Source organism: Paenibacillus sp. FSL R7-0204, assembly GCF_038002225.1.
In the GTDB taxonomy this organism is placed as follows: Bacteria; Bacillota; Bacilli; order Paenibacillales; family Paenibacillaceae; genus Paenibacillus_AQ.
The window spans coordinates 3,975,761-4,033,431 of record NZ_JBBOCA010000001.1; the positions used below are offsets into that span (position 1 = coordinate 3,975,761).

At 53.9% G+C, this 57,671-nt stretch carries 41 protein-coding genes (2 of these 41 running past the window's edge); 9 read left to right on the forward strand and 32 right to left on the reverse strand.

Annotation, left to right across the window (positions count from 1 at the left end; translation table 11 throughout):
* The 9 genes from MKX42_RS17575 to MKX42_RS17615 all read right to left on the reverse strand — a co-directional run.
* Window positions 1-723, reverse strand: the 5' portion of a protein-coding gene (locus MKX42_RS17575; protein ID WP_340753620.1) for a phosphoenolpyruvate hydrolase family protein. The gene continues 108 nt to the left of window position 1, outside the view; 723 of the gene's 831 nt are visible here — the first part of the coding sequence; the start codon lies at window positions 721-723; its stop codon lies beyond the left edge, outside the window.
* A gap of 13 nt (window positions 724-736) precedes the next feature.
* On the reverse strand, window positions 737-1,966 hold the full coding sequence (locus MKX42_RS17580) for a Tm-1-like ATP-binding domain-containing protein (protein WP_340753621.1): 1,230 nt from the start codon (window positions 1,964-1,966) through the stop codon (window positions 737-739).
* Window positions 1,967-2,040: 74 nt separating this feature from the next.
* Window positions 2,041-3,240 (reverse strand): phosphoenolpyruvate hydrolase family protein, encoded by a 1,200-nt coding sequence (locus MKX42_RS17585; RefSeq protein WP_340753622.1) that lies wholly within the window; start codon window positions 3,238-3,240, stop codon window positions 2,041-2,043.
* 41 nt (window positions 3,241-3,281) lie between these two features.
* Window positions 3,282-4,046, reverse strand: coding sequence for an energy-coupling factor transporter transmembrane component T family protein (locus tag MKX42_RS17590; RefSeq protein WP_340753623.1), 765 nt, complete (start codon window positions 4,044-4,046; stop codon window positions 3,282-3,284).
* Complete coding sequence (locus tag MKX42_RS17595) at window positions 4,043-4,897, reverse strand: ATP-binding cassette domain-containing protein (RefSeq protein WP_340753624.1); 855 nt, start codon at window positions 4,895-4,897, stop codon at window positions 4,043-4,045. Before MKX42_RS17595 ends, MKX42_RS17590 begins: the two co-directional genes overlap by 4 nt.
* Window positions 4,882-5,682 (reverse strand): ATP-binding cassette domain-containing protein, encoded by an 801-nt coding sequence (locus MKX42_RS17600; protein WP_340753625.1) that lies wholly within the window; start codon window positions 5,680-5,682, stop codon window positions 4,882-4,884. Before MKX42_RS17600 ends, MKX42_RS17595 begins: the two co-directional genes overlap by 16 nt.
* A 46-nt stretch (window positions 5,683-5,728) precedes the next feature.
* Window positions 5,729-6,883, reverse strand: coding sequence for a thiolase family protein (locus tag MKX42_RS17605; protein WP_340753626.1), 1,155 nt, complete (start codon window positions 6,881-6,883; stop codon window positions 5,729-5,731).
* Complete coding sequence (locus tag MKX42_RS17610; RefSeq protein ID WP_340753627.1) at window positions 6,880-8,373, reverse strand: class I adenylate-forming enzyme family protein; 1,494 nt, start codon at window positions 8,371-8,373, stop codon at window positions 6,880-6,882. Before MKX42_RS17610 ends, MKX42_RS17605 begins: the two co-directional genes overlap by 4 nt.
* A 6-nt stretch (window positions 8,374-8,379) precedes the next feature.
* Entirely contained in the window at window positions 8,380-8,931 is a 552-nt protein-coding gene (locus MKX42_RS17615; RefSeq protein ID WP_340753628.1) for a biotin transporter BioY, read from the reverse strand.
* 226 nt (window positions 8,932-9,157) lie between these two features.
* On the opposite strand from MKX42_RS17615, the gene MKX42_RS17620 reads away from it, so the two are divergent.
* The 3 genes from MKX42_RS17620 to MKX42_RS17630 all read left to right on the forward strand — a co-directional run bounded on the left by MKX42_RS17620 (window position 9,158) and on the right by MKX42_RS17630 (window position 12,095).
* A complete protein-coding gene (locus MKX42_RS17620; protein WP_340753629.1) occupies window positions 9,158-10,135 on the forward strand; it encodes a biotin--[acetyl-CoA-carboxylase] ligase in 978 nt (325 codons plus the stop codon).
* Window positions 10,136-10,274: 139 nt separating this feature from the next.
* A complete protein-coding gene (locus MKX42_RS17625) occupies window positions 10,275-10,934 on the forward strand; it encodes a TetR/AcrR family transcriptional regulator (RefSeq protein ID WP_340753630.1) in 660 nt (219 codons plus the stop codon).
* An 18-nt stretch (window positions 10,935-10,952) separates the two neighbouring features.
* Complete coding sequence (locus MKX42_RS17630; protein WP_340757720.1) at window positions 10,953-12,095, forward strand: alpha/beta hydrolase; 1,143 nt, start codon at window positions 10,953-10,955, stop codon at window positions 12,093-12,095.
* Window positions 12,096-12,246: 151 nt separating this feature from the next.
* Here the strand turns inward: MKX42_RS17630 and MKX42_RS17635 are convergent, their stop codons facing one another.
* The 14 genes from MKX42_RS17635 to MKX42_RS17700 form a co-directional block, all read right to left on the reverse strand.
* A complete protein-coding gene (locus MKX42_RS17635; RefSeq protein ID WP_340753631.1) occupies window positions 12,247-13,959 on the reverse strand; it encodes a hypothetical protein in 1,713 nt (570 codons plus the stop codon).
* 20 nt (window positions 13,960-13,979) lie between these two features.
* The gene (locus MKX42_RS17640; RefSeq protein ID WP_340753632.1) at window positions 13,980-17,102 is read right to left on the reverse strand and encodes a family 43 glycosylhydrolase; all 3,123 of its coding nucleotides are present in this window, start codon (window positions 17,100-17,102) and stop codon (window positions 13,980-13,982) included.
* A gap of 716 nt (window positions 17,103-17,818) precedes the next feature.
* Window positions 17,819-19,642, reverse strand: a complete 1,824-nt coding sequence (locus MKX42_RS17645; protein ID WP_340753633.1) for a sensor histidine kinase — start codon at window positions 19,640-19,642, stop codon at window positions 17,819-17,821.
* A complete protein-coding gene (locus tag MKX42_RS17650) occupies window positions 19,639-21,105 on the reverse strand; it encodes a response regulator (RefSeq protein WP_340753634.1) in 1,467 nt (488 codons plus the stop codon). Before MKX42_RS17650 ends, MKX42_RS17645 begins: the two co-directional genes overlap by 4 nt.
* Before the next feature lie 103 nt (window positions 21,106-21,208).
* Window positions 21,209-22,813, reverse strand: coding sequence for an extracellular solute-binding protein (locus tag MKX42_RS17655; protein WP_340753635.1), 1,605 nt, complete (start codon window positions 22,811-22,813; stop codon window positions 21,209-21,211).
* 114 nt (window positions 22,814-22,927) lie between these two features.
* Complete coding sequence (locus MKX42_RS17660) at window positions 22,928-23,833, reverse strand: carbohydrate ABC transporter permease (protein ID WP_340753636.1); 906 nt, start codon at window positions 23,831-23,833, stop codon at window positions 22,928-22,930.
* Entirely contained in the window at window positions 23,827-24,777 is a 951-nt protein-coding gene (locus tag MKX42_RS17665; protein WP_340753637.1) for an ABC transporter permease, read from the reverse strand. The genes MKX42_RS17660 and MKX42_RS17665 overlap by 7 nt, the downstream gene beginning before the upstream one ends.
* Before the next feature lie 136 nt (window positions 24,778-24,913).
* Complete coding sequence (locus MKX42_RS17670) at window positions 24,914-25,132, reverse strand: hypothetical protein (RefSeq protein ID WP_339256790.1); 219 nt, start codon at window positions 25,130-25,132, stop codon at window positions 24,914-24,916.
* Window positions 25,133-25,179: 47 nt separating this feature from the next.
* Complete coding sequence (locus MKX42_RS17675; protein WP_340753638.1) at window positions 25,180-26,358, reverse strand: Ger(x)C family spore germination protein; 1,179 nt, start codon at window positions 26,356-26,358, stop codon at window positions 25,180-25,182.
* Between the two features lie 15 nt (window positions 26,359-26,373).
* Entirely contained in the window at window positions 26,374-27,477 is a 1,104-nt protein-coding gene (locus MKX42_RS17680) for a GerAB/ArcD/ProY family transporter (protein WP_340753639.1), read from the reverse strand.
* A 34-nt stretch (window positions 27,478-27,511) separates the two neighbouring features.
* On the reverse strand, window positions 27,512-28,936 hold the full coding sequence (locus MKX42_RS17685; protein ID WP_340753640.1) for a spore germination protein: 1,425 nt from the start codon (window positions 28,934-28,936) through the stop codon (window positions 27,512-27,514).
* 74 nt (window positions 28,937-29,010) lie between these two features.
* Entirely contained in the window at window positions 29,011-29,934 is a 924-nt protein-coding gene (locus MKX42_RS17690; protein ID WP_445669329.1) for an NAD(P)/FAD-dependent oxidoreductase, read from the reverse strand.
* Between the two features lie 507 nt (window positions 29,935-30,441).
* Window positions 30,442-31,191 carry an AIR synthase related protein gene (locus MKX42_RS17695; protein WP_340753641.1) on the reverse strand — a complete coding sequence of 250 codons (750 nt, stop codon included), beginning with the start codon at window positions 31,189-31,191 and terminating at the stop codon, window positions 30,442-30,444.
* Entirely contained in the window at window positions 31,188-32,084 is an 897-nt protein-coding gene (locus tag MKX42_RS17700) for an AraC family transcriptional regulator (RefSeq protein WP_340753642.1), read from the reverse strand. The genes MKX42_RS17695 and MKX42_RS17700 overlap by 4 nt, the downstream gene beginning before the upstream one ends.
* Before the next feature lie 136 nt (window positions 32,085-32,220).
* Here MKX42_RS17700 and MKX42_RS17705 point away from each other — a divergent pair, with 136 nt between their 5' ends.
* On the forward strand, window positions 32,221-33,519 hold the full coding sequence (locus MKX42_RS17705) for an alpha-glucosidase/alpha-galactosidase (protein WP_340753643.1): 1,299 nt from the start codon (window positions 32,221-32,223) through the stop codon (window positions 33,517-33,519).
* Window positions 33,520-33,626: 107 nt separating this feature from the next.
* Here the strand turns inward: MKX42_RS17705 and MKX42_RS17710 are convergent, their stop codons facing one another.
* The 5 genes from MKX42_RS17710 to MKX42_RS17730 form a co-directional block, all read right to left on the reverse strand.
* The gene (locus MKX42_RS17710) at window positions 33,627-34,883 is read right to left on the reverse strand and encodes a peptidase G2 autoproteolytic cleavage domain-containing protein (protein WP_340753644.1); all 1,257 of its coding nucleotides are present in this window, start codon (window positions 34,881-34,883) and stop codon (window positions 33,627-33,629) included.
* A gap of 131 nt (window positions 34,884-35,014) precedes the next feature.
* Entirely contained in the window at window positions 35,015-35,788 is a 774-nt protein-coding gene (locus tag MKX42_RS17715; RefSeq protein ID WP_340753645.1) for an ABC transporter ATP-binding protein, read from the reverse strand.
* A 47-nt stretch (window positions 35,789-35,835) separates the two neighbouring features.
* Window positions 35,836-38,451 carry a phosphoenolpyruvate synthase gene (ppsA, locus tag MKX42_RS17720; RefSeq protein ID WP_340753646.1) on the reverse strand — a complete coding sequence of 872 codons (2,616 nt, stop codon included), beginning with the start codon at window positions 38,449-38,451 and terminating at the stop codon, window positions 35,836-35,838.
* A 339-nt stretch (window positions 38,452-38,790) separates the two neighbouring features.
* Window positions 38,791-40,062, reverse strand: coding sequence for a BNR-4 repeat-containing protein (locus MKX42_RS17725; protein ID WP_340753647.1), 1,272 nt, complete (start codon window positions 40,060-40,062; stop codon window positions 38,791-38,793).
* A 578-nt stretch (window positions 40,063-40,640) separates the two neighbouring features.
* Complete coding sequence (locus tag MKX42_RS17730; RefSeq protein WP_340753648.1) at window positions 40,641-46,280, reverse strand: rhamnogalacturonan lyase family protein; 5,640 nt, start codon at window positions 46,278-46,280, stop codon at window positions 40,641-40,643.
* 260 nt (window positions 46,281-46,540) lie between these two features.
* Here MKX42_RS17730 and MKX42_RS17735 point away from each other — a divergent pair, with 260 nt between their 5' ends.
* A complete protein-coding gene (locus MKX42_RS17735) occupies window positions 46,541-47,440 on the forward strand; it encodes a DUF1835 domain-containing protein (RefSeq protein ID WP_340753649.1) in 900 nt (299 codons plus the stop codon).
* An 81-nt stretch (window positions 47,441-47,521) separates the two neighbouring features.
* On the opposite strand, the gene MKX42_RS17740 is transcribed toward MKX42_RS17735, so the two are convergent.
* The gene (locus MKX42_RS17740; RefSeq protein WP_340753650.1) at window positions 47,522-48,145 is read right to left on the reverse strand and encodes a lysozyme inhibitor LprI family protein; all 624 of its coding nucleotides are present in this window, start codon (window positions 48,143-48,145) and stop codon (window positions 47,522-47,524) included.
* 236 nt (window positions 48,146-48,381) lie between these two features.
* Here MKX42_RS17740 and MKX42_RS17745 point away from each other — a divergent pair, with 236 nt between their 5' ends.
* Entirely contained in the window at window positions 48,382-49,218 is an 837-nt protein-coding gene (locus MKX42_RS17745) for a TrmB family transcriptional regulator (RefSeq protein WP_340753651.1), read from the forward strand.
* Window positions 49,215-50,465 (forward strand): MFS transporter, encoded by a 1,251-nt coding sequence (locus MKX42_RS17750; protein ID WP_340753652.1) that lies wholly within the window; start codon window positions 49,215-49,217, stop codon window positions 50,463-50,465. The genes MKX42_RS17745 and MKX42_RS17750 overlap by 4 nt, the downstream gene beginning before the upstream one ends.
* Before the next feature lie 116 nt (window positions 50,466-50,581).
* Here MKX42_RS17750 and MKX42_RS17755 read toward each other — a convergent pair whose 3' ends face one another.
* Both MKX42_RS17755 and MKX42_RS17760 read right to left on the reverse strand, forming a co-directional pair.
* Window positions 50,582-51,046, reverse strand: coding sequence for a phage tail protein (locus MKX42_RS17755; RefSeq protein ID WP_340753653.1), 465 nt, complete (start codon window positions 51,044-51,046; stop codon window positions 50,582-50,584).
* 25 nt (window positions 51,047-51,071) lie between these two features.
* Entirely contained in the window at window positions 51,072-51,557 is a 486-nt protein-coding gene (locus MKX42_RS17760) for a GyrI-like domain-containing protein (protein ID WP_340753654.1), read from the reverse strand.
* 97 nt (window positions 51,558-51,654) lie between these two features.
* On the opposite strand from MKX42_RS17760, the gene MKX42_RS17765 reads away from it, so the two are divergent.
* Window positions 51,655-52,617 carry a helix-turn-helix transcriptional regulator gene (locus tag MKX42_RS17765; protein ID WP_340753655.1) on the forward strand — a complete coding sequence of 321 codons (963 nt, stop codon included), beginning with the start codon at window positions 51,655-51,657 and terminating at the stop codon, window positions 52,615-52,617.
* 210 nt (window positions 52,618-52,827) lie between these two features.
* Here the strand turns inward: MKX42_RS17765 and MKX42_RS17770 are convergent, their stop codons facing one another.
* Window positions 52,828-56,382, reverse strand: coding sequence for a glycosyl hydrolase 53 family protein (locus MKX42_RS17770; RefSeq protein ID WP_340753656.1), 3,555 nt, complete (start codon window positions 56,380-56,382; stop codon window positions 52,828-52,830).
* Between the two features lie 209 nt (window positions 56,383-56,591).
* Here MKX42_RS17770 and MKX42_RS17775 point away from each other — a divergent pair, with 209 nt between their 5' ends.
* On the forward strand, window positions 56,592-57,671 hold the 5' portion of the coding sequence (locus tag MKX42_RS17775) for a serine hydrolase domain-containing protein (protein ID WP_340753657.1). Its footprint extends 96 nt past the window's final position; 1,080 of the gene's 1,176 nt are visible here — the first part of the coding sequence; its start codon is at window positions 56,592-56,594; its stop codon lies off the right edge, out of view.

The following is a 57,671-nucleotide window of genomic DNA, read 5'->3' on the forward strand; positions in this document are numbered from 1 at the left end:
CTGAATGACATAAGCCGCATCCTCCGGCTCGGCAATCGGGCCGCCGTGGCAGATAATCATTATCTCCGGGTTGACCGCCCGTCCGGCTTCGATAATCGCTTCAATACGCTCCACACAATCGTCCAGCGTCAACGCGGTAACTGCGCCGATGGTGCCCTTGGTGGTGAGACCCATGTGGGCGACCAGAATATCTGCGCCTGCTTCTGCCATTGCCCGCGCTTGTTCAGGATCAAATACATACGGGGTAGTCAGCATATCCAGCTCATGGGCGGTACGGATCATTTCTACCTCCAGGCCGTAGCCCATCCCGGTCTCCTCCAGATTCTGGCGGAAGACGCCATCGATCAGACCCACTGTAGGGAAATTCTGCACACCGCTGAAGCCCTGCTCCTTCAGCTGCTTCAGGAATACCTCCATCACCCGGAACGGATCGGTGCCGCATACCCCTGCCAGAACGGGCGTATCCTTGACCACAGGCAGCACCTCCGAGCCCATCTCCACCACAATCTGATTGGCGTCGCCATACGACAGCAAGCCTGCCAGTGAACCGCGTCCTGCCATTCTGTAACGGCCGGAATTATACACAATCAGCATATCCGCTCCGCCTGCTTCACTGCTCTTGGCGGTAATCCCCGTGCCTGCCCCGACACCAAGAAGAATCTTGCCCGCCTCTACCTCTTGCTTGAATCTATCCATAATCTCAGCTCTGGTCTGTTTATTCATTAGTAGCTCCTCCTTATTGTGGGGTTGAGGCCTTCGCGGCCTGCATGAGGTCAATCAGCTTCCGGGCTGCCGCCTCGGCAAAGGCCGGATCATTAATCGCCAGGTCCATTTCAATCAGTTCCACTCTTGAGCGGTCCACCTGCCGGCGCAGGGTATCGAACAGCATCCGGTCCTCCTCAGGGCCGTAGAAGGGCTGTCCCTCCACATCAATGGCTGAAATGCCGCCAAGCGGCAGCATCAGCACCGTGCTCTCTGTCGCCATATTGAGCTTCTCGGCCAGTTTTCTGCCGATCTGTTCATTCTCCTCCACGGTCGTCCGCATCAGAGTGACGGTGGGATTATGCTGATAGAACTTATGATCCTTGAACTTCTCCGGTACAGTATCCGCCGGGCCGAAGTTGCACATGTCCAGGGCGCCCACCGAGACGACCTGCGGAATACGGTTGCGGCCTGCCGCCTCCAGGCGGTGCGGCCCTGCATTCAAGACGCCGCCGATCAGCTCATCTGCCCATTCGGTGGTGGTTAAGTCCAGCACCCCTTCAATGAAACCGGCCTCGATCAGGGCTTCCATCGACTGTCCGCCAATGCCGGTGGCATGGAATACCAGCACCTCGTAGCCGCGTTCCTCCAGGTATTTGCGCGCTTCGGTCACACACGGCGTGGTCACTCCGAACATGGTGGCTGCTACCAGCGGCTTTTTCTCCGGTTCATAGTCTGCTTCGAACAGGAGCATGCCCGCGATGGCAAACATCGCATTGCTGAAGATCCTGGTCGAGATCGAATTGAGGCCTGAGACATCCACCACAGACGGAATCATCATAATATCGCTGGTCCCGACATAGGGAGCCGTATTTCCTGATGCTACTGTCGATACCAGCACCTTCGGTACGCCAATTGGCAAGGCTCTCATCGCAGGGGCAACCAGAGAAGTTCCGCCGGTGCCCCCGAAGGATATGATACCGTCAAATTTCCCCTCCTGGTATAACCGGGGAACGAGCTGCTCCAGTCCCTTAGACAACACTTCTGTAGCTAACGCCCGGTCCTTCTTCGCAGCAAGCTCGTCCAGCTCTATCCCTGCGGCGGAAGCGACCTCCCGGTTCGACACATCGGGAAGGAAGGCTGGCTCGAATACTCCGGTATGGATCATCAGGGCTCTGAGACCCAGCTCCTCTGCAAGCTTCTTGATGTACAGATACTCCTCACCCTTCGTATCAAACGTTCCAGCTATAGCGATCGTCTTCATTAAGTGGCCTCCTCGTATACGAATCATAGATTCATCATACCGGGCATGTTCATGGATGAAAACGCTTTTATGTCCTATGTTTTTGTGTTTAGGTTAGATTTGTACTGCTTGGGCGAGCAGCCCATCAGCTTTTTGAACATTCTGCTGAACTGGGCATAGTCGGGGTAGCCGACCATGGCGGACACCTCGGATAATTGCAGGTGCGGGGCCTGGAGCAGAATGGCGGCCTTTTGAATACGGAAGCCGATCAGATAGCTCTGGAAGCTGCAGCCCACTTCCTTTTTGAACAAGCTGCTCAAATAACTGCGCGAGACATGAGCCACCTTGGCCAGATCCGCGAACACCACTTCCTCGCTGTAGTTCTGGGCGACATATTCTTTGACGAATTCTACGTAATCATAATGCCGGGTGATGCCGCTGAGCATTTTGACCACGAGATCATCCTCATCCAGCTTGCCCAGGCGCTTGAAATCGCGGGTAATGGCCGTAATCGACTTCTCGGAGGGAATCCGTTCAAAGGCAGAGCCGCCAATGTAGCCCATAATCTCCATGTTGCTGCTGTACATGTACTGAACATCAACCGGAGTCTTGACCGGACCGCCGTAGATCATTCGGATCACCTCCGGCTTAACCTCACCGCAGGCAGTAAGAATGCGCAGCGCCTTCGCCTTGGCAGCTTCCAGCGAGACCACCTTCCGCGCCCCCAGCAATCCGCCTACGGTCAGGCCGAGATGCACACAGATCACATCTGCCCCCGCTTCAGCCATCTGGACTGCTTGGGATTCGTCGAAGACGAAGGCCACCGTGAACAACCCCTGCTGATGAGCCAGACGTATAGCCTCCACCTCCCTGTCATAGCTGATGCCCTCCTCCTCCAGTGCCTCTCTGAACCCCCCGTCGATCAGGCCGACCGTCGGATAATTATTCACTCCAGCGAAGCCTCTGGCCTTGATCTCTTCTATATATAGGGACATCTCTCTCGTTGGATCATTCGCATTCAGCCCAAACAGCACCGGAGTGTCTCTCACCAGCGGCACAATCTCCTTCGAGGCAAAATCCATCACCATCTCATTGCTGTTGCAGAAGGGCAGGAACCCCGCCAGCGAGCTTCTCCCCATCTGCCGGAACTTGCCCGAGTTCAGCATAAGAATGAAGTCTGCTCCGCTGTCAGCGGCAACCTTGGCTGTAATTCCTGTGCCTGTCGAGACGCCGATGATGTGGTTGCCTTCGCGCAGCTCTGACTGAAGCCGCTCCAGTATGGCTGTTCTGTTCAAGTCTCATCCCTTCTCTCTGCAACGCTCTTCTCCTGTCCATCTTACCACGGCCACCAATCTGACAGAATCAACAGAATATACACAAGCATGATTCCCCCCGCAGCAATATCGATACGCGAGAAGCGGAGCATTCTGAACGAGGTCCGGCCCCGCCCGTTCCCGTAAGCTCTAGCCTCTAGGGTCATGGCGAGCTGCTCCGCCCGGCTGATCGTGGTCGCCAGCAGCGGGATGACTAACCGCAGACAGGCCTGAAGCCGCTGGCGGCCTTGGAGAGACCCGATCTCTAGTCCTCTGGCCCTCTGTGCCATAAGAATGCGGTCCAGCTCCTGGCTGATAGCCGGAATGAAACGGACCGCCAGCATGACCATCAGGGCGAAGGCTTCGACCGGAATCCCCAGGCGGGCGAGCGGCTTGCACATTACTTCCAGGCCTTTGGCCAAATCCAGCGGCTTCGTGGTCACCGTCAGGACCAGCGCAAACGCGACCGGCAGCAGAATGCGCCAGAGGCTGAAGACTTCCTTTATGATGCCGTCCTGACCCCGGTTGAACAGAAGATGATAGATGAGCGGCAGCAGCAGGAACAAAAGCACCGGACGCAGGGCTCTAAGGTATAAGTACAGCGGGAGGCGGGATAACCGCATGGAACCGAGCGCAAGTACAGTCGCTGCCCAATATCCACTGGGGACTTTAAGCTGCATACAGCACAGGGTGAAGCCAACGACGCATAGCAGCTTCGTCCGCGGATCAAGCCGGTGCAGCACAGAATCTGAATGGACGTACTGCCCCCAACCGGTTGTACTGTTCATGACCGCTTGCCTTTGCCGTGCCAGACTGCCCTAACCCGTTCCATAATATCAGCTTCCCGGCAGCTTGCAGGCTCCAGCCGCTGCCGGGATAATTGCTCCATGAGCCTTAAGAGCTGTATAGGTTCGGGTAGAGGCAGCCCTGCCTGCTCCATCTTCTCCTGGCCTTTTAAGAATAATTCGTTAACCTCGTAATGGCCCAAGAGCCGTCCTTCATGCAAAAGAATGACCTCATCCGAATATTCGGCTACATCCTCCAGTTGATGTGAGATGAACAGCACCGTCCGCCCGTTCTCCTCCTGCCATCGTCTAATACGGCTAAGCAGTCCCTTTCTGCTTGCGGGATCAAGCCCTGCCGCCGGCTCATCCAGAATCAGCAGCTCCGGGTCCGCAATCAGCACAGAAGCAATCGCCACCCGCCGCTTCAGCCCCCCGCTGAGCTGGAACGGATTCTGCGGAAGAAGCGCAGCGGGTATCCCCGTCTGTTCCATAACCGCATGAATTGCTTGGTCAACGCTTGTTCCGGGTGCCCCCTGCATGGTGAGCGCAAATGCCAGTTCCTGCTCCACTGTCGCCGCAAAGAGCTGCTGTTCAGGATACTGAAAAACATAGCCGATCTGCGGAACCACCTTCAGCCTGCCGTGGCGGTCTCTTGGCATAGGTTGTCCATTCTGTATGTACTCCCCTTTATTGAAGGGAACCAGCCCTTTGACCACCTTGGCAAACGTAGACTTTCCGGCTCCGCTCCGGCCGATCAGCGAGATCCACTTCCCCTCCTGCAGATGGCAGCTTACCGACTGCAGAATATCCCGGCCGTCCAGCCTTACACTTACATCTGTTAACGTGTAGCCCATAGCTGCTCTATTGTCTCCTTCCAGTCCGCCCTTACGGGTACTTCCAGTCCTAAGGCTTGATACAATCTGGCGGCAAAAGGAAGCTCCAGCGGCTGCCCGGCGATAGTGTCTTTGCTGAACAAGCGGGAAGGCGGACCGTCATAGGCTAACTTCCCGTGGCACAGCAGCAGAACGCGGTCAGCGGCCAGCGCCTCATCCATATGATGGGTGAGGTGGATGATCGTCAGTCCTTGCCGGTGCAGGCTATGCAGGATCTGAAGAAGCTCCTGCCTCCCCTGCGGATCGAGCATAGATGTCGCTTCATCCAGGATCAGAATCTCCGGCTGCATGGCAATAACGGCCGCCACGGCAACCCGCTGCTTCTGGCCGCCCGACAACTGGTGCGGTGCAGTGTCTGCGTAAGCTTCCATCTGCACAGCCCGCAGAGCAGCGCCTGCCCGGCGGCCCATCTCTTCTCTCGGGACCCGCAGATTCTCCAGTCCAAACAACACTTCATCCAGCACCGAGGCCGTAATGAACTGATCATCCGGGTTCTGGAAGACGAGTCCGGCCCGTTCGCGGATGCTTACGAGATTCTGGCGGTTCAAGGTACTCAGCGCTCCCAGCCTCACCTCTCCTGCTCTTGGCAGCAGCAATCCGTTCATCAGCTTGGCAGCTGTTGATTTACCGCTGCCGTTCGCCCCGATGACGGCCACGAATTCGCCGGTTTGAATCCCGAAGCTAAGCTGACGGAGTACCGTCTCCCCCTGCCGGTAATCATAATCCACCCTGTCAAAAATCAGCATCGGTGCGGCTCCTTTCTGTTCTATCCTTCACGATCAATCTAGTTCATCAGCGTTGTATACCCTCTACAAGTACAGCCAGCCCCATTCCGCCGCCGATGCCAAGGGTGGCCAGCCCTCTGCGATAGGGGTGATACAGCATCTCCGCGTATAAGCGCGTCATCAGAATTGCACCCGATGCTCCATAAGGGTGGCCCAGCGCAAGCGCGCCTCCCCCAAGGTTGACCTTATCCGGCGGAAGCTGAAGCTCTTGCAGCGAAGCCAATACCTGCGAGGCAAAGGCTTCATTAAATTCAACAATATCCAGCTCATCCATGTGAAGGCGCTGACGGTACAGCAGCCTGCGAACCGCCGGGACCGGCCCCATGCCCGGATAATGCGGGTCTACTCCAGAGGCTTGCGAGTCTACGAAGCGGAGAACCGGAGTCAGGTTCAGCCGGTCGCATAGGTCCCGGGACATCATAAGCACAAGTGCTGCGCCATCGTTAAGGGGGCAAGCATTGCCGGCAGTGACTGTTCCTCCTTCCGTAAAAGCAGGCGCCAGTCTGCCCAGCTTCAAGAGGCTTGTATCCGGCCTCGGGCATTCATCGCCCGTGACGATGAAGCCGTCACTGGCTACAGGCACAAGCTCTCCTGCGAATCTGCCTGTGCGCTGGGCCTTCACGGCCTTCATATGGCTCTCCAGCGCATAGCGGTCCTGTGCCTCCCGGGAAATACCGTATTTCTTCGCTGTATACTCTGCAGCCAGCCCCATATCAGGATCGCCAAGCGCGGAGGGTGTGAACGCTGCACGGGTATACAGCTTAGGCGTACCGCTGAGCGTCTCCGGCCTTAGCATCCGCCAGGGGGCCCGGCTGGTGCTCTCAACCCCGCCTGCCAGGAAGAGCTCACCCGCCCCGCTCTGGATCAGGCGGGCGGCCAAAATAATGGCTTCAAGCCCTGAGCCGCATTGCCGGTCGACGGTGACCCCGGGAACCGTCTCGGGAAGTCCGGCTTCAAGCACCGACTTGCGTGCGATATTCCCGCCGGGTCCGACTACATTGCCAATGATGACATCGTCAATCCATTCGGGAGGCAGACGGGCCTCATGGACCAACTGCTGAATCAGCGGAGCCAGCAGCTGCTCGGGTTCCAGCGTACTGAGCTGCCCGCCGATTCTGCCGACCGGTGTCCGCTTGGCCAGAACCATCACCGCCTCCTTCATTCCAACCCCGCTTCCGCCAGGCTCTTCATGAGCTGGCGGGCGATTTTGCCGGAGCCGGTGTAGGTGAATGACTCCACGCTGATCAGCTGCCGAGGCAGCTTATAGCTTGCCAGATCCGAATTGCAGTAGCTACGGATCTCTTCCAGCGTAAGCCGCTGCGGGCTGCTCCATGCAATGAGCGCTGTGACCTGCTCTCCCCAGCGCTCATCCGGGAGGCCGCATACCATCACTTCCCGGATCGCCGGGTGGCGGAGCAGCACCGCCTCCACCTCTTCGGGGAACACCTTCAGTCCCCCGCTCTTGATCATGCTGCCTGCGCGTCCGGTCAGGCGCAGCTGCCCCTCCTCATCCAGCACAACATAATCGCCTGTCCGCAGCCAGCCTTCCCGGAATACCCGCGCCGTCTCTTCCGGCAGGAGATGATATCCGGCGAAGATCATATCGCTGCGGATATACAGCTCGCCCACCGTACCCGGAGGAACCTCACGGAACTGTTCATCGCAGATCAATAGCTCTACCCCGCTGAACGGCCGGCCCAGAGCGTCAGGCAGCTCGGTTCCGGTCAGCTCCTGATAACTGATATAACTGGCTTCAGATGAGCCGTAATACTCATAGAGCTTCGCTCCCTTGAACCTCTCACGGCATCTCTGTGCGGAAGCCATAGGCCATTTGCCGCCCGAGCTGATTAAGGCCTGCACGGACACCTCGGCATTGCTTGACTCCGCTTGGCGTAATAACGCCTCGGTCATGGCGGGCACAACGAACAGAATCATATCCGGTACACGGGAGCATAGGGTGAGTGCGCGCTCTGCATCGAATTCCGGAAGGAGATGGAACGTGGCCCTGCTGTAGAGAGATTGCAGCAGGGAGAACAGCGACAGGGAGTGGACTAAGGGTCCGGGCGCAAGCACATGCTGCATCTGATGCAGGCCGAAGGCCTGCTCTGTCGCCGCGAAGCTCATTACCCAGGATTGATGGGTTCGCATATAGCCCTTGGGTGCCCCGGTCGTCCCTGATGTGTATCCGATGAACAGCAGTTCAGGGTTCTTCACTGCGGCCGCCTCCGGCCCGAAGCCAGTCAGCCACTCCCTGTAGCTGCCGGTTGACGGCCCGATGTCAAAGACTAACCGGATCATTCCGCAGAAGCTGCTGCCTGCGAGCTTCGCAGCATATTGCGCTTCACTAACGATCAGCCCGGGTTTACACTGCCGGATGACCTGCTCCAGAACGGATTGCGGCCAGTTCGGGTCCAGCAGCACCGGGGCGCAGCCTGCATAGATGGCGCCAAGCAGAAACTCGGAGAATTCTATGCGGTTGCCGCTTAAGATAGCGATGGGCTGCGTCGTATGACCGCCATGACGCAAGCCGCCTGCAACCTGCCGTACACGCTCCGCAAGCTCTGCGTATGTAAACTCTTCCTGCCCGTCCGATATCGCGATGCGGTGCGGGACCTGCTGTGCGCGTTCCAGAATAAGTTCGGCCAGATTCATCGCTGCTTATCCCCTTCTCTTGTCTTCAAGCGGACTGAGCGGCCTAAGCTGCATCGTAATCACAGCAGCCAGCAGTGCCTTGATCAGATCTCCGGGCAGAAAAGCCGCAGATCCGGCAAGTCCGGTCCAGAGCGGAGTATTCGTGATCCAGGCCATGGCAGAAGCACCGATCAGATTCACAAGCAGAACGCCAAAGATCAGATTAATGGCAAACAGCTTCCAGGCCCGCACTTTCGGCCAGACCGCTTCAGCAAACCAGCCGATCAGTCCGGCTGCCAGCGGCCAGCTGAACAGATAGCCTGCTGTCGGTCCAACCAGTATAGCCAGCCCGCCGCGTCCGCCTGGTAATACCGGCAAGCCCAACGCGATGAGGATAAGGAAAATGGTCAGGCTGAGCGCACCCGTCCGCCAGCCCAGAAAACAGCCGGCCAACATGACACCAAGCGTCTGGGCAGTAACAGGAACAGGGATGAAACCGAGGGATACTGGCGGGATCAGGGCAAGCACCGCGATAAGCGCGGCGAATAAGGCCGCATAGACTAACTCTTTGATTCTCAATTCAATAACCTCCACGAGATAAGATACAGGAATTGGACGGCCTTCCGGTTAGGGAGTCCAGCCAACAAGCTGAATTATAGTGGAGGACGGTTTTATTGTAAACCATAAATTAATATTTGGTTCACAATATGGATGTGTGTATACCTGATTTTTCTAATGATCCTAAGCATGTTAATATACTTAAAGAGATGAGATCGGAACGTTATACTTGTGGAGGTTTATAGGCATGACAGTCAAAGAACATATCCTGGCCTTACTGGACAGCAATAAGGGTGAATACTTCTCCGGCGAGGACATCGCCGGGCGGTTGTCCGTAACGCGCAGCGCAATCTGGAAGGCCATTAAATCGCTGCAGAGCGACGGCTATTCCATTCAGGCCGTCACCAATAAGGGATACTCCATGTCCCCCCTGACAGACATTTTGTCCGCCGCAGCAGTTGCCAAATACCTGGATGCCAGGGGACAAACGCTGCGGCTTGAAGTTTTCAAGAGCGTGGCTTCCACGAACGAGCTGGTGAAGGCGCTGGCCTCCGGCGGTGAAGCGGAAGGCAAAGTTATTCTCTCGGAGGAGCAGACCGCCGGGCGGGGCCGGAAAGGCCGGCCTTTCTTTTCCCCTGCAGGGACGGGCATCTATATGAGCATCCTGCTGCGTCCCCGGCTGTCGGCGGCGGATGCTACGCTACTGACTACCTCTGCTGCCGTTGCGGTGGCTCTGGCTATCGAGAGCGTATCCGGCCTCAGCACGCAGATCAAATGGGTGAATGACGTATTCATGAACGGCAAAAAGGTGTGCGGAATCCTCACCGAGGCTTCCCTGTCCCTGGAGAGCGAGTGGCTGGATTATGCCGTACTCGGGATCGGGATCAATGTGACGCTGCCCTCCGGAGGCTTTCCCGCAGAGCTGTCAGGAGTGGCAACCTCAATCTATGAGGCCGGCAACCCCGAAGGGGATTTACGGAACCGGCTTACAGCCGAAGTGCTGAACCGCTTCATGGGTTATTATGAGCAGCTTAAGGAACGGCTGTTCCTGCCCGACTACCGGCAGCGTATGATGTCCCTGGGTGAGACAGTCATGGTTGTTAAGGAGCATCAAGAGCAAGCGGCAACCGCCGTTGATATCGACAATGACTGCCGCCTGAAGGTCCGGTATCCGAATGGCGGGGAGGAATATCTGTCGAGCGGCGAGGTTCGTATTCTGCTCTAAGGCCTCAAACCACAATTCGCAAGTGTTACTTGCGGGTTGTGGTTTTTTAATGCCATTGTTCCGGCTCCGATATTTGACATGTGAATTGATTATCGATATAGTGTGAATGAGTTCACACCAAGCATTAAAGGAGGACGCGATGCCAAAAAATACGTTCTTTCGATTGGCTGAAGCCAGGCGCGAGGAAATATCGAACAGGGCTATGCAGCTTTTTGTGGATCATCTTTATGAGGATATATCAATGAAGATGGTTCTGGATAGTTTGTCTATGCACCCCGGAACCTTCTACCGTTATTTTGAAGATAAAGATGACCTGTATTGCCACTTAATACGCAATGTGACCCGGAAAAGAGCTGCGTATTTTAATAACAGTACTGAAGATTCCCTGTTCCGGTCTTTCCTTACCGGCTTATTTGGTAACGTGAATGGCAATGTAGCCGAGCCGCTGAATGAGCTGGAGATCAAGCTTACTGAGACTTTTTTACACATTCCCGAGGACATTTTACTTAAAGTATATCTGAATGTGCTAAAGGGCGAGTCCTTCCCCTTAATCAAAGACATTATACGGCGGCTGAGGGTGGACGGATATCTCCGGCCTGATATTGACGATGACCTGATTTCATTTATGTTTGAATCTATGCAGTTTAATTTAGTCATGTTTTACAGGGAATTCGGGATTAAGGATTCTCAGATGCAGCATAAGCTTAGCAAATACTTTGCTGACTTTATGGGTCATGGTCTGCTTGAAGATCATAAATATTCCGAGCTGGTTAGCGATATTAAAAAAGCAAAGGAGTAGAAGTGTATGAACAAGCATATGAAAACTTATGAGGCTTTTCCAGCACCTGTCGGCAGCTATACTGTTGGCCGGACTCAGATGGATCTGGAGTACACGGCAGCGGATCATTCCACGAGAGAACTGACGGCGTTCGTGTTCTATCCGTCTGACAGCAGCGAAGGTAAAGCTACATCATCATACATGTTTCCTGAAGTTTACGGGATGTTAAAGGATCAGCCACTCGTCACCGGGTATGTTACGAGCGATTTTTTCTCCATAGAGTTCAAGACCCGGTGTTACGTCGACCTTGCTCTCTCTGCGAAGGAACAGCGCTACCCGGTGTTATTCTATGTCTGCGGCGGGGGCGGCTCTCCGGAATGGGGAACAGTGCTCTGTACAGACTTGGCCAGCATGGGATATGTAGTGGTAAGCATCGGCCATCCGAATAGCACGATGTATAAGCGTATAGACGGGCGTCTGTTTAATGTATCCAAGGATTTTTCCGATGCTATCATAGCGTTGTCTGAAGATCCGGAGATGCTGGCGCTGGCTGGTACGATGGAGCTGCGGCCTGACGATGAAACTGCCGTTCAGATGTGCCGTAACGTGCTTGCACTCCCGGTAGTTGCCAAGTTAACAGAGTTTAGTGAGTTACAGGCAGAAGATGTGCGTTTTGTAGCCGATGTTCTGTACAAGCTGGACACTGGAGAGCTGGATTCTATCTTTAAAGGCAGATTGCTTGTTGACACCGGCATGGGCATCATCGGACATTCGTATGGAGGGCTTACGACGGCGATGGTCTGCCGGGACGACGACCGGTTCGCCTGCGGGATTGGCTTAGACAGCGGTGCATTCGGTCTCCTCGATAGCGATCTTAACACGCCGTTCCTGCTGCTGTATCGTGAACCCAACTACAACATGAATGCGGTCATTGGCGCTAACAATAGCAGGGAAACCTATTATTTCTCTGTTGACCGGGTTGCGCATTTAGACTACTGCGACATCGTGTTTACCGGAGCTGGTGAGGAGCTCAGAGGCGAACGGGATGCGATGGAAATGCGAAATCTGGTTACAGACTATACGAAGACCTTTTTGGAACAATACTTACTGCAGAAGACGCCAAGTGTGGAAAGTCTGGCTTACGATGGCGTGGACTTGATCAGGAAGACCAATCACAAGTAAGAGGTACAGCCTCAATCTTCCCGGCAAAAGAGAAATATCTAAAACGCCAAAAAACCGCACCCCGCAAGCAATATCTGCGCGGTGCGGTTTTTCAATTGCGGATTATTTGTGGCTTATGCTTCAATTACGGCTTATTGCTCCAGCGCTGAAATTATTTGCTCCCCTGCGCCTGCTGGGTGGGCCCGTAATTGGCCGCTCCGGTGAAGTGAATATCTTCTGGCGTGGGATATACTTTCGGGAGGCGTAAATCACGCTGGTACAGCCGCAAATGCTCTCCCCGGGGAAAGATATCTACGACATCACAGCCTCTCCAGGATACCTTATATTCCTCGCCGCGCACGATCTCCTTCACAGTCAGTGTTTCCATTGGATGCTCCAGTTCTACAGTATCCCCTGCTCCTATACTACGGATAACAAGCAGATTTCCTTCCCTCTCAGGTGTGCAGAAGGCTCCGTTAATCTTCATGCTGAGGTTCTGCCCCATCCATTCATAGACCCGTACCGCAACATCGCACGGCTGCTTGGCTGTAATGGACATATATCCCTGATCGGGATAACTCATGATGACGGCAGCCTCCTCCGTCTCTTTATCCACCGGCATATTGACGATTACTGTGCCATTCTGGAATTCCACCGCCCGGTTCCATATGATCTCCAGGGCTACCGGAGCCATGCCGACACAACAGCCCGCAATAGAGCGGAACTTGGATAATGACATGGAATTGACGAGCGAGCCTCCGGTGAAGCCCCCGATCATTCTTTTATCAATCTCCCTGTAGGTTATGCCTGCTTCGTCAGGCCGGGTGTTGTCTGTGACTACGTAGGAAGATACCTTTAGCTGATTCTCCACCAGCTGGTTCCGCGCAAACAGGGTCATATCCTCCCAATATTCCTCATATCCGGCCAGAATCAGCTCATTCGCACATTCGATCATATCCTTGATGCAGCAGGTCTCGCAATGCTCCTCATGCGGCGGATGCCACTGGGCATACTCAGGCACCCAGCCGAAGGAGGAGGACAGGCTGCGGATATAATCATAGATTCCTTTACCTGCGGTAATATACCCTTCCTTGCCTGTTACCCGGCCCAGATGTACGAGACCGGAAGCTACCCAGCCTGCGGAATGGACATGGCCGAAGAACTCCATCTTGTAATTGAAATAGCGCGAAGGTCCGAGCAGGTGGTTGGCGAGACCCGTTGCGAGATCAAGTGCCGCCTCATCCCCGGCAATCTCATATCTGCGCACCAGAGAATGCAGGACAATGGCATTGCGGATCGCCTGCTCCCCCCGCCCGGTATGCCTGGACAGATCGAATCCGCAGTCCTTCAAATACACATCATTCGGGAATTCGTACAGCGGCTCCTGCTCCTCATAATCCCCCGACCAGAACGTTCGGACCTTCCGCTCAATCACCAGGGAGCGCATTCCCCTAACCAGCCCGGCCGCTCTGCTCTCCGCCTCCTTATCCCCGGGATCATTCTCCAGCATCCGGTTCAGCGCGGGAAGAATATAGCCCATCTCATGAAAAGAACTATGATTCGTATGCGTCCACGGATAAGGCTCATGAAAGCGCAGGCCGTGCTCTCCCCAGGACTTCATCAGATGACGGTAAAAGGATTGCTGCACCGCAGCGCCTTCCTCCGTTTTCAGCATTTTGCGCACCGCATCTATGGCCTCATACCAGGAGCCGACCAGCTCCGCATCGTCCACCCGGCAATGGGCTGCCTCGGCAGGCTTCTTGTGCGGCAGTACCAGCCAATAGGGCAGATTGTCTTCCTGCGCATCCACCATAGAGGTCAGATACCCCAGAACGAGCTTGGCGTTGTGTAACGGTGTGAACTTTTCGTAAGCTTGACTTGACATGTTGTCTTTCCCTCCGCTGGTTAATCTCCGATAACCCTAACCTTGAAATCGTCAAAATCGATGGACGCGTTCGCATAACCGTCTACGCCGAACAGCTGTCCGGTCAGCGTGCCGCCGCCGGTATGGCGGAAGGCGAAATCTGTAGCAGCCGGAACAGATTCATTGTTGATATAGACGCTGTACGTCTTGGCGTCCCAGTTCGCGACCATTTTGATGGTATACCATGTGCCCAGCGAGAAGTCTCTCACCTTTACCTTGTTGGAGCCGCCATTTTGCACCAGGATTTTCCCGGAATCAAACGCCGTCACCATCGAATAGTTGCCGGTCCCGCTATCATTTCTTACCATAGCGCCGTTGGCATACTGGAAGTTACTGTTTAAGCGGACGCGGTACTCGATGACAATGCGCTGATTCCCTTCAGCGTTTACATCCCCCGCATAGGGCAGGAACAGGTTGGCTTTGCCCGCTACTCCGGTTGTGGTCAGCCGCAGGAATTTATTACCGGCTTCCTCCTGAACCACAGCGGCGGCGCCATTCGTCAGATCCTGCGTTGTAATGCCATAGGGATATTTGCCGGTTGTATCGCCGGAGAAATCCCGGTATGCCTTATAAGTTATCCCGTTCTGTGTGGTATTCAGCGAAGCCAGCAGGGCGGCTTCCGCTTCAGTGAGTGCATTCAGCTCTGCATTGAACTGCGCCTGCGTCAATTCCGCATTGCCCGCCAGCGCCTCCGCATGATCCACGGCGGCAACGAAGTCCGCATACTTGGCTGCACTATAATTGCCTGCCCCGTTTCCAAGCGGATAAGAGTTATTTGCCAGCTTGCTGCGCAACTGACTTACGATCTCATCCAGACCATAACCAGGTACAACCTCTACAGAGATAGTGGAGGACAACTCCTGGCCGCTGATCTTGAGCGTCACAGGAATCTGAACCGTGCCAATGGTGCTGAAGTCCAGTCCTGCCTTCTCGCTGCCGGCCACCTGGGCCTGAACCGTCTGGTTGTGGTAGACGGCATTTACAACGCCCGGAAGTGCAGGAACCACTCCTGAAGGCGTCTTTAATGTTGTAGTGACCTGAACGGCATTTGAAGCGGCAATGACCGTTATGCCGAAGGTAGCTTGCTTGCCGCCGGATACGGCTGTAATTTGCGCTATGCCCGGTTGAACGGCATTTACCGTATGGGTAGCCGGGTCAACTCCCGCCACGCCTGGATTGCTGCTGGTGTACTGCGCACTTCCTGTTACATCCTGAACTTCATAATTGTTGTAATATGCTGTTGCCCGCAGCGGTGAACTCGTCTGGCCGCTGATCAGCACAGGCTCCGGCCCGCTGAGCGCCAAGGACTGTACTGTTTTCGGATCAGCCTTGACGTTAACTGCAACGGTTGCGGTTTTGCCGTTATAGGTGGCGGTAATGGTTGCATTTCCTGCCCCGGCGGCCTTCACCTGATTCCCTGCTTGAATCCCGGCTACACTCGTATCGGACGAGGTCAGGACCACACCCGCCGTGACAGCAGAATAAGTAGTGCCTGTTACTGTATAGAGGGGCAGGCTGCGGGCCTCGTTAAGACCAAACGTATATCCGGGAGCCCCAAAAAGCAGCTCCGAGGTATTCAGCCGGGATAGATCCAGGCTGTCGATGTCGGCCAGATTGTTCCCCTTGGTGAAGCGGAGAACGTTGTCTCCCTGCTGAAGATAGATTTTCGCCGTGGAGGCTCCCCAGCGGTTCGCGCCGGAATAGACGATATTCATCGACGCTCCAGGACCGCCGTTGACCGACAGAATATGGGAGGCGTCCCCGGCATTCGCTGAACCGTTGCTGTTGCGCACGGACAGCACATAGAAGCCCGCTTCCGGCACGTTGACGTTGAACTGGGCGTAGTCGTAGGCGTTCGCGAGGCTGGTAATTTTCATCCCGCCGGAGGCGGAGCTTTCGCGCCGGACCGCTGGGGATGAAGTGCCAGCGGGATCTTTTACAAGCAGAGCTTGTTCTGCTTCATAACGAATCCGGGCTGGCTCGCCTGATGGGATTGCTATCGGACTGTTCGGATTAACGGGCTCTCCCAGGTTCGGCGTGTTATCTGCGTTCCAGGAGAACTTCTGCGCGCGGACATTGCGGGTCCAGCCTGAGCCCGGCCAGCGGGCGGAATGGTAGATGATCCAGTTCTCGGTCCCGTCCGGTGAAGTCACGATACTGTGATGGCCCGGACCATAGACACCGTTCGCGCTGGAGAAGATCGGCTGATTACGCTTGGTCCAGGAAGCGGGATTCATCAGATCGGCGCTGGTGCTGGCCGTGATTAAGCCGAGACTATAGCTGTCTGTCCAGCTTCCGTTGGCGGAGTACACCAGATTGATCTTGTTCCCCTTGATCGTAATCTGCGGGCCTTCATTAATCCGGCCGGGGGAGGTCTCCCAGTCATACTCCGGTGTGGACAGGAGCACGCGCTGCGAGCTGATCGTCCATGGATTGCTCATTCTGGCGATGTACAGGTTCTGAAAGCTGCCATCGGTGTCCTCCCAGCCGGACCAGATGAAGTAGTGCTGGTCACCGATCGTCAGCACAGTGCCGTCAATCGCCCAGCGGTCCGTGGCATCGGTAATCTTGCCTTTGAAGGTCCAGCTTCCGCTCAGCGGATCAGCACTGGCATTCTCCAGCACGTACATGCGATGGTTGGCGTTGGTTCCGTTATCGGCTGCAACGTAGATATACCATTTGTACTGGCCGTCGGTATCTTTGAGGTAATGCATCTCCGGCGCCCACACATTGGAGCTGTACATGGTTCCCTTAACCGGCGACCAAGCCAGACTCCGCTCGCCTGCTTCAATGCCGGTGATGGTCTTCGACCTGCGGATCATCACTCCGCTGGCATTAACAAAGGTGTTGTAATAATAGCCGTCCGTGTGCTTGTATACCCAGGGATCGGCCCCGGTCTGCATGATGACATTGTAGAAATCCGTCACATTCGATCCTCCTTGTGCAGCCACTACCGGCTCTGGCAGTGACGTCCCCGACTCCTCCGCCGCAGCTCTCCCTCCCCACTGAGGCAGCATGAGCAGAACCACGAGGCTGAGCAGTGTAGCTTTGACGCTTATTCTGGACCACTTCTGTTCTTTCCGGGAAAAATAAACCGCTTTCATTTTTTTCATCTCCTTCTCGCAGGAATGATAATTCCGTCTGGCGTACTCATAATACCTTCCTCGGCTGCTTAAAAAAATGGACTATCTTAAATTGTTTTTGTAACCGTTTTAGTCGTAAATAATTACAGCGCGAAAACGAACCCAGGCTCAGGGTAAACAAACAAATGGATACTTAGTAAACAAATAATTGGATAAACGCAGCTTAAATTTGCGACTTCTGATGATTGCAGTGGAACAAGTGGAAAAAGAGCAACTGTTGCTCACGGATTTCGGCCCTTTAAGTAAATAGCGCTTGAGTAAGTGTTGATTATCCACCTGCTGGGCTCAAGCTGGCCGTATCTCCATTAGCAGGTGGACTAAATCCAACTGTTCCCCCTTCCGGCCCGCCTCCAAGGGGAGCGCCCGCCAGATTCAGGTGCATTAGTGCTCCTCATTTCTGGATATTGCCTGCTTTCGGCAAAATCAGGTGCACAAATATCCCTCATTCGCCCGAATTTCTCATAACCGCCGAATTGAGGTGCATTAATGCTCCTCATTACTCAATAGCTGTAAGCTCAACTCGTCCCAGGTAACATCCACCTTAATCATCACTCTTCCCTTCCCGCTTGAATCATCCAGAGGCCTTACTCTGTTATAGCGGCGGTGTGGCGGCTAAGCCCTCCCCCATGCAGACAAACAGGGCACCTCCCGCTTAACGGAGGTCCCCTGATACACACTCACTTGCTATCTCCGCTGCCCGGCAGCTTCGGAATCTTCACGTTCACGGTTGTCCCATAGCCCAATCGGCTGTCAACGGTAAGTCCGTACCCCTCGCCGAACAGATGGCGGAGCCGGTTATGAATATTCAGCAGCCCGATGCCCTGTGCCGATTGCCCGGTCAGAGCCAGCTCCTTATGCTCCAGGCCAAGCTTGCCCTGAAGGGCGGCCAGTTCCTCCGGCTCCATTCCCCTTCCGGTATCCGTAATACTGAAGCACACATCCCCGGACTCATCCAGTCTCCCGGTAATCTGAAGGCTTCCGCCCTGATCCATCCGCTCCAGCCCGTGATAGACCGAATTCTCAACGATGGGCTGGAGGATCATCTTGGGCGTCTGCTGCTCCAGCAAGCTCTCCTCCACATCAAGCGCCAGCGAGAACTTATTCTCGTAGCGGATCAGAATAATCTTCATGTAAGCCTGAATGCAGTCCACCTCTTCCCGGATCTGCACAAGATCATCCTTCTTGATGCTGTAGCGGAAAATCTTGGACATGCAGTACGTAATTTGCGCAATCTCCCGGCTTCCGTACTCCAGTCCGATGCTGCTGATACAATTCAGCGTATTATACAGGAAATGGGGATTAATCTGGCTCTGCAGGGCAGAGAACTCCGCCTGCTTCTGGCTCAGCTCGGATTCATATAGTCTGGCCTGGGTATTGAACATCTCCCGCGTCATTTCGTCCATCTCGTCCATCATCCGGTTAATATCCTGGGCCAGCAGCCCCACCTCGTTGGTGAACCGGACTTTGATCCGGAAGCCTCTGTCCCGCCCTGCCACCTTCTTCATATCCATGACCAATCCCATCAGGGGACGCATCAGATTGTGCAAGAAGAAGCTGCCTGTAATAATCATACTCACAATAATACCAAGGCCGACCATAATGCTAACCTTCCGCATGGGAATCATGTCGGCCGTCAGTTCCTGCACCGGGATCATACTGACCACACGCCACCCGTCAGCCTGCTCCAGCCCCTTAACCTGAACGAGAACCTCCTTGCCGCCGATCGTTGCTTTTACCCCGTTAAGTAATTGGTTCTTGTCCATAGACAGCACATCTTTGATCACATTGCCCCGCGCATAGGAATTGGTGGAGGCAACCACCTCGTCCCGGTTATTCAGAATATACAAGGTGGAGTTCTGCGTTAATTCCGTATTCGCGACCAGTCCCTGCATTTTGTCCATATTGACCATCACCATGCAGTAACCCGTAATCTGTGAGAAATGGACGCCCCCGATCGACTCCACAATGGGAGCAATATAGAAGAACTGATCTGTCCCTGTCCGGTCATCCTTCAGAATGGCGGTGAACTTCCCCTTCTGCCGAAGCGCAGGATCGTTCTTGTACGGGCGGATAAAGGTCTCATACAGGTTAATATAAAAAATATCGCCGCTTGCAGAATCCTCGCTGGAGAGGCGTCTTCCCTGGAGGTCATTGATCATGATGCCGTTCACATAGGAATTGAAGGACCGCATATATTCCATCAGATCCAGGGCATAGGGAGCGCTGTCGAACGCCCTTTTGTAATCATCATCGGCTATGGTGAATTCCTGAATCAGCTTGCTGTTGACCGCAAAGCCGGTGCTGATCCGGATATCATTGAACACCGAATCAATCTTGCGGCGGGTCTGCTCAATCATCTTGTTGCTGTAGGTGACCGCACGCTTCTGTGTCAGATTCGAGAAGCTGTAGAAGAAGTAGAACTCCATGACCATAAAGATCAGGATGGAGCACACGATGAACAGCCATAGCTGATGCTTCAATTTCACCTTGCCGGTCTTCATGGCCTGCTGCTCCGTTCACTTTCCCTTTTTCTGAATTTGGCGGGCGTCATCCCGCAGTGCTTCTTGAACACCTTATTGAAATAATAGTAATCTACATACCCGGACTGGATGGCAATGCTCTCAATGGACAGGTCTGTCTGCTGCAAAAGCCCGCGGGCTTTCCTGATCCTCAGCTCAGCCACGTATTCAGAGAAGGTTTTGCCCAGATTCTTCTTGAACAATTGACAGCAATACACTTGATTGATGAAAAATTGGACCGACAGCTCCTTCAGATACAGCTTCTGCTCATAATTCCGGTCGATATAGGCGACCATCCGGTTGAAGCAGGAGAGAATATCCCCTTCCTGCAAAGCACGGCTATTCCCTTGCCGGAGCACGGTAAGAACGTCATGCAGGAAGCTGCACAGCGACTCCAGATCCTCGAACCGCTCCTTCAGCTCGGCATAATTCAGGAACTCCAGCTCCATGTCTCTGAGTTCTTCCGAATAGGCGCTCGTCAGAAGTCCGACGGCCTGATTCCATAAGTAGACCACCTCAATCATTCCCAGCTCATGAAGCCTGAAGTATTCCTGCAAGCCCAAGATGAATGTCTCGATGCTGTCGTATTGATTGCCATGAACTATAGAGTGCAGCTCATCTATACAGGGCTTCACCAGAGGCAGCTTGGGATTATAGTGAACCGCGCCGGAAGCTTCATCCACGAATACCCGGGAGGCCGCCAGCTCGGCTTCCTTGATCAGCTTGCTGATCTGCTTAAGCCCGCTGCCGATACTGCTGATCCCCACCACAGGAAGCCCTGGACTGCCTGCGGCCGCAGGCCATTCATCCGTGATTCCTTCCAGCTCACTCTCCTGCTCTGTGATCAGAACCGCCAGCAGGGTGCTTGCTCCGTTCTCTACCTCCAGCACATGAACCGGCTGCCCGTCCAGCTTCAGCAGTTCGCTGAGCTTCGGTCTGTCTGCCTCATAATGGACAGCAAGCACCTGGCAGCAGCCTGCATTCGAGCCGGCAGGAAGGCAGCGTCTGATCTCCTCTTCATCTGCCGAGGTAAGCGCATCCAACAGAAGGTGATTGCGCGCCGCACTTCGCCGGGAGAAGTGCAGGGCGAGCTTCGCCAGGAACGTATCGGTCATATCCACATCCAGCGGCTTCAGGAAGTAATCCAAAGCCCCGTAGCGCAGCGCTTCCTGGGCGTATTCAAATTCCGCATACCCGCTTATAATGACGAATTCCGAGTCTATGCCCTGCGCTTTGGCCCGCTTCATCAGATCGAGCCCGGAAATCTCCGGCATCCGGATATCTGTGACCACCAGATCCGGCTCCTGCAAGGCGATGGCTTCCCACGCCTGATATGCACTTGTGAACTGTCCCGAGATTTCAAAGCCATACTGCTCCCAGTCAAAGGCATTGCTGATCCCTCTAATCGCCCACGACTCATCATCTACAATAATGACCTTGTACATGGATATCCTCCTGAGACTGTGGATTCTTCTGATGTGGTTACACAAAGGAAATGCGGATAAACCAGGCCAATGAACAGCCGGTGGTTTATCCGTATTTCAGATGTTACTTCTTATTCGCTGTGACTTCCCTGTAGTTCTTCACATTCTCTTCCTGAACCGCTTTACCGCCGGCATCCATGTATTCTTTGACCAGCTTATCGTACAAGGCGTCGAATTCGGACTCCTTGGCCACGATCAACCGGTCAATCATCTGCTTGTTCATATCGCCCAGCGTCTTGCCGTATTTGATGTTGGATTCGTTCGGTACCCCGTAATAGAAGGATGAATAGCCGTCTGTTGTGTTAATTTTGTACGATTCCATAGCGAGTTCCTCATATTGCTTATCCCCGGAGGCCAGGGCTGCGGCATAGGTTTTGACGTTCTTTTCGGTGTCACCCAGCTCAGCGCCGTTAACAATCATCGTATAATCCATGTTCAAATTACTCATCTGCATTTTCTCGCCGGTCTGTGATATCCCTTGCGGAATGCCGTCTTTCAGCGTATGGTGAACGCCTTCTTCACCGAACTGCAGGAAGAACATCACCTCCGGGTCCGCCATCCAGTTCAGATATTTGACCGCCAGCTCCGCGTTTTTGCTGCTTTTGGGAATGAAGGAGAAGATTCCGTTCTCATTATATACCTCTTTGAGGTATTTGCCTTCGGCATTTTTGAAGGTATCCACCGGAACATAGTGGGCATCCGGCGAGTTTTGCTTCAGTGGTTCACGGATTTTCTGGGTCATCGGATAATCCCAGTTGGCGGCATAGAAGCCGACCTTGCCGTTGGTGACATCGGCATCCGCCTGCTTGGTGGTTTTGTCCAGGGCAAAATCGGGGCTGATCAGCTTCTCATTATACAGCTTATTCAGCCATTTGTAGGCATCTTTGTTGCCCGGCTTCAGCCAGTTCGGCGTGGTGACGAATTCCTCCTCTGACATCTGGCCCCAGAAGGATTGAACGAGGTTGCCGAAGGTGTAGTTCATGCCGGCTGCCGCCGTTGCCCAGGGAATGACGCCGTTCACATTGCCCGGGTTCTTGTCGCGGAAGGCCACCAGCGTATTGTATAACTCATCTCTATTGGTCGGAAGCGGCATCCCGAGCTTGTCGAGCCAATCCTTACGGATGAACATCCCGTTCCAGGCCAGCAGGGTGCGCTTGCCCGGGATGGATACCTGCTTGTCGTTATATTTGCCGTAAGCGAGAACGTTCTCCCCGAGATAAGCCTTTAATTGCTGGCCGTGGCTCTCCAGCAGCTCGTCGAGCGTGTAGAGGCCGTCACTTTTGGCAAAGCGGGTCACCAGTGTCCCGTCATAGGTGAACGAGATGTCCGGAGCCTGGCCCGCAGCCATTAATACGTTCAGCTTATCAACCTCCTGGGACCGGGGAACCGGTACATATTCCACAATGGCGTTATTCGGCTTGCCGAAATGCTCATTCACATATTTCGTCCAGAAATTATTATTCAGATCCGGCTGGCCCTGAACCCCTCTGTCGAACACCTCCACCGTCAGCTTTGCAGGAGGATCAGAAGGAGATTTTGCTGCATTAGACGACTCCGGCGCGGCTGTCTCTTTGCTCTCTTTGCCACTTTCGCCACAGCCCGCTGCAACGCCGGCCAGCAGCACGGTGCTGCACAGAACGGCCGATATTTTCTTAATGCCTGTCTTCACGGTATACCACCCTTTCATCTCTTATCATGATAGTAATCCAGATTATAGCTTTCTTGCCCAGGCAGCTTCAACTTCCCCCAGCCAAGCATTCCCCCTTCCTTGGAGTGTACCGCTTCAGCCCTTGATCGCGCCTGTCATTACACCGTCTACGAAATACTTCTGCAGCTTGGGGTAGATCAGCAGAATCGGAATGGTGGTGAACATAACGCTTGCAGCCTTCAGCGACTCCGGCACAATGAACGAGCCGACACTCCCCTCGCCGCCCTGCTGGCTGTCGAGCTGCTGGTTGGCTGAGATGATCTGGTACAGCTTAAGCTGCATGGGATATAGCTCTTTTTTGGTAATATAGAATAAGGCATCCTGGAATCCGTTCCACCGGTCTACGGCATAGAAGAGGCTTAAGGTGGCAATCGAAGGCAGCGAGAGAGGCAGCACAATCCGCAGAAGAATCCCCAGATCCGAGCACCCGTCAATGGACGCCGATTCCTCCAGACTCTCGGGAAGAGAGCTGAAGAAGGTTTTCAGGATAATCAGATTAAATACACTCATCGCGCCCGGCAGCACCAGACTCCATATCGTATCCATCATCCCCAGGTTCTTAATCAGGATATAGGAAGGAATCAGACCGCCGCTGAAATACATCGTGAAGACCAGCGCGGACAGCAGGAAATTTCTCCCCCACAGCCGCTTTTTCGTTAACGGGTACGCCGCACAGATCGTCAGGAACATACACACCACCGTGTAAAAAATGGTCAGGACAATACTATAGCCCAGCGTATACAGCATATCGGCATCGCTCAGAATCGTCTTATACGTCTCTACAGTGAAGTCTACCGGCCATAAGCTTACCTTCTGCGAGATAATCGCTTCGTTGGAGCTGAATGATAACGCTATCATGTATAGGAACGGGACAATGCAGGTGAACGACAAAGCTACAATAAAGACTATAATCGCAATATCTGCCACACTTTTTTTCCGGCCAATCCGCCCTGTTCGTATCGTGCTTGCCGCTCTCACCATATCCCATCCTCACCCAATTTCTTCGCAATATAGTTGGCACCGATCAGCAGGGTCAGACCTACCACAGACTGGAACAGCCCGACGGCCGTTGCCTGGGAGAAGTCTCCCGAGCTGATACCTACTCTGTACACGAAGGTGCTGATGACATCGGAATATTCGCTGACCAGTGAATTCCCCATTACAAACGGGCGGTCGAACCCGATCGATACCATTCGGCCAATCTGAAGAATCAGCAGAATGTTAATCGTAGATTTAATGCCCGGCAGTGTAATATGCCACATTTTGCGGAGTCTGCTGCAGCCGTCCATATCGGACGCTTCATACAGCTCCTTGTTGATGCCGGTAATCGCCGCGAGATAAATAATCGTACCCCACCCGATGTTCTGCCATACCCCCACAGTAATATAGGTGACCAGCCAAGGGGTCTTCTGCGACAAGAATTCAATTTTCGACAGGCCCAGGCTATCCAGGAAAAGATTCACCATCCCGCTGTTGGAGAACATCAGATAGACAATCCCGCCGATAATCACCCAGGACATGAAGTGTGGCAGATAGAGAATCGTCTGCGTTAATTTCTTGAACCGTGCCATCCGGACCTCGTTAAGCAGTATCGCCAGGATAATCGGGGCCGGGAAGCCTGCCACTAAATCCAGCACATTTAGGACCAGCGTATTTTTGAGGGCACGGTAGAAGCTGTCCTGCTGAAAAATAAACCGGAACACATCAAGTCCCACCCATTCGCTTCCACTCGTCCCCTGAAAAATATTGTAATCCTGAAAGGCCATAATCAAGCCGTAAATCGGGGCATATTTAAAAATGGCAATGTACAGGAGTGGCAGCAGCAAAAGGATGTAGAGTAGGGCATCTCTCCTGATCCTGAGCCAAAAGGTGTGTTTTCGCGTTAGTCCGATTTGATCTTGCTGATTGTTTAAAACCGCTTTCATTTCTCCCATCCCTCCGGCTGTATTAAGGAGCTCTCTTGTTCTTCATTATAGCTACCCCAGGAGATAAGAAAATGTAATCGCTTAAATGAATTTGGTAATAACTTAAAAGACAGCCCCCGGAGGGACTGCCTTAGCTTCATTTCATAATCAGATCGATTCTGCCGAACAACAGCTTCACCAGCTCGGTGGGACCCGGCAAGCCTGGTTGAAATAACAGAAGAATGGTAAGACCCGCCGCAGCAAACGTAATGCCTGCAATCACCTTTCTGGCTTTCTTGTCCTTACTGCCCCGGAATTCAAAAATAATGATCCCGCAGGACAGCAGCAGAATCGATAGGATCATTGCTATTTTCATGCTTCCCACATCCTTGTATGGTTGCTGGAATTCAGGCGTACCCTCCGTCAGTGGGCCGATTGCTCTGGTATGCCTTGGGGCCCGGTTGATCTTCCGTTCCCGGTAATGCTCGTCTTGACGGAGACCTCCACCTGCAGCTCAGGGTACATAGTCTCCCACTGTTCCTTCTTTGCCTTCCACTCTTGCGGGTAATGTTTGCGGAAGGAATCGGCGAATCTGTAAAAGTCGGTCTTCTGCTCCTTTTGGGACATATGGAGTGCCTGATCGGCAGCTTCCTTAAGCCGCTTCTCCCAAGCCTTCTTCAGCGCTATCACCTTGGACGGATCAGTCAGATTGGCATCAGTTGTATTCAGAACGACCTCTCCACTCGCCACAATCCGGACCTTCATCATCCATTCCCCGTTTACGATGCTTGGCTTCAGCATGGTGGTGATTTGTTTAGACAGGATCGAGAAGGCCCCCTTCTCCCCTTCCAGGGTAACCGGCATGATAATATTATTAAGCTCATTAATCATGAGCAGTACTCCGAGGCTTACCGGTTCTTTTACAGTGAGGGAATAACGGCCGTGCTTATACAGGCTTAACCCCTTGAGTGAGGGGGTCGTCGCATTCGGTCCATCGTTCGGTTCCGGGGGAGCAATCAGGATACGGGTTAGGATGGCCGAACCGCTGGCTCCCTGAATGGATTGGGATAATTCCAGCAGAGTCACACGCGTGCCCAGGTTCATATTCGCCATTTCCCGGAGAGATTCGGAGGAGCTGCGCTCCAGCGGGTCCAGCAGGGCAAGAATATCCTTGGCGGAATCCTTGCTGGAGAAGATATACGCATGTTCGCGGAACTGCGGATAACGGAGGAAGAAATCGACGAATTCACGCAGCCCCTGCTTCCCCGCCTCTTCACTGATCACAATCACCTCACATTGGCCCCAGAACATATGGCGGGCGACCTTCCGCTGCAGCCGGTTCAAGGCTTCCGCAATGTTCACTCCTTCAGCAGTGCGGGTCATGGTGACTCCGCTTGCGCTTTCACCTGCCCCGCCGCTCTCCGAGCCGCCGCTTCCTTTACGCGGAATGAAGATCTGGGCCGTCAATTGTGCCTGGCCGTCTTTATAATCCACGCCGGTGGCGAGCACGATGGCCAGGTCATTGATCTCCGTCCGGTCCCAGCATCCGCTGAGCAGTATACTGCTCAGCAGCAGCATAATCATGACTCTGCAGCCCCGCATTGCCCTCCCTCCTTATCATCCCTTGCTCAGAAGCTTCAGCCCCTTCTTCAGCAGAGCCAGTCCATAGATTGCGGCGGGAAGCCCCACCAGGAATACCATTGTATATATGTTAGCCGAAGCGCTGATAAGCGCAGCCGCACCCGCAGCGCCCGTCACTACCCAGTAAGAGAACACCATGCTTACGAAGGCGAGCGGAATCACCAGCGGTCTATAATCGTCCATCCCGAACCATTCAGCGGCTGAGGTGGCGAAGATGTAGAGAAAGACAGAGATTTTGACAAAGATCCCGAAGATCCAGATCGCAATAATGAGCGCCTCAATATGCTGCAGGAAATCGGCAATCGTAATGTAACGTGCAGCAATCATCACCGGAAAAGCAAAGCTGTCCGTGAGATCTCCCATCAGCAGCAGACAGAACAGGTTGGTCACCGTCATCGCCAGTGTCGTTACGACAAGCGAAACGAGCATCGTCCGGCCCAGATGTTTCTTGCTGTTGATGTAAGGCAGCAGAAAGGCCAGCACAGTATATTCACTGAACCATGCCGCCGGAGCCACCGCGCCTTTGACGATAGGAACGAACCCGTTCTCCATGAACGGAAGCAGCTCGGCAGGCCGGAGTTCTCCGGTCAGGAGCACAAAGATCAGGCAGAGCATCACCACCAGGAGCGTAACGAACACCTGGGCGGTCCGGCTGACCACCTCTATGCCCTGCCTTACATTAATCGCGCAGACCGCAACCATCGTCCCCATAATGACAAGCAGCGGCGTCTTGGGAAGTGCATTATTCACAATGAACTCGCCGTATTCCAGAATAATCAGGCCGTTCAAATGGGGCAGAAAGAGCAGAAAACCCAGCCCGATCACCTTGCCCGGCAGCCACCCGGCGATCAGCAGACTGGACTGCATAATGGTCTTGCCGGGATAAAGCCGGTTCAGTCCAAGCGAGATCCCTATGACCGTTACTCCAATCAGCGAGCCCAGGATGGGCGATAACCACATATCATGTCCTGCATAATGCATGGTGATCCCGGGGACAGACAGGATAGCGGTGGCAAGAATCGAGGGGAAAACAAGGAAGGCCAGCTGGGTAACCGATATTTTCCCTTTGTCAGTCAACATAAGAATCCCCTTCTCTGGTGAAGTCCGGCTGCCATCATTTGCTCCGCGGCTGCGAGATCCACAATACATCCTTCAAGCCCTTGCTGAATGTCGGAGCTGCCGGTGACAGATAGGGCCTGCCGAACGAACGCAGACTGCTAAGATGAATGACCACCAGGATGATGCCGAGCATGACGCCGATCAGCCCCATCGTGCCTGCCAGAATCATCATGGGGAACCGAAGCAGACGGGTTGCGATACTGGCGGAATAACGCGGAACCATGAAGGAAGCAATGCCCGTGATAGCCACGATAATGATCATCGGTGCAGAGACAATTCCCGCAGTGGTGGCAGCCTGGCCTATAATCAGCGCGCCCACGATACTGACGGCGGAACCTATCTGCTTCGGCAGCCGGACGCCGGCCTCCCGCAGCGCCTCGAAGGCTATCTCCATAATGAGCGCTTCCACCAGGGCCGGAAAGGGGATCTCCTCTCTCGCCCGCGCGATACTCAGCAGCAGCACGGTGGGGATCATCTCCTGATGGAAGGTGGTGATGGCTACGTAAGCTGAGGGGAGCAGGAGCGACAGAGCATAGAAAATATATCTGAGCCAGCGGACAAAAATACTCATGTAGATGTTCTCGTAGTAATCCTCCGGGGATTGGAGCATGGAGAACATGTTAACCGGGGCAATCAGGCTGAAGGGAGTCCCGTCGATCAGCAGCGCAAACCGTCCCTCCAGCAGATTGGAGACCACCACATCCGGGCGCTCCGTGGCAATCATCTGCGGAAACGGTGAAAAGGGCTGGTCAATGATGCCCTGCTCAATATACTGGCTCTCCAGCACATCTTTGATATTCAGGCGGCTTAGCCGTTTGTTGACTTCAGTGACCAGTCCCGGCTGAATGATTCCTTCCACATAAGCGAGGGTGACCTTCGTATGGCTGTACTCTCCAATAGTGTTAGAGTGTAGCTTCAGTGCTGGCGTTTTAAGCCGCATACGCAATAGAGACTGATTCGTAGCCAGAGCTTCTGTGAAGCCGTCACGGGCCCCGCGGACAGTGGATTCAGCCGCCGGTTCTTCGGGAGTCCGGGTGGGGACCTTGTAAAGCGGATATCCGTGACCAGAAGCCTGACCGTCCAACAAAAGCACAGCTTCACCGTCCATGATCGCTGTGACGGCTTGTTCTACGGTTCTAAGCTGGTGACTCGAGGCAACCGGAACCTCAGCAGACCCTTCCACAGCCGGTTCAACTGCAAGCCCTGTCTGCTCCAGCGGTACCAGCAATTGCTGCTCCAGCCGCTCCGTATCACATAATCCTGTACAGTACACACAGAGCGCGGAAGTACGATGAACAGTCTGGAACGAATGGAACACCACATCCTCACAGCCATCAAAAACTCCGCGCAACAACAGTTCATTCTCTGCCAGCAGCGCGGTCAGCCGGGTCTCCGGTTCTGCTTCCTTTGCAGTATTCATCTGTACTCCCTCCCTGCTCTACCCTTTGAATTTCATATTCATAGTAATGTTATCCTTTGCTGCAAGGGGAAAAATTATGCAAGCCCGGCCTTCCAAGCTTCCCGGTTCAGCTCGCCGTTCAGCGCTGCAGCAGCTATCGCGCCCGCTGCAGCGGCGGCTATGGACTGATGCATCATCGTGGCGACATCCCCGGCAGCGTAGATCCCTGGTACGCTGGTCTGACCGGATTCACCGACTTCAAGGATGCCCTGCTCGGATATCCGGCAGCCCAGGGAGTCCGGCAGATCCGTTCCCGGAGTCAGCTCGGGCCGGAAGAAGATGCCGGTACAAGGAATCTCTGTACCATCCATAAGCTTCACATGGTTAACTATGCCCTCACTGGAAGAAATCTCACGAATCGGAGCATCGAATAACGGGATATCATGAGCGCGCAATTCCTCGCGTTCCGCTTCTGTGAGCTCATCGGGTCCATTCGTGCAGACCGCAAATCGCTTAGTCCACCCGTATAACAACGGCGCCAGATGCATGAGTGCAGCCCCTCTGCTGATGACCACCAGCGGCTGATCTCTTAATTCCCAGCCATCGCAGTACGGGCAGACAAAGGCGCTCTTCCCGTACACCTCGGCAAGTCCCGGAATATCCAGCCTGCGGTCCTTCATGCCTGCGGCGAACAGCAGCTTCTTGCTGGTGATCCTAAGCCCTGAAGCTGTCTCCAGCAGGAAGGCCCCATCCTCGCCGGTAACAGACGTTACGGTATCTTCACTATGAGAGACGGACGGATAAGCCCCAAGCTGCTCTATGGCAATCCGCCGGAGTTCAAACGGGGCAATCCCATCCCGGGTCAGGAAGCCATGCGCCTCCCGGGTGACCGCATTACGCGGACGCCCGGCATCTATTACTATCGTCCGTTTTCGTGCCCGCCCCAGCATCAGCGCAGCATTAAGCCCCGCAGGCCCTCCTCCGATAATGACTACATCAGCATTTTCCAGATTCTTCATTTGTAATTCCTCCTTGAATTTGGTGGATGGTGTCTTTACGTGCGGGTGACGACGGTTATTTTGCGGATATTAGAGACTTATATAGTCTTTGATTAGTCCGAAAAAGAAGTAGTCCCTCAAAGGCTGAAGACATTGTATCGTCATCATCATCGTACTTGTCTTGTCATCATCGCTTTGATCAAGGACTACGAGTGTCTATAATAACTGTTAATTGGAAAGCTGTCAATGGTGTGCGTTGTGGGAGCGAATTCAGGTGGATTTTCTCCACCTGCCTGGAACGTATGGGGCCACACTTGGGGACGTAGTTGGAAAAAGGGCACTTAAATTCCTACACATTACCTGAAATGGCCTAATCCATGAGCATCAGCTGCTGTTTTTCCACTTATCTCCGTAAATCCCGCAGAAAGCGGGAAATTAAGATGCGTTTATCCATTTGTTCGCAGGCAAGCCAGATCTGGCTCAATCAAAGCCGCCTTGTTCGCGCTGTATTCACCTTCCGCAGGCCGGTCAATCCTGCAAATAACCGATAATCTCCATTTCGCCGCCTATTCTGGACTGAAGTTCTCTCATCTTACGTTCCTCTGCCGCAAAAATCACCGCTGTCGCCGGCCCCCCGGATGCCTGTAGCTTATCTGCTATTCCAGGCACCGGCTGGAAGCCGCAGCCGTTCAGCTCCGCGAGCAACTCCGCTTCATATCCTGCTCCCTTAGAGCCGACCGGGTGAATGTCATGGACTTCCGGCGCGGCTGCGAGCAGCTGAAGCTGCCGGATGGTACACAAGCTTGCTTCCTGCTCCAGAACAGCGCTTCCGACCAGCGGCTTGCCCAGCATCACGATACAGTCTCCGCCCTGTGAGCACCCCAGCTTCAACTGCGTCTCATCCGCCTCCCCGATCACAGTGATTCCTATACCTGTCTGGCAGGTCACGAAATTATCCTCGGTGCTGCCGTTCACGTGGGCGGCAGTTAATCCGGCTTCCTCAAGCAGTTTGTGAATGCCACGGATAATCTCATTCCCTGTAGGCTCCTTCTCTACCGCCAGGGTATCGATGACCGTTAAGATCTCCGCCCCCACAGACAATACCTCCATTACTGCAACTCTGGCAGCATAATATCCTGCAACATCAGGTGGGGTCTGCAAAGCATCCATCGGCTTATTCCCGATGCTGGCGCTGGAATCACAGCCGATAACCAGCAAGCGGCCTCCTCCTCTTCGCACAATAGTCAGATCACGGATTCGCTGAACTTGCGGTTTCATATGCTTGATCCTCCTGTATCTTTTTCGTTCCCGTTCCTAAGTCCCGCCCGGTATTCGCTCGGCGGCATGCCGGTAGCTTTGCGGAATTGCTTGGAGAAATACAAGGCGTCATTGAAGCCGACCGAGGAGGCCACCTGTTCAATCGTCAGCAAGCTTCCCAGCAGCTCCCGGGCCTTGTCCATTCTGATTTTAAGCAAGAACTGCTTGGGCGAGAGGCCGGTCCGTTGCTTGAACGCCTTGGATAAATGAACCCGGTGATAGCCGAGCGAGGAAGCGAGGTGATCGATGCTGATCTGCTGATGGTATTGCAGTGAGATCCAGCGGATCGCCTGGTCGATCTGCCGGTCGATCATCTCCGGCATCCCGGACGGATTCGGCGGCAAGGCGCTTAGATTATCCCGTCCGAACTGATGCAGCAGCAGCCGGGCCCAGCCCGATGCCTCCAGACTTTCCAGCCGCGGATACGCGGATTGCTTGAATGCCTGCCGGATACGTTCATATAGGCTATGCAGCTCAAGGGCGTTGCCGTCACTGGAACGGATAAAGGGCTGCTCCCTGGTAATCCCCACGGCTCTAAGCAGATCCAGAACACCAATCCCCTGCAGGGCAACCCACGCATAATGCCACGGAATATCCGGGTCAGCCTTATAGCTGAATAAGGAGCCGGGCATAATCACAAAGGTATCTCCCGCCCGGCACTCGGCCGCGAATGTCCCGCACTCGAACCGGCCTCCGCCCTCCAGAACGGTATGTATTAAGTAGAAATCATGTACGGACGGTCCAATGGTATGTCCGGGAAGCGGTCTCCCCTCGCCGCTGAACAGCACTGACAAATCCTGCTCCTCCGGTGTCAGGTTAATGGCCAGAGTGAACTCGTAGTGATCCGGATTCATGCAACATTCCTCCATATCTATCTTGTCTTTCTCCATAGGCGGGACTTCGGTTCTATTCTATAGTGATTATAGATGAAACAAGCGAAAAAAGCTTCTGAAACCTAATATCCCACAACCCACAGGAGGTTAGACTCTTATGTCCAAAGTTACATTTATCGGTGCCGGAAGTACAGTGTTCGCCAAAAACGTCCTCGGAGATATCATGGCTACGCCCGCTCTGCAGGGCTTCGAGCTTGCCCTATATGATATCGATCTCCAGCGTCTGAATGATTCTGCCAGCATGCTCCAGAATCTGAAGAAAAGCAGCGGCAGCACTTGTACCGTCAATACGTATACTGACCGCAAGGAAGCGCTGCGCGGTGCCAAATATGTAGTGAATGCCATTCAGGTCGGCGGGTACGATCCTTGTACGATTACGGATTTTGAGATTCCCAAGAAATACGGCCTGCGCCAGACCATTGCGGACACTGTAGGCATTGGCGGCATTTTCCGCAATCTGCGTACCATTCCGGTTATGCTGGATTTTGCAGCGGATATCCGTGAGGTGTGCCCGGATGCGCTGTTCCTGAACTATACGAACCCAATGGCTGTTCTGACGAATGTCATGAACACTTACGGCGGTGTGAATACTATTGGACTCTGCCACAGCGTGCAGCAGTGTATTCCCGGATTATTCGACCACCTCGGCATTGACAAGACAGGGGTACAAGCCAAAATCGCCGGCATCAACCACATGGCCTGGCTGCTTGAAGTTACCAGAGACGGCGAGGACCTGTATCCGGAAATCAAACGGCGTGCAGCGGAGAAGCAGCTTGAACCGCACTACGATATGGTCCGCTATGAGATGATGCTGAAATTCGGCTACTATATTACGGAATCCTCTGAACATAACGCCGAGTATCATCCGTACTTCATCAAGCGGAACTACCCGGAGCTGATCGAACGCTTCCAGATTCCGCTGGATGAATATCCGCGCCGCTGCGTGGAACAGATTAAGCAGTGGGAGCAGATGCGCGGGGAGCTGGTGAACAATCAGGATCTGACGCATGAGCGTTCCCATGAATATGCCTCTTACATCCTGGAAGCCATGGAGACGGATGTACCGTTCAAGATCGGCGGCAATGTGATGAACACGGGCCTGATCACCAATCTGCCGCGTGAAGCCTGTGTCGAGGTGCCTTGTCTGGTAGACAGAAGCGGCGTAACGCCAACCTTTGTAGGCGATCTGCCGCCGCAGTGCGCAGCGCTGAACCGGACCAACATCAACACCCAGCTCCTGACTATCGAAGCCGCCATGACGCGCAAGAAGGACCATATCTACCACGCCGCCATGCTGGACCCGCACACCGCCGCCGAGCTGTCGATGGACGACATTGTCAGCATGTGCGACGATCTGATCGCGGCTCATGGTGACTGGCTGCCGAAGTATCAATAAATTCTAGGCTATATTTTTAGGGATACCTCCATAACAAAAGCAGCGATCTCCGTTACAGGGGATCGCTGCTTTATATTTTTTAGCTGCACCTTCTTGCTGAATCGTCTTTATTTCACATAAATTCGGATTTGATTCGGTGCTATTCTCGCAAGGACCCGGTACCCTTCGACAGAAGCAGTAGCCACCCCATTCTCATCAGGCATACAATATCCGTTCACCTGACAGGTTCCATCATCACGGACCAGAAGCTTGCCCATGGTTCCTACAGCCACCCATTCTGGACGATCCATCCGCGGCACATACGTTTGGGAAGGGTCAAATTGGGGATTGATCACAGCAGCGTTCACAGTATGCGCAGTCACCAGAACATTGCCCTCGCTGTCTGTCACGGCTTCCACTTCCCGGTCTTCATATTTGACCCTGCCCCATTCATCCTTTTCGTATTTGTCTTTCCAATGCAAAGGACTTGCGTCTCCAAGGACAGAAGGTGTAGCACTGACCACGCCCAGGATGTAATGATCTGCCGGGGTTGCTCTTCTGACCCGCTCCCCATCCGTGGTCACAAAATAACCCGGCTCTATCTGCATTCCATCCACTGTCTCAAACATTTCAGCGTAATCCGCCCCAAAATTCTTCACCGTGCCTAGAAGGTATAAATCTCCGGAAGACCCCTCAAGCGCAGCAGCCAGGCCGGGGGTGGCTGGATTACCATTGGCTAAATGCCAAGAAGCAGGAAACAGTGTTTCACCATAAGTACCCATAATATGAGCATCAGTGTGTTCTGGAAGAACAACCGTACTGTTCCCTTCAGCATGAGAGTTCTGAGCACCTGCAATTGTACCTGAACCTTCAGCATGAGAAAAGTTTCCGTTGGCCTCAGTGAAGGAACCTTCAGCATGAGAAATAAACCCATTTGCCAGTGTGGAGAAGCCTTCTGCATGAGCAGCAGAACCAGCAGCTACAGTCAGGTAGCCTTCTGAGTGGGAATATTCTCCACTTGCAGTGCTTTGATTGCCTTCCGCGTGTGAAGCTACACCCGAAGCAGTCGTCTGAGCCCCCTCAGCGTGAGACTGAGTTCCGGAAGCAACAGTTAACCCCCCCTCAGCATGGGCAGCATCATTGATTGCATAGGTCTTGTAGCCTTCCGCATGTGCGGCCGGTGCTGTGGCAAGCGTTCCATTCCCTTCTGCATGGGCCGTGTCCAAAAATGCAATGGTCTGGTAGCCTTCAGCATGAGCCGCAGAAGCGCTGGCTGTGGTCTCATAGCCCTCAGCGTGAGAAGCAAACCCGCTTGCAGTCGTGGAGTTTCCCTCTGCATGTGAGCAAGCTCCGGAAGCGGTCTGATTGCATCCTTCATCTGCCATAAGTCATTCCTCCTAATATTGTGGTTTTTATGGTCCTACACTACACAATATTGCGGACTTGATGGAATGGACACGGCATGTCTCCCGGGTACAAAACACTATTTGTCATGGATGCCTGCAACGCCTCTTATTCAACCCAACGTAAGCCATCTCCGGTTATGATGCTCCTGCACCTCAACCGGGGTATCGAAGAAATCACTGAGCACCTCTGACTTCAGGCACTCTGCTGTCTCATCGGCTTTATAGATTTCCCCCTTCTTAACCAGCAGGGTATGGGTGAAGCATGGTGTAATTTCCTCGATATGATGGGTCACATAGAGCAAGGTTGGGCCGCCTTCCTGCTTCGTGATCTTCTCGATCATCTGCAGCAGCTGCTCCCGCGCAAAAATATCAAGTCCCGTGCAAGGTTCGTCCAAGATGAGCAGATCAGGGTTTGCAATGAGTGCCCGTGCGATAAGAATCTTCTGGCGTTGTCCCTGCGACAAGGTATCATAAGTGCGCGATGCCAGGGCCGAGCAATCCAGGAATTCCAGCAGCTCCGCTGCCTGCTTCAGGTCCTCTTCTTCCGTCTTGTCGTATAGCCCGATCGTGGCGAACTTGCCGCTCAGAATGATGTTCAGCGCCGTCTGATGGCCGTACAGCTTCTGCTGCAAAGAGGTGCTGACCCAGCCGATCCGCTTGCGCAGCTCTCTCAGGTCCACATCACCGAAGCGGTGGCCCAGCACCTCCACCTGACCCTGGGTCGGCCAGATATAGCCGTTCACGACATTCAGCATCGTCGTCTTGCCTGATCCGTTCAGACCGACTATGCACCAGTGCTGTCCCTTCTCCACCTGCCAATTCATCTCATGCAGAATCATCGTCTGCTCACGCCGCCAGGATACATTTTCAAGCGATATAATCATGTTCCAGTGCTCCCCCTTGCCTCAGCAATATAGTCTTTAATGAAACATTATAGCAGCTCAACATATCCTGCGCTTCCATCAACGCGAATGCGTTGCCCGTCCTGAATCCGCCGGGTAGCGTTATCGACGCCGACAACAGCGGGCAAGCCATACTCCCGGGCGATCACTGCTCCATGCGTCATCAGCCCGCCGACCTCGGTGACCAGCCCCTTAATGGACACGAACAACGGCGTCCAGCTAGGGTCTGTATATGAGGTGACCAGAATATCTCCTTCCTTCAGATCTGCCTCCTCCATGTTAAAGATGACCCGCGCCCGGCCTTCGATCACTCCTGTAGAGACAGGCAGACCTGCCAGGGCACCGGGCGGAAGATCCTCCCGTCTGTACCGGCCGGACAGGGTTTCACCCTCTGAGGTGATGACACGGGGCGGCGTAAGCTTTTCGGCTAACTTAAATTCGTCCTTACGCTGCTTAATAAGTTCGTCATCGAATATCCCTGTGCGAACCGCCTCGTACAGTTCCTCGAACTGCAGATAGAAAATATCTTCCTTGTCATGGATATTGCCTGCCTGCACGAGCCGCTCCGCTTCCTTCATCATCGCCTGTTTGTATACCAGGTAACGGCTGACCATCCCGTACTTCGGATATTCACGGTACCCGATGTAATGCCGGACCAGCTCAATCCGTTGTCTGGTTTCCCGCATCTTGTCCTCACTATCCTGCAACAACCGCAAGCGTTCCATGATGTCCCGCTCTTTCTCCAGGGCTTCCTTAAGCCCCTGCTGGAACTTCTGTCTGCCGGCCCCAGGCGCGAACTGCCGGATATTGCTAAGAAGCATCGGAATCAGAATCGCCGGGTTCTCGCTCCAGCGGGTTCGGGTAATATCGATCTCTCCCGTACAGCGCATTCCGTATTTACCGAGATACTCTGTCAGCGCTGCATAGGCAGCTTGCCCGCCTTCCAATGAAAGGAGTCCGGCCAGGAAATCCCCGTCTTGTATATGCTCCTGCAAATAATCTACCACCTGCGGAAAAGGGCGGATGACATCGGCCGCATCAAGCAACGCAAGGCCCATGGCTGAGGTAATGTTGTTGTCCACCGATTGTGATAAGGTATCCGCTGCGTTAATTTCGCCCAGCCATTCGTTCAAATGCTCGTTCAGCCATGCAGATGCATCCATTGCCGCCATGAATACGGCCGTACTGTGCGGATCGAACAACAGCCGCTTGAGTTCCTTCATATCCTCACGGATAAAATCAAACAGTTCCGTGCCGGATTTCCCCTGAATGGCACGCTTCAGTTCAGCTACTGAGGCTTCGTTATTGTTAATCAGCTCTGTAACAATGGCCGGATCACACTTGAGCGGTTCCTGCTCCTGGGGAGAAGGTATGTCTGGTTTGCTTTTACCGGGACTGGCGGCGGATTGAAGCTCTGGCGGCACGGGGATGAAATCCTCCCGTTCAAGGATTGTCAGCAATGCGTCTTTGACCAAGGGATCGGACTTTCCAAGTGTATCAATAATCGACTGTCTGGCTGGTGAGGCCAAATAAGCGGTGACATCGACGAACAGCCTGGAACCGGCTACCCGCATAGGAGCAGGAGTAACCATCAGGTGAAAAGATAAACCCAGCGGCTTCATCGCGTCTGTCATCATCTGCCCGTGGCCGACCGAGATATACGCGCGGTTCTCTGAATCGCCGGAATCAGGGATGGGGTACAAAGTTGTAATCGGCCGGCTCTGAACGATATAGAAGATATCACCGGCCAGGCACCATTCGATATCCTGCGGGCCTCCGAAGCTTGCTTCAATGTGCCTTCCGATCCGGGCAAGCTGCACAATCTGTGATTCCGTGAGCGTCTCAGCCCCTTGCTGGACAGGGTCAAGCTGCCGGATTTCCGTGCCGCCTTCCGGTAATGCGTAGACCGCCAGCTTTTTGGAGGCAATCCGCTTCTCCACGATGTTCTCATCCCGCACCTTGTAGACATCCGCAGATACCATGCCCGAGACGAGCGCTTCACCCAGACCATACCCGGCGTCGATCGATAGCAGCTTGCGGCTATTCGTAACAGGATCTGCAGTGAACATAATGCCTGAGACCTGCGGCAAGACCATCTTCTGTACAATGACAGATAAATAGACTTGTCTGTGATCATAGCCTTGCTGCTTCCGGTAGATTACCGCACGGTCTGTGAAGAGCGACGCCCAGCATTTGCGGATGTGTTCCAGAATGGCATCCAGGCCTACTATATTTAAATACGTATCCTGTTGACCGGCAAAAGACGCATGCGGCAGATCCTCTGCGGTTGCACTGGAACGCACCGCATACGCCTGATCGTCCCCAAGCCGGGATAGCTCCTGCGCTACTGCCGTCACAATTCCGGGTGGGATCTCGGATTCTTCAATCGTCTCGCGGATCGCTCTGCTGATGTCCATGAGTTGCGCCGGGTCTTGGCCTTGCATCACCATTAATTGGTCCAGCAAGGTATGATACGCTTCATTGTGCCGGTTAGCTTCCTGATAACCCTCCGTCGTCACACAGAAGCCTTCAGGCACATGGATGCCTTCCATTCGGGACAGCTTGCTCAGGTTCAGCCCCTTCCCGCCAACCAGCAGTAGTGGTGCATTGTCCATGTCCTTGAGCCCTAGAACCAGTGATCGCATACCTATCTCCCCTAACTTGTGAATTAGAACTTGTGAACCGGAAACATATCGGGCGCAGAAAAAATTTGACTTCTATGTGGCGACATGTTATGATCTAAATATAAGATGTCTTATTTATGTTCTCGAACAGATTAAATAGTCGCAGTTGATTATATCATCATGTATGTATATATGCAATATGAAAGAACCCGGGCGAATGTCCGGGTTCTTTTTTTGTCATTATAGAATTTATAAGATTTCGGGGTCCCCGCAAAGTACCTGAGTAACCTTCGAAGCCGAAGCTCCACTTTGTGGGGTTACTTTGCTAGATAGCTATGCTGCGCACTCCCCTTGCCCAGCCTAGTTATTTCGTCCGTAGTAGAGCTTCAGGTTCGTTACATCTACCAGATACAAGGTGTCAATGCCCTTCGGACTGCGGTCTACCGCTAACCGTTCAACCGGGATACCTGGTGCAAGCGAGCTCTCCGTCCAGCCACCGCCGGTATTCACTGCCATGAACGCACGATCGGTTCCGCTACTTCGGACATAATAGATTCTGGCTGCTGTACCGGTCCAGGTTACATCAATCGCCGCATTGGTGGGCGCAGCGTTATAGACGGTCTGGAGGTTCCAGCCCCCTGCACCGTAAGTGGCCTGCTTCACAGCAAAGCTTGTGCTGCCCTCCTCACGGTAACGGTAAGCGATCACCGGACGGCCCGCTGAATCAAGCGTCATCTTGGCACTCTGTACCCCCGGACCGCCGGGGTCGCTGCCGCTCTGCACATAGGCTTCGCTTGGTGCCATAGGCTGCACAACATCTGCCGTAGTCAGGGAGACCGGCGCTGCAACGGGAGTACCGTCCGCTTTGCTGAACATACCCGTGGACGGGCTGTACTTCAGATAGGACAATTGATGGCGCAGCGGGCTGGCGGCAAAATACGCCCACTCGAACAAGATATGCAGATCGCCGTTCGCATCAAAGACCAAGTCGTCCGGATAGACAGACCGGTTCAGGTGTGCCGCAACGATTTTGACCTGAGTCCATACAGAATCGGCATTGTTCCAGCGCAGCAGAACGGCCTCTCTTTTGCCAGCCAGGTCTTTGTCAACACGGACCAGTAAATACAGATCTCCATTCGGAGCAGTCGTGACTACCGGATAGGTTACCGTTATGCCTGCGGGCAGCTCGTCCGAGTGGTTCTGCGGAATCCCGCCTACGGTATCTGAACGGTAATAACGCCAGGGGTTGCTGTGCATGGACGCAAAAACGTGGAACCGCCCGCTCCCGTCCCTCGCCATAGATGGCTGGTTATGCCCGAGATCATCAAGATATTCCGCCGGGGTTGCCCCATCCATGAGCGGAAGCTTGCTCCATAGCCCGTCGTTGTCCCTTCTTGCAATAGCTACCGTATGCTTGCCGGGGATCGACCCCGGGGCGTTATAGGCCATATAGGCATACTCATAGCCAAGCCCATAGGTGGCAAGAGGAGACCACCACCCTGCCTGATTGCTGGAATCCATCGGAAAAGGCACCTCCTCCAGCACAGCCGCCGCGCTCCCCGCCCCCGCAGGTATTACGGTCAGCAGCAGCGTCATCACAAGAGCAAGCATCCAGTGTTTGATAGACTTCATTTATTAAGCCTCCTTCATCTCATGGCCTTACGCACATAAATAGATACAGGGTAGCAATATGAACGTATTACCTGCCTGCTGAATGGAACTTAAGCGAATAAAAATTGAATCCAAACTCGCTTTAGTGTAAACGCATACATATCTCTCCGGCCCCGCCTCCCTTTTGAACAAATGTACTGATATTAGTGAGCTGGTTACTGCCGTGTGCTAGGTTCGGAACTAGTGTGATATGTGCTACTGTGCGCTAAATGCTAGTATTACTGACCCAAGAATAGCACGCTGCCAAGAGGAATGTTACTGTACAATTGCAAGATTGCTGTAGCTCAGGTGCACTAGTGCACTACAGTTGCCCGTCTGACCCGCATTCACTGGATTCAGAGGTACTAATGCACTTCATTTGCTCATTTGGCACACATTCGGTAAATTCAGGGGTATTAATGCACTTCACAGCTCCCCCTCCATCCACACTCAGCCCAAGCTATGAAATGTATCTCTCGCAGCACAAAAAGCCCGGTTCCCCGGGCTTTTCCAGTTAATCTCACACCACCACGCGCATCATCCACTCTTCAGCCAGCCGCTCACTCCCCCACTGTTACCGTCATCTTCGCGGATCTGGACTCGCCAGCCGCGTTGCTCAGGACAGCTTCATATTCATAGGTTCCGGGAGCTTTGCCGGAGATGGAAGTGACTGCGGACTGGGCATCCGGGGTATGCGCCTGTAGAGTCTGGGTATCGACCAATACGCCATTCTCGTACAGCTGGTATTCCGACGCATTCGTCCCCCACCACATATTCATCGTAACCGCATAGCTGCCGTCTTCGTCCCAGTTATCGCCCGATAACACTGCCTGACCCGGGGAGGCATCGGTGACCGTTACTGTTAAGGGTGCACTTGTCACCGAACCGTGCGGATTGCTGAGTTCCAGCGTATAGACATAAGTTCCATTCTGTCTGCCGGCAATATCGATCTGCACCGACTGGGCGGACGGCGACTGGTCTGTCAGAGCGCCTTCTTCAATCATTTCGCCATTCTCATAGAGCTTGAAGCGGGTACCATTATTGCCCCACCAGAGATTCATCGTAATTGTATAATCGCCATCCCGCAGCCCCGTATCATGCCCGTTATTATCGGACAGCTCCGGTATGCCTGGAGCGCCGTCCGCCAGCGGTATGCCCAAGGTGACCCATGCAGACAGCGGAATGTTCAGCTCCTTCACCAGCCCTGCCACTAGCTCCGCTACCTTAATCGCACCGTTCATCTGCAGATGGGTGTTGTCCTCCGTGGTTCCCGTCCACATGAAGATGGACTTGGTACCCTCTATGCCCAGCTCCTGAAAATACTCCCAGCTTGCCTGATTCAAATCAATCAGCAGCGTGCCCGTCTCCTGCGCCGTTTCCTTCATCGCCTGTACGTATGCCGGGAAGCTTTTGTTCAGCACTTCACCACTGAAATCCCTACGGTTCACTGGTGTAACCAGCACCGGTACCGCACCTCTCTGCACAGCGCCGTTAATGTAATCCTTCAGATACACCTTGAACTGCTCCGGGGTAAGGAAGCGTTCCGGGCGGGAAGGTGTGGAATCATTGTGCGACCACTGCATGAACAGATAATCCCCTGCATGAATGCCTAGCAGAATATCGTTTAGATATCCGCCATTCAGGAAGGTTTTGCTGCTTAGTCCGCCGACTGCCCTGTTATCAATGCTGATCTTCTCCGGGTCAAAATAACGGCCCAGCGTCTCACCCCACCCGGCCTGCGGACGGTAGCTCTCCGCATAATTGGCCACTGTGGAATCGCTCGCCAGATAGAGGGTTGGCTTATCAGCCGCCCCCTGCTCCGGCAGCCGCTCAATCTTCAGCGCGTTGATCTTCGGCGTACTGCCGGAGAAGCTGAAATTAAATACGCCATCGATCAGGGCGATATTATATGTCACTTCCTTGAATTGGCCTGAGGGGATGGTGGCAGCCGGCAGTTTGTTCATTTGCTCCACTGTAACACCGGTCTGGGTCACTTCTTGCGCATCCCCAATGGTCATCGTCACACGGTAATTCGCCGGCTTCATCTCCACTACGAAAGAGGTCCCATTCACACGCGTAAAGTCCTCGGTCAGCGGATTGCCGGTTCCCCGGTTCTCGTCCTGGACCAGCGCAGTGTCGGCGAACCCGTAACCGTTCCCTTCCACGTAGGCCCGTTTGGCATCCACTTTCGTATAGCCGTCTGCTGCACTGCCGGAGCCAAAATCAAAGGAATACGTGTTAATATCCCCAGCAGGCTCACGGGTCAGTGAGTCGCGTGCAACGGTCAGCATATTCACCGCATGATTGATCTGCGCCTGCGAGGCTGTTGTTCCGATCAGAGCTTCGGCAGCGCTCAAGGCTCTATGCACCACCGCTACAGAGGCTTCCGTGTAGGATGCCAGGTCGATAGCCTTAACTTCCTTGTGCAGCGCAATCAACGCTGCCATATCGCCTGCTGCCACCGGCAGCTTCGTACCTTCAATTTTTACATTGTCGATCTGGGTGGTCCAATTCAGCGTGCCTCCTCCTCCTTTTCGCGTACCCAGGAACCGCAAGCCCCTAACGTTATTGGCATAGACGCCAGGACTCAGCGGAATATCCCGGATCGTCTGGGTGACACTTGGGTTAGCGAGACTTGTTAAGGTGAGATCAAGGGTTTTTCCGGCAAAATCAATCTTCAGCTTGACATTCACCCACTGATTCTTGGGAATATTCGTAGCTGTCCCGCCCCCTGGAATGGCAGTGGTGCCGGTACCATAGTCAGGTGTATACGGGCCGGTAAAATAATGAATGTTCGTATTCGGACTTGCCGTTCCGGTCTTGGTGAACAGGGTGAAAATCAGATTCTCATTCGCATCCTGCAGACTCAGATGCCCCTCCGACGGAACAGCGCCGACATTGCCGGAATGCCAGTTGAAATCGACATTCACAATGTCGCCATTCACCGCATCGAATAAGCGGAATACCTTGGCGCGGTTACCGGAGCCGGAACCGGTCACAGACAATACCTTGTTCCCGTTCTCCCCAGTAACCGTCCCCGCCATAGTTCCGGCAGTGCCCGTAGCATTCACCATCGAGTATTGTGCAGCGGCCGGATCGCCCTCGAAATCCTCCTCATACCGCTGTACCTCCGGCTCTGGCTCCGGCTCGGTAATACCGGGATCAATCACGAACGGGGATATACTTAGGCCCATGTCCTTCACTGCCCCAGCCACCAGACCGGCAATAACCTGCGCGCCATAGGTGCTGAAATGGGTATTATCGCTGACCCCATTCGGGTATTTCGGGTATTCGCCAGGATTAGCATAGAGGAAAAGCTTCTCCGTAGCGGCCAGGCCGATCCGGTTGTAATCTGCAATGCTGAGCTGGCTCAGATCAATCAGCGGGACGTTCAGCGCAGCCGCTGTTTCTTGAGCCGCCTTCACATATTGGGGAAAGCTTACGTTGAATTCCTGAGTCACCGTATTGAAGTCCCTGCGTCCTACCGGCGTTAACAGAACCGGAGTAGCACCGCGCTGCTTGGCTCCGTTCACGTAGCGGGTCAAGTACGCTGCATAATCTGCCGGAGAGGCATAACGGTCAGGGATGCCTACACTTGCATCGTTATGGCCGAAGGAGATGAAGAAATAATCATCCGGTCTGATCCGCTGTAGGATACTATCCAGACGGCCGTCCACCATGAACGACTTGCTGCTTCTGCCGCCGATGGCATCATTCTGGATCGTTACTCCGCTGCTGAAATAGTTGCCGAATTGCTGGCCCCAGCCTTCCTGCGGAGCCTGTATCCCGCTGTAAGACTGCATCGTCGAATCCCCGGCCATATAGATGGTTGTTCCGGTTCCCGGCGTCTTCTGCGGGTACTTCTCAATCTTAATCTCCTGCACATCAGCAGCCTTGCCGGAGAAAATAAACTCTAACTGCCCGTCAACCACTGCAATGTCATAGGAATAGAGCAATGGTGTTCCGGCAGGGATTTGGGTGATCGCCAGCTTTTGCACAAATTCAGATTTGACCCCAACGTTCGAGTCTCTGTCTCCGCCGCCCAGCTTGAGCGTCACGTTGTAATTGGCATTCGGCAGGTCCACCGTAAACCTGGTGTTCTCCGGCAGGGAAGCGTGGCCCGCGCCCAAGGTGATTCCGCTTATGCTCTCGAAACCATATCCCGTTCCCTCCGTGTAAGGGGTAGCCTGCACAGAAGTTGTTCCGGCTGGAGGCTCCGTACCGAACGCGAAGTGGTATATCTGCTCCAGCGGTCGCGGCGCGCCGGTCAGTGTCAGGTTGGCTTTGGGGAATGCCGTGGACTCCGTTCCAAGATAGAATCCGGTGTGCGGGGGCTGGTTGTATGCCACATTCTGCCAGGCGATCCCCAGCCGGTATACCGGATCTTGCATTAGTGTTGGAATTCTGTAGGTTGTAGGAATCGTAGTGGTATAGAGTCTGTACTCCGTACTGTCTTCACTGCGCAGCAGCAGCTCTTCGCGCCAATCGCCCAGAAGGTCCGCCTGAAGCGCCGGATTGCCTTTGGTATGATTATTGGTTAGCGTACCCGCCGCCCGAAAAATCTCCTTCAGCTGCTTATTCCGGTAATCCCACTTATAAATGAGCGGAATGCCTTGTGCGGTAGTGTTGTTCCAGTCGTGGTCGAACAGCTCCCGCTGAAGATCCCCATCCCACCAGATCGCAAAATTCGCGCTTCGCGTAACTTCATTCTGTTCATAGATCACCTGTCCGTCTGCCGAATAGCCTCGGGATAACGGGTCCATCTGTCCATTGACAATCGTGGACGCCCAAGACTCATATCCGGGATGCTCGGGATCGATATCCGCCGACATTCCCCGTCCGGTATCTTTTCCGGTAAATTGGCCCCAGAGGATCTCGCCTGTTGCGGCATCACGCATCTCCAATCCGTAAGCAGCATCCTTATGCTCATGCACACTGACAACCTGATACCCTTCCCGGTTCGGATCGAGCTTCCCGGCATGCATCGCATCTCCGTGGCCAAGTCCGGTGCTGTACAGCAGCGTGCCGTCATCGTCTATCGCCAGCGCACCGTACATGATCTCATCTCTGCCGTCCCCGTCTGCATCCAGCACACTAAGGTTGTGATTGCCCTGTGCTTCATATTGTGAGCCAGCTTCGTTCGTGTCGAAGTTCCAGCGCTTCACCAAAACGCCATTCGTGTAGTCATATGCGGTAAGCGTTGTTCTTGTATAATAGCCCCGGGCCATAACAACACTTGGCTTCACGCCGTCCAGGTATGCAATCCCGGCCAGGAAACGGTCTACGCGGTTGCCGTATCCGTCTCCCCACGAGCTGACATTGCCCCTTGGCGGGTCATAGTCAACGGTGGACACCGCAGCGCCGGTCTGGCCGTCGAACAGCGTTAGATATTCCGGCCCGTCCAGGATATATCCGCCGTCATTGCGGTAATCCTTGGTGCCGTCACCGATGACTGTACCTTGACCGTCTTTGGTGCCGTCTGCCGTTTTGACCACGACCTCGGCTTTGCCGTTGCCGTCCAGGTCATACACCATCAGCTGCGAATAGTGCGCCCCGGCCCGGATGTTCACGCCAAGATCAATGCGCCAGAGCTTGGTGCCGTCCATTTTGACCGCATCGATGTAGACGTTCCCGGTATAGCCGGCTTGTGAATTATCCTTAGAATTGCTGGGACTCCATAAGAAAACGATCTCATATTCCCCGTCCCCGTCCAGATCCCCGACAGAGGCATCTCCGGCATAATAGGAATACGTCCCCCCGTCTTTGGTCCGGCCATCGGCAGGCTTATCCAGCGGAATCGGCAGATAAGAGTTATGCCATACTGCCGCCCGCTCCGGCTGCATTTCCTCCTTCCCGGCAACAATCGTAGAAATCTGATATTGCGAGCTGTCCGCACCCGTCGTATCCACATAGTTGGTAGAGTCTACGATCGGTGCCGGGTTCACTTTCATCCCGTTCTTATAGATATTGTAAGCGATTTCATCTGAATCCGTATTCAAGTACCTCCAGCTCACAAACACGCCGCCATCCGTCAGCACCGCCACCAACCCACGGTCCAGATATTCTGCCTGCCTGGCAGGAAGATTTCCGGTAGATGAAGCATGTGCCGGTGCGGGCGGGAGAGCAAGCGGTAAGACCAGCAGACAGGATAATAAGAATGCGAGCAATGATTTCTGAACAGACCTCTTTTTTCTACCCATGGGCTTAACTCCTCCTATTATTCTAAAATCAATTTAGAAATCAGGGGAAACTTGTGCAGATGCTCTCCTAGTTGTCTTCCAGCTTGAGCTTGAGCGCCCCCGCCTCCTTTCCTGGTAACATTCATATGGAGCGTAACAAATAACAGGGATCCGTTCTGCTCAAAAAAAAGCACTTTCAGCCTAGAATCGACTTTTATGAGGGGGAAGCAAGATTTCAATATGTGGTATCATGGTGAATATGTTTGATTAGGAGGGGGTTTATGCCAAAGGCACACGGAGTTTCAAATGAACGAATGGATCAGGAATATGTACATATTCTTTTCGGCATGTCGGATGCAGGTTCCTTAAAAGTAACGTTCAGTACCCTCGGCATACGTGAGACAAACCAAGTCCTGGCTTTTAATGAATCATTCTCAATTGGGCCCTTATCAGGTTTGGACACCATAACCGGAGTGCAGAACAGGCATCTATGGATGATGGAACGAGATGGGGAGTACAGCATTAGCCAGCATCACAACCAAGAGAATCGGCTTGTCCATATGGTACAGACCGTGAAGAGCATCCCTCACCATGCCATCACCGTCATTTGGGTGGCGGATAATGCACATGACCAGACTGGGCTGCGTTTCGTATTGCATGTATTGCGGGAGCGCATACAGCCAGTGCATATGGTTAATGTGACTGAGCTGTATCAATCAGCCGCGATTCATGGCACTGAGGGTTTCGTACCCTTTTATAGTGGCGCAATCGATCGTGAGACTTACTTGCTTATCGTGAAAAAATATAGTCAAGGCGTCCCGCTTGCATCTGATCAGAGAAGGGGATACGAATTGGATTGGCTCAGGCTAGCGGCGGAAAATCAAATGCTGCGTCTGTGGAAAGATGCCGCCATTATTAGCTGTGATGAAAGCTCTATGGATGAGGTGATTCTTAGGTCCGTTATTGAACTGGAAGAGGAGCAAGAACGCAATCAGGTCAGAAAGGGATTTGTTAGTGCAGGGAGTGTCTTCATCCGCGTGTTCGAAGTCTCGCAGCAGTTCTTGGGCACTTCATTTATACTCAATAGAATGCGGGCATTGGTTAACCAGGGTGTTTTGATGTCCCACGGATATTCAGGGGATTTGAATCAATTCTCGCTTAGGCAGGCATCTGCTGATTAAGTGAATAATTCTTTAGGTCATTCAAATGGTCAAAAAACAGCGCAGCGATCCTCCCCAGAAGAGAGTCGCTGCGCTCTTTGATTACTTCATATACAATTCGACCAGCTTATAACAACGATCCTTCGTTACTGAAGCCAAGGTTGCCGCGTATTCCAGCCCCTCCATCGTTCCGCCCTTATATTTGGCAGCCGCTTCCTCTGCTGCTTTATCCCGTTCCTTGATCCAGCTTAGCTGCTCCTCTTTCAGTTTCGCCATATCGGCTTCGGGAAGCTGCACTTTAAGCGCCTGGTAGATTTCATTCAGCGCCTTGTCCCAGCGCTCATGCTCCTTGGAGGCGGCCTCCTTCATATCAGTCATGACGCCGCTGTCCGACAGAGCCTTCAGATCGCTAAGTCCTTCTTCAATCTTATCCAGCTTGTCAAAATACGTCTGCCGCTGCGAATCCCCCGCCGCCGCACTGGCCTTCGGCGTGGCTTCCGGTGCGGCCGTCTGCGCTGGTGCCTGTGCCGTTGCTTCCGGTGCAGGCTCTGCGGTAGCCTCAGCTGCCGGTTCCGGCGTGACCTCGGGTGTAACCTCCGGGCTTGCCGCCGCTGCCTGTCCGGTCTCTGGAGTAGCCGCTGTACCGCCATTTGCCGCCCCGTTATTGCCGCAGCCAGCCATTAGCAGACTGGAGATGAGCATGGTAGTCAGAATTGCTTTTCGCATAAGTCCTCATCCTGTCTTTGGTTTATAGTCGAGACTGTCTTGCATACTGGCTTTTCGATAGCCGTCTTGAGAGTTATTACCTGATTTCACCAGAATGTAATCATTTTTATGAGCAGCCCGGTGCTACGGACGGCCGGATATTGCTGCTTGACAGCCCTTTAGGATCGGAGTAGTATTTTGAAATACTTCTACATACAACGAAGCATTACTTACTCTCACAGAAAGGCGGTTCACCCATGATTGAAGCATTACGCAAGCTTGGTTTATCCGATCTGGAAGCCCGCTGTTATCTGGCGCTGCACGGCCAGCCGCCCTCCTCGGGCTATGAGGTCGCGAAGCAGGTGTCCGTGTCCCGGTCCAATGTATACGCCGCGCTCCGCAGTCTGGTCGATAAAGGAGTCTGCCGGACAGTCGAAGGCGAGCCGGTGACCTTCGCTGCCATTCCGGTCCGGCAGGTCGTTAAGCTGCTTCAGTCAGAATTTGAGCGCACCGCCCACCTACTGGAGAACGAATTGGGCCACCTGCCTGCTGTACCGCCCTTCTTCAGCAACTGGAAGGGAGACGCACAGGTGGATCTGGCGGTAAAGCGGCTTGCTGCCAATGCCAGCGCAGAGATTCTGGCAGATATCTGGGCGGAGGATCTGCACCGGATAGAAGACACACTGCTTGCCGCCGAAGAACGGGGCATTGCCGTCCACCTGATGGTTATAGGTGACATACCTACAGCGCTGTCGCGTGTCACTGTGCATAGTGTTCCGGCAGGCGGGCCGAAGGCCGCCCGGAACTTCTCGCTCCTGCTGGATAAGGAGACCTCGCTTCTGGGCAGCTTCACCCGCCATTCGCAGGCTTCGGCGCTGGAGAGCAACCATCCGGCTGTGCTGGATGTGCTTCAGACGTCTTATTATCACGATGTCGTGATGATGCGCATAGAGCAGGATTTCGCCCCGGAGCTGGAGGCGCGTTACGGCAAGAATTACGCCTTAATATTCCAGGAACACCCGGAGATGCGCGGGCGGAAGCCGGCCCCCGAATCTGAACCCGATTCTAATCGCTTGGAGGATGACAACCATTGAATACACTGAATACATCGAATGCGAATACTCCACGCTCGTCTGTACTGCATAACCGCTCATTCCTGCGCCTATGGATCGCGCGGATCTTCTCCACCAGTGCCTTCCAGATGCTGTCGGTAGCGATTGGCTGGCAGATGTATGCGCTGACCGGCAGCGCCTACCAGCTTGGACTGGTCGGGCTGGCCCAATTCCTGCCCATGCTGCTGCTGACATTGCCTGCCGGACAGACGGCAGACCGCTATGACCGCCGAACCATTGTGTTCCTGTGCCAGCTTACAGAGTGCCTCATCGTGCTGATGCTTGTCCTCGGCAGCATCGAAGGCTGGCTCAGCGCAGTCCACCTGCTGGCAGCCGCAGCAGTGCTTGGTGCGTGCCGTACCTTCGAGAGTCCGGCCTCAGCAGCGCTGGTGCCGGACATTGTGGATCGGGAGCAGCTCCCGAAGGCAGCGGCCTGGTCTGCGTCTGCTATGCAGACGGCGATGATCGTCGGCCCGTCCCTCGGGGGTGTCCTCGTGGTCTGGGGTACGGCTGCCGCCTATATCGCCTCGCTTGCCGCGCTGCTGGTATCTACGGTACTGATCTTCTTCGTCAAGACCGTTCATTTCGTCAAGAAGCTGGACGCCGTCAGCATGGACACCTTCCTCAGCGGCCTGCGGTTTGTCTTCGCCCGCAAGATTATCCTGGGTACAATCTCGCTGGACTTGTTCGCTGTACTTCTTGGCGGGGCCACGGCACTCTTGCCGATCTTCGCCGAGGATATTCTGAAGACCGGCTCGCTCGGTCTTGGCCTGCTGCGCTCCGCCCCGGCGGTAGGCGCGATCATCGTCTCGCTCATCCTGACCCGCTATTCGGTGGAACGGGCCATCGGCCGGATGCTGTTCGCCTCGCTGGTCGTCTTCGCCCTGGCCACGATGCTGTTCGGCATCTCCCACAGCTTCTGGCTGTCCCTGTTCGCGCTCGTTCTGATCGGCGGCTCGGATGTCGTGAGTGTCGTTATCCGCTCGACACTGGTGCAGGTTAATACGCCGCAGGAGATGCAGGGCCGGGTGAACGCAGTGAATTCGTTATTCATCGGTACCTCGAACCAGCTTGGCGAATTCGAGTCCGGCACCATGGCCGGGCTGGTCGGGGCCGTGCCTGCAACCGTGATCGGCGGAGTTGGCACCCTGATTATTACCATGCTCTGGATGTACCGGTTCTTCCCGGTCCTCCGCACCCAGAAGACTTATACAGCGGAGGAGATTTGAACGGCTATAAGGGGCTGCCAACCGGCAGCCCCTCTTTTTGAACTTATATGGTTTGGGGCCCCCGCAATGTATCTGTATAGACTCCGCAGCTTAAACTTCACTTTGTGGGATTTTTATTAGTACTCTCCCTTAATCACGAAGAACGAACCCCGGATTGTGCCGGCCAGCTTCGACTTCTGCCGAGCGAACTTGAACTTGTCCGCCAGCTCCTTCGGAATCTCCATCCCTTCTGAGAGCTTAAAGCCGACCGCCCGCTTCTTCGGGTCATCCACTGTGTACATCACGTTAAGCGCAAGGCCATCCTCATAGAAAACGTAGGCGAACCGGATATTCTCCACCTGGAACTGCGACGTTTGGAGTGGCTTGGCAGCAAATTCAAGGCCCCGCTCCTTGCTCAGAATCCCGTTCACGTAATCCAGCGTCTCCCGGCTTTCACTGGCCGGAACGACTGTGAATTCATGCTTATACTTGTTCATGAAATAACGCGCCTCATTCGCACGTAATCCCGCCAGCGCCTCAGCAACGGGCGACGACTCCAGGCCTTGCAAAGACACCTCTTTGAAATCAACTGTGTATGCCATAGTTAGTTATCCTCCATTACGTTACTTAATTTCTTATGACAGGAATCCACATTTCGCCATAGAGCGATCCGTCCCGGCTACCCATCTCCACAGCCGTATTCGGCCCGCCCACGTAGGCGTATCCTTCAGCTTGCGGCAAAGCTTGTCCGAAGGCCAGGCCCGTCACGGTATTGCTTAATTCCTCCGTTGTCGCTCCTTCGCCTGCCACTACGAGATATTCCCCCTTCGGGAATTGAATCACCCGAGCTTCCTGCGGAATCTGTGCGCCTGCACCTGCCATTACCCCGGCATAATGCATCATCTTGCCGTTCACCGCTTCGTTCACCACAAACACATAATCATTCGCCGCAATCCCTTTTAACAAGTCGAGCCTGCCATCTTCACTGACCGCCTGCCAAAAATCCATCTTCTCCTTATATATCCCGGCATAATCCGTGTAATCACTCTTAAGATCAACGCCCAGACCAATCACTGTAAAGCTGTCTTTCTCTTCAATAGTATATCCTGGCATTGTCATATCCCGCCTTTATTCCTATTTGTGTTCCTCACCTGCTATGTATATGATAACCTTAAATCATGTCAAAAAATGAACCTGTTTAGGAGCCGCCATGAAAAAAGTAGAACGGATCAACATCATCATGCGGTACATTAACAATCGTGCCCATTTTACGCTGACGGAAATCATGCGGGAATTCAATATTTCGCGTTCGACCGCCCAGCGGGATATCAGGGAAATCGAGGCTCTGGGTATGCCGCTGGTTGCTGAGGTGGGCCGGGAAGGCGGGTATTCCGTCATGCGTAACTCTATCCTTCCGGTGGTCCGGTTCACGGATAACGAGGTCAAAGCGCTGTTCATTGCCTTCATGGCGACAAGAAACGGGCAGCTTCCATATCTAAAGAGCCGCCAGTCGCTGACGGAGAAACTACTGGGGCTCATCTCGGAGAATCAGCAGGAGGAGCTAGTTCTTCTCAATCAGATCCTGCTGTTCGAGGGCACCCATCCAGGCAATCCTGATCTGCTGGACCTGTCCGATCTCCCCCACCCTATGCTGGACAAGCTGATCCGGCTCCTGCTGGCGGACCGTTATTTGCTAATTACCTGTCAGGAGGAACAGACGAACAGGTCTTATTCTGTGTATCTGCTGCGTCTCTATCAGGAGAAAAGCCTGTGGCTCATCGAGTGCTTCGACCTGGACGAGTCCAGAAAACGGATCATCCCGGTTGATCAGCTTACGGATGTCCTCCCCTCCCCAGAAACCAAGAGGCTGAGCACCAAAAAAATTCAGGAGAAGCTGAGCAAGCAACAGGTAAAAAACAACCTTGTCCTGGAGCTCGGTCCCCGGGCCATTGCCCAATACCGGAAATATCACCCGTTCAGGGTCGCGTTGTCCTATACTAACCCCTACCAAACTACCGCTATTCTGAAAATGGAGGTTGAAGTGAACCGCACGGAGGAGCTGAAGGAAGTCACGAATTGGCTGTTGTTCTTGGGCGACGACTTGACGATGAAGGAAGTTCCGGAGGAAGTCAGAGCGGAGCTGCAAGCGCGAACTGGCCAGTTTCACCCTTAGGAAGCAGACTCGCCTTCTTGCTGCCCATTGTAATCGGTTTTCCGATTACATTTCGCCCGTTCGCCTTCTTGCTGCCCATTGTGATCGGTTTTCCGATTATACTTGGCCCAGCTCCTTCTCAACCATACTATCCCATGCCAGTAAAAAGAGCAGCGCCCCCATTACAGGAAGATCGCTGCTCTACTTCTACTTATCCTCTTATCCTCTTGCTTACAGATTAAGCAGCAAACTCAATACCTTCGCACACTCTGCGCGCGTCGCATTGGCCTGGGGCTTGAAGAATCCATCCGGAGTCCCCGTGATGAAGCCCAGTGAACCGGCGGCACTCACGGCGTCCTTAGCCCAGCTGTCAATCTTGGCGGCATCGGCAAAAGCAGGCAAGGAACCTGCCGGAGCCTTGCTTCCAGAGCGCAGCTCGTAGGCTCTCACAAGCAGCGTTGCCATCTCTTGCCGCGAAATACTCGACTCGGGGGCGAACTTGCCGGTAGAGTCCCCTTTGACGATTCCGGCTGCAAAAGCGGCGGCCACATCGCCCGAATACCACTTGCTGCTATCTACGTCAGCGAACGAACGCAGGCCTTCCGTCTTCAGCCCAAGGGCACGGACAAGCATCGTAACGAATTCGGCCCGGGTCACTTCTCTCTCCGGTGCGAAGCGTCCTTCCCGGTCGCCCTCGATAATATGCTTGGCAGCCATCTCTTTTATCACTGAGTAGGCCCAATCCGCCGGACTCACATCTGCAAAGCTCTTGTCATACTCCAGTACAGCATAATTGCCGGATTGCCGTACCTGTGAAGTCAATACGGACTGTTCCGTGGTTCCGCCTGCATATTCAAGCGTTCCATCGTCTGTGGTGGCATACACACCGGCCAGCTTCGGATTGCCGTTCGCTTGAAGCTTCAGGTGAAGACTGACTGGTTCCGCGAACGAGACCAGCGGAGTCTTAACTCCCTGCTGATTCAGCACAGACAGCCTGAGATTGAACATTTCTCCGGCTGTTCTCAGTTCAGCTTCACTCTTCTTATTAGCCTGAAGTATCCAGGCTGCCTTCTGCTCTGGGGACCTTGGCTCAAGCAGGATAGACATCATCGAGCCCTTCTGCTGCTGTCCTGCCAACGCTTGAAGCTGCTGAGCAACCTTGCCTGGAATCTCTACAGCCACTGTCTTGCCTTCCACCTTCAGAGCGGCTATTCCCTTAAGGGCCGCAGCGTCAGCGGGCATTCTTACTTCGCTCTGCCCTTCAGCTATTGGAATCACAATCTGGTTCTGGGCATTCACCTTCGGCTCAGTTACAGTCAGAATCTCCGGCTGCGGCGTGGCTTGTGGTGCAGCTGAAGCTTGTGCTGTTGCCAGCGGAACTGTCCAGCCTGAACCGGAGCCCGTTCCTGGTGCCGTAGCCGGGCTTGGCGCCGGACTGGCTTCCGCACTTGGTGCAGGATTCTCTTCCGGACTTGTCACCGGCTCCGTTGCCGGAGGCGTTACTGGCTCTGTGACAGGAGGTGTCACCGGCTCTGTTACCGGGGGTGTTACAGGCTCCGTTACTGGAGGTTTTACCGGTTCACTCGGTTCACTTGGTTCGCTAGGAACCTCAGGTGTAGTTGTGCTATTGCGCACGAAGGTCACCTCTTGCAGATAGCCGTAATGATTATCCGAGTCTGTGAGGACTTTGAAGCCCAGCGATGCGCTGCCGTCTTCCCCAATGTGCACATGCTTTAGCGTCAGAGTCCGGGGCTTCAGCCAGGCGCTGCCTGAATAGGTAACCGGCACCGAATACGTCTGTCCCTCAGAGATCACATACATTACCGAACCGGGAGAAGGTTCACCCTTGTCCCCGAAGATTTTGGCCTGGAGGGTATAGGTTCCGGGCGCAAGTCCGGTCATTTCATGAGTAAGGTTGAAGTTAATCGGCTTGTCATCCCCGTAATCGAAGCCGCCTGAAGCATTGCTGTCTCCGAAGGTAGCGGGCTTAGTGCCGCTCAGATACCAGTCGGACTTAGCGCCGTTCACCGTGAGATTATTGGTGCTGACGGCTCCGGCTTTTTTGACCAGCTTGAAATCATCAATATTCCCCCACTTGTCTCCAGCGTATTTCAGATTAGCGCCTAGTGTCAGCGTTCCATCTGTAACTTCAACGGTATCGATGGTTGGATTACTCCATTGCTGCCAGCCTGTGTTGATGAACGGCTGCTTCTGATTGCCCGCAAAAATCTCTGCCGTCTCTTCCCCTCCCCCGCCCGAGACCCAAGCGGATAACTGATAGGTACCATTTTCAAGTCCGGTGACCGTCTGGGAGATTTGGAATTCCGCAGCCCCTGAGCTCCAGTAGTGCAGTGCAGCCGAACCGGAATGGGCATCCGACTCCACATTGACCGCCGCGCTATCGCCGCTTACGGTCCAACTATTCAGCCCGTCCTCGAAGCCTGGATTCTGAATGAAGCTTGTGCTTGGCGAGACTGTGATCACAGTTGAATCTGTAAATCCGCCGTCATACGTAACCGCTGTTACTGTAGAGGTCCCGGCAGCAAGCCCGGAGATGGTTCCTTTATACTTGTCTACCTTGACGATGGCTTCATCAGAGCTGGTGAAGGTTAGCCCCTTATAGGTTGCATTCGCCGGGCTGATCGTTGCCTTCACGCTGCCGGTTCCGCCTACTTCTAGGATAGCGGTCTGCTTCTCTACTTTTACCGACTGAACTGGTACCCGGTTGATTGCCGAAGCACCGTCGATAAAAGCATCCATCGCGAAGGAAGGCTTCCCGTCCGGGTTCCAGGCAGACAGCCCATAGCCGAAATAGACGCCCTCGGGTGCCCAATAGAACACACCTGTTCCCTGGCTGCCAGGCACAGCCTTCACGCCATCCTGCACAGCAACTAGCATGTTGTATACATTATCCACATTCTTGCTCACATCGCCGCCAACCTCGACGACCATGACCTCTTTTCCGTATTTTGCAGCCAGAAGATTCATGTTGGAGGATAGTTCATTAATAGAAGAAGTGTAGATAGAATCCGGGTAATAAGATAACCCGATAATGTCATAATCACTGTCCTTAAGACCCGCCTCGACCAGACCTGCATAGAACGGATCTACACCGGTGTCTGCCCCGTTGGCTCTATGAATAATGATTTTGGTCTCAGGAAAAACAGCCTTGGCCGCATGTGATCCCGCCTGGATCAATTCCACCAGATTCGCCGTATTGCTATAGCTGCCCAGCGGATGCATCATCCCGTTATTAATCTCATTGCCAATCTGCACCCACTCGGGGGTTACCCCCGCAGTCTTCAGCGCTTGCATCACCTCTGTGGTATACTCCGAGACATGTGCTTTGAGCTGCTCCAGATTATCACTGGCCCAGGCGGCCGGAGTAACCTGCTTCCCGGGATCGGCCCAGGAATCACTGTAGTGCAGATCAACCATCACCCTGAATCCGAGAGCGCTTACACGGGAGGCCAGCGTAACCATCTCTTCGGTGCTGTTATGGCCGTTGATCGGATCATCGGATGGATTGACAAAAGCCCGGAGGCGTATCGAATCGATTCCGTGATCTTTTAGAATCTGGAGCAGGTCCTCTTCGTCTCCCTGATCGTTATAGAATTTGTAGCCCTCAGCTTCCATTTGCGGCAACCAGCTGACATCTGCGCCCTTGGCGAAGGATTGCGGAATCGGAACCGCTCCAGCTTGTGCCGGTAATCCAAGTGCAGTCAGCGACATGATTAGCATTGTAAACGTAAGAACCGCTGCAAGCCATCTTGTTCTCTGTTTCAAAATATTACCTCCCTGTGATAGTCTCTCCGTTAGTATAGACGACCGGAAAGGCAACATTGAATTAAGCAAAGCAACGAAAACCTATACTTATTCAATTTTTTCGCTGAAATGCGCTTACATTTCACTCTGAAAGACGTATAATATTCTCTATGTGAAATGCTATTCACCATGGAATATAGATAACGGATCATACCAAAGGAGACCTGGAGATGCTGGATTCAAACACTACCCGTCTAATTACCAAAGCGCTAAGCGCAAGTATTGCCAATAAGGAAATCGCCGGTGCGAACTTCATGGTGATTCAGAACGGACAAGAAAGCTGGTATCACGAAGACGGCTATGCCGATATTGAAGCTGGACGCAAGATGTCCAGGGATTCGATCTTCCGCCTCTACTCGATGACGAAGCCGGTTACTGCCGCAGCCGTTATGCTGCTCCTGGAGCGCGGGGAGATCGACCTGTTCGATCCGGTCAGCCAGTACATATCCGGATTTAAGAATCAGAAGGTGGGAAAGAACGGCGAGCTTGTGCCCGTAAGCAGGGAGGTTGATATTAACGACCTGCTGAACATGACCTCCGGTCTGGTCTACGGCGGAGAAGACTTGGCGGGTCAGTATGCGGAGGCGTTGTACCAGGAACTGAACAACCGCCTGCTTGGCACGAACCCGATGGGCACCCTGGAATTCGCTAACCGGCTGGGTGAAGGCCCGCTGGCCTTCGAGCCGGGATCATCCTGGCAGTATGGAACCTCTGCGGATGTTCTCGGTGCATTAGTTGAAGTCGTCAGCGGCATGCGGTACGGCGAATTCCTGCAGCAGGAGATCTTCGGTCCGCTGCAAATGAACGATACCGGCTTTTGGCTGCCCGAAGACAAGAGAGAGCGGCTGGCCTCTGTCTACCAGGATGATGGTGAAGGCGGATTGATACCCTTTTCGGAGAGTCCTCTGGGCGTTAATCATCATATGGACCGGGAGGCGGCTTATGAAGCAGGCGGGGCCGGGCTGGTCTCGACGATTGAGGATGCTGCCAAATTCACCACCATGCTGATCAATCAGGGCAGCTTGAACGGGGTGCAGCTGCTGAAGCCCCGCACCGTTCAGTTTATGACTTCAGCCAGCTTAACCAGCCCGCAGCAGCAAGGCTTCAATCCCTGGCATTCGCTGCAAGGCTACAGCTACGGCAATCAGATGCGCATCCTGACCGATCCGGGTCAAGCCGGAGGACTCGGCAGCATGGGAGAGTACGGCTGGGACGGCTGGCTGGGAGCTTATTTTGCCAATTGTCCGCAG

What these genes read in the sequence shown, in the direction of transcription:
- MKX42_RS17580 (WP_340753621.1), bottom strand. Translation starts at nt 1,966, where the DNA reads ATGAAGACGATCGCTATAGCTGGAACGTTTGATACGAAGGGTGAGGAG.
- MKX42_RS17590 (WP_340753623.1), bottom strand. Translation starts at nt 4,046, where the DNA reads ATGAACAGTACAACCGGTTGGGGGCAGTACGTCCATTCAGATTCTGTG.
- MKX42_RS17595 (WP_340753624.1), bottom strand. Translation starts at nt 4,897, where the DNA reads ATGGGCTACACGTTAACAGATGTAAGTGTAAGGCTGGACGGCCGGGAT.
- MKX42_RS17600 (WP_340753625.1), bottom strand. Translation starts at nt 5,682, where the DNA reads ATGCTGATTTTTGACAGGGTGGATTATGATTACCGGCAGGGGGAGACG.
- MKX42_RS17605 (WP_340753626.1), bottom strand. Translation starts at nt 6,883, where the DNA reads ATGAAGGAGGCGGTGATGGTTCTGGCCAAGCGGACACCGGTCGGCAGA.
- MKX42_RS17610 (WP_340753627.1), bottom strand. Translation starts at nt 8,373, where the DNA reads ATGAATCTGGCCGAACTTATTCTGGAACGCGCACAGCAGGTCCCGCAC.
- MKX42_RS17620 (WP_340753629.1), top strand. Translation starts at nt 9,158, where the DNA reads ATGACAGTCAAAGAACATATCCTGGCCTTACTGGACAGCAATAAGGGT.
- MKX42_RS17625 (WP_340753630.1), top strand. Translation starts at nt 10,275, where the DNA reads ATGCCAAAAAATACGTTCTTTCGATTGGCTGAAGCCAGGCGCGAGGAA.
- MKX42_RS17630 (WP_340757720.1), top strand. Translation starts at nt 10,953, where the DNA reads ATGAAAACTTATGAGGCTTTTCCAGCACCTGTCGGCAGCTATACTGTT.
- MKX42_RS17635 (WP_340753631.1), bottom strand. Translation starts at nt 13,959, where the DNA reads ATGTCAAGTCAAGCTTACGAAAAGTTCACACCGTTACACAACGCCAAG.
- MKX42_RS17640 (WP_340753632.1), bottom strand. Translation starts at nt 17,102, where the DNA reads ATGAAAGCGGTTTATTTTTCCCGGAAAGAACAGAAGTGGTCCAGAATA.
- MKX42_RS17645 (WP_340753633.1), bottom strand. Translation starts at nt 19,642, where the DNA reads ATGAAGACCGGCAAGGTGAAATTGAAGCATCAGCTATGGCTGTTCATC.
- MKX42_RS17650 (WP_340753634.1), bottom strand. Translation starts at nt 21,105, where the DNA reads ATGTACAAGGTCATTATTGTAGATGATGAGTCGTGGGCGATTAGAGGG.
- MKX42_RS17660 (WP_340753636.1), bottom strand. Translation starts at nt 23,833, where the DNA reads ATGGTGAGAGCGGCAAGCACGATACGAACAGGGCGGATTGGCCGGAAA.
- MKX42_RS17665 (WP_340753637.1), bottom strand. Translation starts at nt 24,777, where the DNA reads ATGAAAGCGGTTTTAAACAATCAGCAAGATCAAATCGGACTAACGCGA.
- MKX42_RS17670 (WP_339256790.1), bottom strand. Translation starts at nt 25,132, where the DNA reads ATGAAAATAGCAATGATCCTATCGATTCTGCTGCTGTCCTGCGGGATC.
- MKX42_RS17675 (WP_340753638.1), bottom strand. Translation starts at nt 26,358, where the DNA reads ATGCGGGGCTGCAGAGTCATGATTATGCTGCTGCTGAGCAGTATACTG.
- MKX42_RS17680 (WP_340753639.1), bottom strand. Translation starts at nt 27,477, where the DNA reads ATGTTGACTGACAAAGGGAAAATATCGGTTACCCAGCTGGCCTTCCTT.
- MKX42_RS17685 (WP_340753640.1), bottom strand. Translation starts at nt 28,936, where the DNA reads ATGAATACTGCAAAGGAAGCAGAACCGGAGACCCGGCTGACCGCGCTG.
- MKX42_RS17690 (WP_445669329.1), bottom strand. Translation starts at nt 29,934, where the DNA reads ATGAAGAATCTGGAAAATGCTGATGTAGTCATTATCGGAGGAGGGCCT.
- MKX42_RS17695 (WP_340753641.1), bottom strand. Translation starts at nt 31,191, where the DNA reads ATGAAACCGCAAGTTCAGCGAATCCGTGATCTGACTATTGTGCGAAGA.
- MKX42_RS17700 (WP_340753642.1), bottom strand. Translation starts at nt 32,084, where the DNA reads ATGAATCCGGATCACTACGAGTTCACTCTGGCCATTAACCTGACACCG.
- MKX42_RS17705 (WP_340753643.1), top strand. Translation starts at nt 32,221, where the DNA reads ATGTCCAAAGTTACATTTATCGGTGCCGGAAGTACAGTGTTCGCCAAA.
- MKX42_RS17710 (WP_340753644.1), bottom strand. Translation starts at nt 34,883, where the DNA reads ATGGCAGATGAAGGATGCAATCAGACCGCTTCCGGAGCTTGCTCACAT.
- MKX42_RS17715 (WP_340753645.1), bottom strand. Translation starts at nt 35,788, where the DNA reads ATGATTATATCGCTTGAAAATGTATCCTGGCGGCGTGAGCAGACGATG.
- ppsA (WP_340753646.1), bottom strand. Translation starts at nt 38,451, where the DNA reads ATGCGATCACTGGTTCTAGGGCTCAAGGACATGGACAATGCACCACTA.
- MKX42_RS17725 (WP_340753647.1), bottom strand. Translation starts at nt 40,062, where the DNA reads ATGAAGTCTATCAAACACTGGATGCTTGCTCTTGTGATGACGCTGCTG.
- MKX42_RS17730 (WP_340753648.1), bottom strand. Translation starts at nt 46,280, where the DNA reads ATGGGTAGAAAAAAGAGGTCTGTTCAGAAATCATTGCTCGCATTCTTA.
- MKX42_RS17735 (WP_340753649.1), top strand. Translation starts at nt 46,541, where the DNA reads ATGCCAAAGGCACACGGAGTTTCAAATGAACGAATGGATCAGGAATAT.
- MKX42_RS17740 (WP_340753650.1), bottom strand. Translation starts at nt 48,145, where the DNA reads ATGCGAAAAGCAATTCTGACTACCATGCTCATCTCCAGTCTGCTAATG.
- MKX42_RS17745 (WP_340753651.1), top strand. Translation starts at nt 48,382, where the DNA reads ATGATTGAAGCATTACGCAAGCTTGGTTTATCCGATCTGGAAGCCCGC.
- MKX42_RS17755 (WP_340753653.1), bottom strand. Translation starts at nt 51,046, where the DNA reads ATGGCATACACAGTTGATTTCAAAGAGGTGTCTTTGCAAGGCCTGGAG.
- MKX42_RS17760 (WP_340753654.1), bottom strand. Translation starts at nt 51,557, where the DNA reads ATGCCAGGATATACTATTGAAGAGAAAGACAGCTTTACAGTGATTGGT.
- MKX42_RS17765 (WP_340753655.1), top strand. Translation starts at nt 51,655, where the DNA reads ATGAAAAAAGTAGAACGGATCAACATCATCATGCGGTACATTAACAAT.